The organism is Salinibacillus aidingensis (assembly GCF_055393355.1).
Genome location: NZ_AP043759.1, coordinates 169,827 through 227,497 on the forward strand (window position 1 = coordinate 169,827; position 57,671 = coordinate 227,497).

Here is a 57,671-nt window from a genome sequence, read left to right on the forward strand (position 1 = left end):
AAACGTTCGTTTACGTAAAAAGATTTTAAATAAAAATGAACGTGAAAAGGCTGCTAAGCGGAAAAAGGACTAAGAGATAGAGAAAAGCCAAGGATGAAGGAAATCCTTGGCTTTTTATTCTCCTTGAAAAACAGGGGATCTTTTTTCTATGAAGGCCTGAACCCCTTCTTTGTGGTCGTTAGTTTGACGCATTTTTTGCTGACCATCCGTTTCAAGGCTTAGAGTATTTTCAAGCCTTTCCCGGTTTTCCTGTGCATAAATCAGTTTGGTTTCTATCATGGCACTTAGAGGCTGTTTATGTAACTGATCTATTTTATTCTGTATGAATTCAACAAAATCAGAGCTGACGGTTTCATCAATTAATCCTGCTTGCTGTGCTTGGTGAGCTGTTTGTTTTTGTCCCTCCCAAATGGTCTGCTTAGCCTTTACTTCTCCTAATCGCTGCTTCATGAAAAAATGGCCCCCGCCATCAGGAATCAGTCCAATTCCAATAAAATTCATGGCGATGGTAGCTTTTTCATCCGCAAATACGTAATCACAGGCCAAAGCCAGGCTGAGGCCTAAACCGGCAGCTGCACCATTGATGGCACTTATTGTAATAGCTGGGAGTGTGTAAAGTGTTACCATTATTTCCTTTATGGTTTCCATTGTTTCCTTAAAACCTTCAGGATCAGACTGCAGCAGCATGGTCTTAATATCACCACCTGCAGAAAACGCCTTGCCATTTCCTGTAATCACCAGCACATTTACTTGACTTTCCTTTATCTTCTGTAACTGCTCATGAAGTTCATTTAAAAGATTCACATCCATGGCATTCATGCTGTCTGGGCGATTTAATGTCAGTTTTGCCGTTTTGCCTTCCATTGTCAGTAAAACTGAATTCGACATAGCTTTCTTCACCTCAACTTTTTAATAAAGCGCATACAATTCTGATAAATATAGTATTCTATTTTTGCTATTGATATTCCTTTAAAAAAATAAAAGAGGCTTTAATAGCTCTCTTTTATAAATAGTCTTCCACCCTAAATGTATTTGTATAAAATTGGTGCGTAAGCTGATAATATTCTGCACCTTTTTTATATTGACGATTATGAAAGTATATATCTCCGAGTAACTTGTAAAGGCGGAGAAGCTCATACTGATCTCCGGCTTTTTTAAAGTAGGGAATAATGTCACCTTCCAGCTTTTCAATGAATGTTAAATCATAGATAAGCTGATCTTTCTTCATTTCTAATATATAGAATTTATAAATATATCTTATAGAATTCTGTTTTTTAGCCAAATTTTTGCCGGATTCTATCATTTCATCAAGCAGTTGAAAATAAGACAAGGATTGATAGACTAAGCATAATACATAAATCGTATCCAACTGGTGTTTAGATTGATTAAACGCAAGTGATGTCTTTAAATGCTGCATTGCTCTCTCATATTCTTTATACTGATAGTAAATGTATCCGAGGTTATGATAAATCAGGGCATTAAATTCAGGGATTATATTTTTCTCTTCCTTTTTAAGTTTTAATAGTTCCTTCTCGGCATAGTCATATTCACCAATTCTTATATAAAGTGTGGAAATTAAAATGAAAGTTCGTGTAATCTCAATTAAGTCATAGTTCGCCTGAGTTTCCTGCAAAGCTTTGAATGCATAATGGAGAGATTTGTACATTTGATCAGCGCGACTATAAAAGACTGCCAAATTATAGTAAAGGGTTAAGTCAGTCTGGTCAATTGTCGGATAAACTCTTTCAGCCTTTTTTAACGATTCCAGTGCATTTACTAAATCATTCTTATTATAAAAATATAAGGACTCCAATTTGTAAAAGTAATAATTGGTTAATGGGGAAAATAATTCTTTCAACTCACAAAGTTGCTTATAGTGTGATGTTATTATTTTAGAATCATGCCCAAAAGTCATAAGATATGCGAATTCAATCGTCAGAAATAAATTTTTAATCGAACGATTGTTTGTTAAGTGGTAATATTTCTGCAGCTTTTGGTATTCTTCATGCGCTTTTTCATAATTATTTGTTTTGATGATGCTATACCAATCCAGGAGACGTTGTTCAACGTCCTGGTTATCTTCCTGCATATCTAAGGAGATGTGAAGACGATCGCCCAGGAGTTGCAGCACATCCTGGCTGGGTTCGATGGTTTCATTTTCTATTTTACTTAAATAGGAAACCGAGCATATACCGGTGGCAAGCTCCTTTTGCGTCATCTTTTTCCTTGTACGATGATACTTAATTAATTTTCCCTGAAACATTCACATCATTCCCAGATCAAAATTTAGTACTATTTGGTAAGTAATTACATTATACCATATCTATTTTACTGGTATATTATTTTTAATACAATACAAATAATAGCTAATCTATTATTTGTTATTTCCACGTCATGGAGAAACAAAACACGATTCCAAAAACAAGGTTGGGGGCTAACGTTCATGTGGTCGTTATTCGAGAAAAGATTAATAGAGCGTATGGAGAAAGAACATCACGTGGGAACAGCGGTGGGCGTACTGAAAAGGGGTGTTGTCATTTATCAGAAGGGGTTTGGTGTGCTTGATTTACAATCCCGATCACCTGTAACCAGCAACTCATTATTTGGAACAGCCTCTATCAGTAAATCCTTTACAGCTCTGGCAATTATGATGCTGGAGGAACAGGGCTTACTGTCCGTTGATGACCCGGTTGTAAAATATGTCCCCGGTTTCAAGCTAAAGGGAATATCGGATATGAGACAGATAAAAATTCATCATCTATTAAGCCACACATCCGGACTGGCGCCGGTCAAAAGGGATGAGAACAGAAATCGCTTTAAAGATGAAAAAAACTTTTTAATGAGAGGGGATCATTCGATTTTAGGTGATCCTGGTGAATATTTCAGTTATTCAAATGACATGTTTTTATTGCTGGGCGAGATTATTGAAAAGACTTCAGGGAAGCTTTTTCGGCGATTTATTACTGAGGAAATTCTGAGACCGTTGGAAATGAACAGAACGACGCTTAGTATTGAAGAAATCCATAAAATGAATCAGGTCTCTACACCTTATTCCTATAATAAAGAGGAACGGAAGCATCAGAAGGAAGAATGGCCTTCATTGGGTATTTATGAAGTTGGCGGGGGTGTACGTTCAACGGTCCTTGATTTATTGGAATATGGTGACTTTTTCCTTAATCATGGGAAAATTGGAGATGAGGAGCTGCTATCCCCGATGGCTGTGAAAAAGATGTATCAGCCTTATGCGAAGGTCAGTCAAAACAAATATTATGGTTATGCTCTTAATGTAACATCTGATTACCATGGGTTTACGCTTGTCGAGCATGGGGGAAGCCAGCCTGGAGTATCCTCACATTTTGGCTTTGTACCCGAGGAAGAATTGGTGGTTGTGGTATTATCTAATGTATCTGATCTGCCAGCAGGGGACATCTGGTTAGAAGCGGTGAATACGGCTTTAGGATTACCCATTGGGGAAAAGGACGGGGAATTTCCTGAAAGCACCCTTTCCGAAGCACAATGGCAAAGTCTGATGGGTACCTATTCTTCAGATGAAGGTCATTTGCTGGTTGTTAAAATCGTTAACCATCAGCCGATGATTCATATAAATGGTGAAGACCACTCTGTATATCCATCTGATGAGCAAACACTCGTTATAAAAGGTTCCAACATCCCCGTTCATTTTTATATAAAAAATCATAGGTGCTGGGCAGCATTTTTCGGAATGCGAATGTTATTGAAAGAATAGTAATTTATCACGCATTAACTGGCCGTAATACCCCCACTTCAAGACTTGAGTGTACCCCAACAAGACTAAGTGGGGATAATCGGCCAGTAAATTCCTGATAAGTTCAACGAACCATCAGTGGGGAATGGAAAAAAACCACTGATGGAAGTTTCACTTTATGATTTTTTAGTTGTATTTCAGAAACGTACGTAGTATATTAGAATCAAAGTGAATGAGTTTGCCACAAAGGGGAGCCTGTTCGGCTGAGATTGAGCGTTTTCGTTCTTGACCCTTTGAACCTGTCAAGTTAGTACTTGCGTAGGGATTGTGGTGTTAAGGACAATTTGTTTTGAACGGCAAAGCAAAGTATCGCGCGTCCTTGCGCCATACTTTGCTTTTTTTATGAGCAAAAATCCATGTATGACGTGGCGACCTTCACTTTCATTATCTGATTGGGGAGGAATAATGAAATGGCGGCAAATCAGTCAAAGGTGTTGTTTGTAGTGGAAATCGCCATTTTCACGGCTTTAGCATTATTATTTGATGAACTGTCCAAATTTTTAACAGGACGTTTCTGGCCACAGGGCGGATCCGTATCGATTGGAATGCTTCCGGTATTAATCATGGCTTTCAGATGGGGTATCAAGGGGGGACTTCTGTCAGGCTTCCTGTTTGGAGGATTACAGCTATTATTAGGTGCCTCGATTTATCATCCTGTTCAAGGTTTTATCGACTACTTCCTTGCGTTTACGTTCGTAGGTTTTGCGGGGGTTTTTGCAAAACAGGTGAAACAAGGGATAACCAGCGGGAATTCTGTTAAGTGGATTTCGTTCGTAATCATGGGCACGATTATAGGAGGATTTCTCCGTTTCTTATGTCATTTTGTGGCAGGGATTGTCTTCTTTGCTTCCTTTGCAGGAGATCAGCCGGTTGTCATTTATTCACTGCTCTATAATGGTGCCTATATGAGTATTTCTGTTTTGTTCTGTATTATTCTATTAATTCTATTAATACCTGCGTTACCTAAAAGGTATTTTGCCATAGCAAAAGCTTAATTAAAAAGTGATTTATTTTAGATGACCGGTTCTGTTTGCGCTTATTAGCAGACGATGTAAAAATGACCATCCACGGATGGTCATTTTTTATGTTTAGTGTACCTATCAAAAGATCCCTTCCGTGTTTTCTAAAATATGGGCATATTTCATCTGACTATTAGGAGGCAAAAAAATGCGCAAAAACCTAATGGTGGAAGGAGTACAACAGCATCAATATTGGAAGCGTTTTCTAAAAATTTGACTTATAAAAATTATCAGAATTTTTTTGTTTTACCGGTTGACCTCCAAATGAAATGGCGTTATGATTATCGACAATATTAAAAAAACTACATGATGAAACCCATAGCAAGCTAAGTATAAATGCCCTTTAAAACTTCAAAAAGAAGGAATTTGAAAAAAGGGTTATTTTTGAAATTTTATACTTTAACGCGTTAACGCTTTTATGCAGTTCAATAAAATATGAAAAGAGAGGAGTGACGTATATGGGTGATCAGTGGATTTATTTAAATGGCGAATATGTGAGGAAAGAGGATGCCGTCATTTCCGTTTATGATCATGGTTTTTTGTATGGAGATGGGGTATTTGAAGGTATTCGTGTCTACAGCGGAAATGTGTTTAAGCTTGATGCACACGTTCATCGTCTTTATGAATCAGCTCATTCAATCATGCTTGATATCCCTTATGCAAAGGAGGAATTTAAGCAGATTATTGTGGACACGGTTCGCAAAAACAACTTGGAAAATGCCTATATACGAGTTGTGGTCTCACGCGGAAAAGGCAATCTGGGACTTGACCCTGATTTATGTGAGGAACCGCGTATTGTTGTGATCGCAGAAGCACTCGCTCTTTATCCGGAAGAATTATATGAACGAGGCTTAAAACTGGCATCCGTGGCGACGAGAAGAAATCGTCCTGATGTGCTTAGTCCACAGATTAAGTCTTTAAATTATTTAAATAATATTTTGGTCAAACAGGAGTCAAAGCAGGCAGGGGCTGATGAAGCACTCATGCTGAATGACCAGGGTTATGTTACTGAATGCTCCGGAGATAATATTTTCATTGTAAAAAATGGAACGATTTACACACCTCCTATTTATCTAGGTGCTCTGGAAGGCATTACGAGAAATGCCATTATAGACTTAGCGAACGAAAACGGATATGACCTTAAAGAACAGCCATTTACAAGGCATGATGTGTTTGTAGCGGATGAAGTATTTTTAACAGGAACAGCAGCAGAAGTGATTGCGGTTGTAGAAGTGGATCAGCGTCCAATTAATGGCGGTACAATCGGCGATGTAACCAGACATCTCTTGCAGGAGTTCAGAAAAGTCGTATTAACAGATGGCGTTCAATGCTATCCGGACAAGAAAAACAACGCCGAGGCAATATAAGGGGGCCCCGCAATGAGAAGTGACATGATTAAAAAAGGAATTGACCGCGCTCCGCATCGAAGCCTGCTTCATGCAACAGGGGTTAAAACGAGTGATTTAGGTAAGCCGTTCATCGGCGTCTGTAACTCTTATGTAGATATTATCCCTGGTCACAGACATTTAAATGAATTTGGGCAGGTCGTTAAAGATGCTATACGGGAAGCGGGCGGTATTCCATTCGAATTTAATACGATTGGAGTCGATGACGGAATTGCCATGGGTCATATCGGCATGCGCTACTCCCTGCCAAGCCGGGAAGTGATTGCTGATAGTGCAGAAACCGTTATTAATGCACATTGGTTTGATGGAGTCTTTTATATTCCCAACTGTGACAAAATCACACCAGGTATGCTGATGGCAGCAGCCAGAACCAACGTTCCATCTGTATTCGTTTCAGGCGGACCGATGGAGGGAGGCGTTTCCCCAGGTGGTGATCATTTATCTCTCGTTTCCATGTTTGAAGGAGTGGGCGCTTACAAGTCGGGGACAATGACGAAGAACGAATTATCCGAAATGGAACAGCTGGCTTGCCCAACATGCGGATCCTGTTCAGGCATGTTTACCGCAAATTCGATGAACTGTCTGATGGAAATGCTCGGGTTGACCGTTCCAGGAAATGGTACGATTGTAGCTACATCAAAAGAGCGCCATGATTTAATTTATCAGGCCGCACACCACTTAGTTAACCTGGTTAAGCAGGATATCCGGCCAAGAGATATTTTAACGAAAGAGACTTTTGATGATGCATTTGCTTTAGATATGGCAATGGGGGGATCAACCAATACAGTGCTTCATACGATTGCAATCGCTCATGAAGCAGGTATTGAATATGATCTGAAATCCATTAACGAAATTGCGGAGAAGGTTCCGTATTTATCTAAAATTAGTCCAGCATCGGATTATACCATGCATGATGTACACTTAGCCGGTGGTGTCAGTGCCATTATTAAGGAGCTTTGTCAGATTGATGGACTCATTCACAAAGATCGTATCACGGTGACGGGTCAATCCATCTATGAAAATGTGAAAGATGCAGAAATTAAGAATGATCAGGTCATTCGTAAAAAAGAGAATGCCTATAGCCCTGTTGGTGGTTTATCCATTTTATACGGCAATATCGCCCCAGATGGAGCGGTTATTAAAGTAGGAGCGGTTGACCCATCGATTAACAAGTTCCTGGGAGAAGCCATTGTTTTTGACTCACAGGAAGAGGCTCAGGAGGGAATTGACAACGGCACCGTTCAGGCAGGTCATGTAGTTGTGATCCGCTATGAAGGACCAAAAGGCGGTCCGGGAATGCCGGAAATGCTCGCCCCAACATCTTCCATTGCAGGGCGTGGCCTAGGGAAAGAGGTTGCGTTAATTACAGATGGCCGTTTCTCTGGAGCTACTCGAGGTATTTCCGTTGGCCATATTTCTCCGGAAGCTGCTGAAGGCGGACCGATTGCTTTAGTCGAAAATGGAGATGGCATTATGATTGATTTAGAGACCCGTTCCATCGAATTACTCGTTGACGAGGAAGTTTTAACAGAACGGAGGAAGAATTGGCAAAAGCCAGAGCCGAAAATTCAGTCCGGTTATTTAGCGAAGTACTCAAAACTTGTTACATCCGCTAATACTGGAGGAGTTATGAAAATATAAAACGGTAAGTAAAAGCGATGACGGGAACAAAGGAATGAACCACTTGTATTCCCAGAGATCCGGGGTTGCTGGAAGCCCGGAAATACAGCTCATTCCGACATCGTCCCTGAGTGTTAAGCTGAACGGATTCATCTCACTAGGCTTAGCCGGGTGTTTCTCGAAGCACTCGTTATCAAAGAGGCTGGCGTCAGCTTCATGAGACAGTGTCTGTAAGGATACTGTAAAAAAGGGTGGTACCGTGAAAAGTAAAAGACCTTTTCTCCCCTTATATTCTGCAAAAGTGTGTGTAGAGTGTAGGGAGAAAAGGTCTTTTTTGATTAGAGATTTTTGATTATTAAAAATGTTTAGGAGGGATTAAAAGGTGAGCGTTCAGGCAAAGGCAAGTATGCGAACAGAAACAAGCACAAAAACGGGTGCAGATTTGCTGGTGGAATCATTACTTCGTGAGGATGTGGAAACGATTTTTGGTTATCCGGGAGGTGCCGTTTTACCCATTTACGACGCCTTATATAAAGCAAAAGAATCGTTTCATCATGTATTATCCCGTCATGAGCAAGGAGCCGTTCATGCAGCAGAAGGCTACGCAAGAGTGTCAGGTAAGCCTGGTGTTGTTATTGCAACCTCTGGGCCTGGTGCAACCAATCTGGTGACAGGAATCACCGATGCCATGATGGATTCCTTACCTCTTGTTATTTTTACCGGCCAGGTAGCACGGCAGGTTATTGGAACAGATGCTTTTCAGGAAGCAGATGTGATGGGGATTACTACACCAATTACCAAGCATAATTACCAGGTTCAATCGATGAGTGACCTGCCACGAATTGTAAGAGAGGCTTTTCATATTGCAACCACAGGGCGAAAAGGTCCGGTTTTGGTCGATATACCAAAAGATATTTCCGCCAGTATACAGGAGGGCTCATTTGATACAACGTTTGATCTGCCTGGCTATCAGCCGACAACTAAGCCAAATCCGCTGCAGATTAAAAAGCTGGCTGATGCGATATCGAAAGCAAAAAAACCTCTATTACTTGCCGGAGCAGGCGTTTTACACGGAGAAGCATCCAGTCTGTTAAAAGCCTTTGCTGTTAAGCATTCCTTACCTGTTGCAACCACCTTACTTGGATTAGGAAGCTTTCCGGGGAACCACCCGTTATCCCTTGGTATGGCAGGAATGCATGGAACGTATGCAGCAAATATGGCTTTATATGACTGTGATTTGCTTATCAATATCGGCGCTCGCTTTGATGATCGTCTGACAGGGAATCTCAAGCATTTTGCCAAACATGCAGCGGTTGCTCATATCGATATTGACCCAGCTGAGATTGGTAAAAATGTCAACACAAAAATCCCGATTGTAGCAGATTCCAAAGAAGCCCTTCATGAAATGCTGTCAATGATTGAGGAAAGCCCTCAACACGAGGAGTGGATGAAGCAATTGCAGGATTGGAAGAAGGATTTCCCGCTAGGCTATAAGCATTCGGATGAGGGTGTTTCTCCGCAATGGCTGGTAGAGGCAATTTACAAAGAAACGGAAGGAAGGGCCATTGTTACAACAGACGTAGGTCAGCATCAAATGTGGGCTGCTCAATATTATACATTTTCTGATCCGGACAGATGGGTAACTTCAGGCGGCCTCGGAACCATGGGCTTTGGCTTTCCGGCAGCAATCGGAGCCCAGTTGGCGAAACCGGATGAAACCGTCGTAGCACTGGTGGGGGATGGTGGATTTCAGATGTCCATGCAGGAGCTTTCCCTCCTCCAGGAAAAAGGATTACCGGTCAAGGTCATCATTATGAATAATGAATCATTAGGAATGGTGCGGCAATGGCAGGAATCCTTTTATGAAGAACGATACTCTGAATCTCTGCTGCCTGTTCAGCCCGATTATGTGAAGCTTGCCGAAAGCTATCAAATTCGTGGGTTCAAGGTGGAAACCGAGGAAGAGCTTCAACGTGTCATTCCTGAAGTATTTGCTTATAACGGCCCGGTTGTACTGGATTGCAGGGTACTAAAGCTTGAAAATGTTTATCCAATGATTGCACCTGGCAAGGGCATTCACGAAATGATAGGGGTGAAACCATGAGGAGAATCATCACAGCTACCGTTCAGAATCGGAGTGGTGTACTGAATCGGGTAACAGGATTGCTTCATAAAAGGCAGTTTAACATTGAAAGTATTTCAGTGGGACGCACCGAAACAGAAGGGATTTCAAAAATGACGTTTGTCGTTGAAGTTCCTGACTATCAGAAACTGGAACAGATGATTAAGCAGCTTCATAAACAAATCGATGTTTTAAAGGTATCCGACATTACGGATAAGGCCATTGTAGCCCGGGAGCTCGCCTTAATTAAAGTCGTCAGCAATAGTCAGATAAGAAGTGAAATTCAGGGCATCATAGAACCGTTCCGGGCTTCAATCATCGATGTGAGCCGGGACAGTCTGACCGTTCAGGTAACCGGAAAAACCGAAAAGATAGAAGCTTTGATTGAATTGCTTCGTCCTTATGGAATAAAAGAATTAGCACGAACGGGATTAACAGCATTCCTTCGCGGGCATCAGCCACAGGTGACCGAGATTCCCGCTTATTCAATATTAAAATAAACTTTGGAAAGGATGTTTAACATGGCAAACGTACTTTATCACAATGATATTCAGGAAGAGGTATTAAGGAGTAAAAAGATTGCTGTTGTTGGTTATGGATCACAGGGGCATGCCCATGCACTGAATTTAAAGGAGAATGGTTTTGATGTAGTCGTTGGATTACGCAAGGGGAAATCCTGGGATAAAGCAGAAGAGGATGGAATGGAAGTGAAAACCGTCGCAAATGCAGTAGCAGAGTCAGATGTTGTTATGGTTCTTCTTCCGGATGAGTTACAGCCGGGCATTTATGAAAATCAGATTAAACCAAACTTAGCTCCCGGCAATGCGCTTGCTTTTGCACACGGCTTTAATATTCATTTCAATCAGGTTGTTCCACCAGAAGATGTCGATGTATTCCTTGTTGCACCAAAAGCTCCTGGTCATCTGGTAAGAAGAACATTTGAAGAAGGGGCTGGTGTACCATCCCTTTACGGGGTATATCAGGATGCGTCCGGTCAGGCTACAGAATTAGCATTAGCTTATGCAAAAGGAATCGGATCCGGTCGTGCCGGTATTTTAAAAACCTCCTTCCAGGAAGAAACGGAAACAGACTTATTTGGTGAGCAGGCTGTTTTGTGTGGAGGAGTGTCAAACCTGGTTAAAGCAGGCTTTGAAACCTTAACAGAGGCCGGTTATCAGCCTGAAGTCGCTTATTTTGAGTGTTTGCATGAAATGAAGCTGATTGTTGACTTGATGTATGAAGGCGGACTCGAGTATATGCGTTACTCTGTTTCCGATACAGCTCAATGGGGTGACTTTGTATCAGGCCCTAGAGTCATCAATGAAGAAACAAAAGAACGTATGAAAGAGGTTTTACAGGACGTACAATCAGGCGCATTTGCTAAAGGCTGGATTTTGGAAAATCAGGTGAATCGTCCACAGTTTAATGCGATTAATGAATTAGAGAAAAATCATCAGCTGACCCAGGTTGGAAAAGAATTACGTGAATTGATGCCATTTGTTAAGCAAAGCAAAAAGAAGAAAAAGGAGGAAGTCGTCACTTATGGCTCAAATTAAATTCTTTGATACAACGCTGAGAGATGGGGAGCAGTCTCCGGGAGTGAATTTGAACCAGCTTGAAAAGATTGAGATTGCCAAACAGCTCGAACGTCTGGGGATCGATGTTATGGAAGCAGGCTTTCCGGCATCTTCCAAAGGGGACTTTGAAGCGGTCAGACAAATTGCCCGTACCATAAAAAACACATCGGTTACAGGATTAGCGCGGACCACAAAGGAAGATATCGACATTGCCTGGGATGCTCTTAAAGATGCTGCAGAGCCAAGGATTCATATTTTTCTTGCTACTTCGCCGATTCATATGACACACAAGCTGAAGAAAACCCCGGATGACGTGATTCAGACTTCGGTGGAAATGGTCTCATATGCCAAGCAAAAATTTACCCATGTGGAATGGTCAGCGGAGGATGCCAGCCGGTCCGATTTAGACTTCCTCGTTAAAATTATTGAAAAGGTTATTGATGCCGGTGCTACGGTTATTAATCTGCCCGATACAGTTGGATATACCACACCTGAGGAATACGGCAGGATGTTCCGCTATGTGAGAGAGCACGTTCCGAATATTGATAAGGTGGCTCTTTCTGCACACTGTCATGATGACCTTGGAATGGCTGTTGCCAACTCCATTGCTGCGATTGAAAACGGCGCGACTCAGATTGAGGGCACAATCAATGGAATTGGGGAACGTGCCGGGAATGCTTCACTGGAAGAAATTGCAGTGGCACTGAAAATTCGTAATGATTATTATCAGCATTCCACCAATCTGGTTCTCAATGAAATCAAACGAACGAGTGATTTAATTAGTAAATTTACCGGAATGATGGTGCCGGGAAATAAAGCGGTTGTTGGCCGGAATGCCTTTGCCCATGAATCCGGAATTCATCAGGATGGGGTTCTGAAGGAGGCCTCCACCTACGAAATTATTACACCAGAGATGGTCGGAATTAAATCTAACAATCTGGTATTAGGAAAGCACTCAGGACGGCATGCATTCGTGGATAAGGTAGAACAGCTCGGCTTTGAATTTCCTGAAGAAAAAGTGAAAGAAGCCTTTAAAACGTTTAAAGAACTGACGGACCGGAAGAAGGAAGTTACGGATGATGATTTGTTTACCATTTTGACAGATTTACAATCCGATTCCTTAAACATTGCCAAATACAATCTGGAGTCCTTCCAGGTTCAATATGGATCTCACAATCTCCCAACAGCTACTGTAGCCCTGAAAACACCAGAAGGCTACCGAGTAGAGACGGCAAGAACCGGGCAGGGGAGTGTAGAGGCTCTCTACAACACGCTTGAATCCCTTGTTCAGGAAGAAGTGGATTTAACCGATTACCAGCTGAATTCCATTGGTAAAGGCCGGGATGCACTGGCTGAGGTTCACGTAATGGTGAAGGTCAATGACACCGAAATGGGAGGAAGAGGAGCTGCACAGGATGTTTTAGAAGCATCCGCTAATGCGTTCCTGAACGCACTGAACCGTGTACTGATCAATCAGCGTCAGGCTGAACAGAAAAAGATTCATAGTTAAGGAGAGTTGAGGTTAGTCAAGAAAAAAGGGGAGGATCAGGTTCATGAAAAAACAGATTGCTTTGCTTCTTGGTGATGGTATAGGTCAGGAGGTCATCCAATCGGCAGTGGAAGTACTGGATGCGGTTGCTGATGAATATGGCCATAAATTTGAGTTTGAATCCTTTGATATTGGCGGTGCGGCGATTGACCGCCATGAAACGCCTTTACCGGATAAAACAATCAGGGGATGTGAACAGGCGGATGCGGTATTGTTGGGTGCGGTCGGAGGACCCAGGTGGGAGAACCACCCTTCCCACCTGCGACCGGAAAAAGGTCTATTAGGGATTCGCAAGGCTTTGGGTCTTTTTGCAAATCTCCGACCAGTGAAAGGTTTTCCACAGCTGCTTCATGCTTCACCGTTAAAAGAGGAAGTTGTCAGCGGCAGTGACCTGCTAATTATACGGGAATTGACAGGCGGGCTTTATTTTGGCGAGCCAAGTGAAATACGCGAAGATGGGCAATCAGTTGTTGATACCCTTGCATACCAGCGCCATGAGATTGAGAGAATTGTAGATCAGGCCTTTCAAAGCGCAAGGCTGAGACGTAAACATTTAACTTCTGTGGATAAGGCGAATGTGCTTGAATCCAGTAAACTCTGGAGAGAGGTTGTGGAAGAAAAAAGGAAGGACTACCCGGATGTAGCCGTTGAGCATTTGCTGGTGGATGCAGCAGCCATGAAACTCATCACAGATCCAACTCAGTTCGATGTCATCGTAACGGAAAATATGTTTGGCGATATTTTAAGTGACGAGGCGTCTGTACTGACAGGTTCGCTTGGAATGCTTCCTTCTGCCAGTCTCCGTACAGATGGCGTCGGGCTTTATGAACCTGTGCACGGATCAGCTCCAGATATAGCCGGGCAGGGACTGGCGAATCCACTGGCTATGATTCTGTCGACAGCTTTGATGCTCCGGCATTCCTTTCAACTGGAGGAAGAGGCCAAGGCTGTTGAAGAAGCTGTCCAGGAAACCCTGCGGCTCGGCTATCATACAGCAGATTTAAATGTAGTAGAGGGAGAACAAGTCGGAACAGACGTCATGACCCGTCTGGTTGTCGAAGGAATATCTTCCAGAAGCACATCCGAAAGCATTATGAGCTGCTATATTTAGGAATTGCGCTTTATCGCTTTAAAGCATGTGGGGACAGTCCCCAGGAAAGGAGTTGAACACATGGATCATCCGAAAACGATTATTGATAAGATCTGGGAGCGGCACATTGTTCATCAGGAACAGGAAAAACCTGATTTGCTTTATATTGATTTGCATTTAGTTCATGAGGTCACTTCTCCACAGGCGTTTGAAGGCTTAAGAATGAAGGGAAGAAAAGTGCGCAGGCCGGACCTGACGTATGCAACCATGGACCATAATGTTCCAACCATCCACCGGAATGTGATTAAGGATGAGATTTCCAAAACACAGATGGAAACTTTAAAGCAAAATTGTGAGCAATTTAATATTCCGCTTGCAGATATTGACCATCCTGATCAGGGAATTGTGCACGTCATTGGCCCGCAATTAGGCCTAACACAACCGGGGAAGACCATTGTTTGCGGGGATAGTCACACATCCACTCATGGAGCATTCGGCGCCCTTGCCTTTGGGATTGGAACAAGTGAGGTGGAGCACGTATTAGCCACCCAGACCATCTGGCAGCAAAAGCCTAAGACTTTAAATGTAAAGGTTAACGGCAATCTTGGAAAAGGTGTGACAGCGAAGGATTTAATCCTGGCCATCATTGCTAAACATGGGGTCCGCTTTGGCACCGGCTATATCATTGAGTATACAGGGGAAGTGATTCGGAATCTTTCCATGGAAGGGCGTATGACGATCTGCAATATGTCCATTGAGGCAGGTGCCAGAGCAGGTTTGATCAGTCCGGATGATACCACCATTGAATATTTAAGAGGAAAACGCCATGCTCCGGAAGGGGAGGCCTTTGACAGGGCTGCAGAGGATTGGCGTTCCCTTGCAACAGATGAAGGTGCAGCCTATGATGCAACCGTTGAAATCAATGCTGAGGAAATTGAACCACAGGTGAGCTGGGGAACAAATCCGAGCATGTGTATCCCGGTTAGTGAATCGGTACCGGACCCTGAGAATGCAGCAACAGTAAATGAGAAGCAGGCAATTGAACGAGCGCTTGACTATATGGGACTTGAGCCAAATCAGCCCATTTCCTCCGTAGAAATTGAGCATGTATTCATTGGTTCCTGTACCAATTCAAGACTAAGTGACTTGCAACGAGCAGCGGAAATTGTCCGTGGCAAAAAAGTAAAAGATTCTGTTCGGGCCATGGTTGTCCCTGGATCTCATAACGTCAAGGAAGCAGCAGAAAAAGAGGGACTGGATGTCATCTTTAAACAGGCAGGCTTTGAATGGCGTGCAGCCGGCTGCAGTATGTGCCTGGCGATGAATGACGATGTAGTACCACCTGGAGAACGCTGCGCCTCAACCTCCAATCGAAACTTTGAAGGACGTCAGGGAAATGGTGCAAGAACCCATTTAGTCAGTCCGGAAATGGCAGCTGCTGCAGCGATTGAAGGACGATTTACAGATGTTCGTCAAATGGGGTCAGCTGTATTAAGCTAAAAATCGGAATAAAGGAGGGTCAGCCATGGAGCCGCTGCGGATTCATGAAGGACTTGTATATCCTCTTAATCGGACGAATGTAGATACGGATCAAATCATCCCTAAACAATTTTTAAAGCGGATTGAACGACAGGGATTCGGCCAATTTTTATTTTACAACTGGCGCTTCCATGATGACGGAGAGCCCCGTGAGGATTTTTCATTAAATGATGATAAGTATAAAGGGGCTTCCATCCTGGTGGCGGGAGAAAATTTCGGCTGTGGCTCATCACGTGAGCACGCCCCATGGGCACTGGAGGATTACGGGTTTAAGGTCATCATTGCACCGAGCTTTGCGGATATTTTTTATAATAATTGTTTTAAGAATGGTCTCTTGCCCGTAACCTTAAATGAGGAAACCATCCAGCAGCTTATAAAGAAAGCCGAGACTGAACGTTATGAGGTAACCGTAAACCTTGAAGCCCAAACCGTTCAGGATTCAGAGGGGATGCAGGAAAGCTTTGATATTTCATCCTATCAGAAAGAAATGCTGTTAAATGGATGGGATGAAATTGCGGTTACACTAAATGAAGCGGATAAAATTGATCAATATGAACAAAATATAGTCAAATATTAGAGGAGTGTGAAGACATTGGGAATTGCTTAACAGGTCAAAAAATCACGGATGCGATGCAGCAGATGATGGATGTTGTGCATCGCACCCCCCTGAATCAGTCAACATCCATTAACGAATTAACAGGAAAACAGGTTTATTTTAAGATGGAAAATCAGCAGAAAACCGGCGCCTTTAAAATTAGAGGTGCGACCAACAAAATTTCGCAGCTTTCGGACAGTGAAAAACGAAGGGGGGTTATTGCCGCATCTGCAGGAAACCATGCCCAGGGTGTTGCTCTGGCAGCAACCAAGCACGGCATTCAGTCAAAAATTTTCATGCCGGAGAAAACACCGACGGCAAAGGCACAGGCGACCAAAGGATACGGAGCACAAATTGTGTTAACTGGAGAATCCTTTCAGGAAGCCTATGAAGCGGCTATGGAAGAAATGGAACGGGAAAATTCCGTTTTTGTGCATCCCTTTGATGACCCTGATGTGATGGCGGGCCAGGGAACGATTGGGCTGGAAATGCTTCAGCAGGAGCCTGGACTGGATACCATTATTGTTCCCGTCGGTGGTGGCGGTCTGATTAGTGGTATTGCCGTTGCTGCCAAGGACTTGAATCCAAATATTAAAATTATCGGTGTTCAGGCCAAGGGTGCATGCCCCACCTATAATCGTTTCTATCAGACGGGATCATCAGGGGTAAAGAAGGTTTCCACCATTGCAGACGGCATTGCCGTGAAAAAACCAGGCATCCAAACCTTCCCACTCATTCAGCAATTTGTGGACGATATCGTAACGGTTTCGGATGAGGACATTGCAGTTGCGATGGTTTATATGCTGGAGAGAGGCAAGAACTTAATTGAAGGAGCAGGTGCCAGTGCTTTTGCAGCTCTCCTGGCACATGGCCATCAGATTCGCTCAAACCATTGTGGCGTTATTGTCAGTGGCGGCAATATGGATATTTCCAAAATGCCGCATATTCAGCATCTGGCACAGCAGAATCAATTGTCATGTCTGGCTTAATAGGTCCGGCTGGTCCCTGGGGGATTGGCCGGATTTTTTTATGAGAACAAAACTGTTATTGTAGATGAATATCAGGAAAGTTCGATGAGAAGTATAGAAAAGTTGGCTCAATTTAGGTGTTTCCAGCTTAAATCATAATAATAAAGATTAATCCTGTATGTATCCAGATTATTTAATCGTCCGCGCGATCCATCGAAGGCAGATTCATTTATACGAATGATCGTGAGTTCACGCAATACTAGCCGTTATGGTATGATAATAAAAGTGTTTTTAATTAAGAGACGGAAATGGGGATTAAGTCCAATGTGATACTAAACTTCCTTTCACAGAATCCAGTTCCTGAAATTTTTTAAATTACGTCTGTAGAAGGAGTTCCGATAATGGCTGATATGAAAACAGAAGTGAATAGAAGAAAAACGTTTGCGATTATTTCCCACCCTGATGCCGGGAAAACAACGCTTACGGAAAAAATGCTTTTGCTGGGTGGGGCGATTCGTACAGCAGGCTCTGTAAAAGCAAAGAAATCGGCAAAGTTTGCTACATCTGACTGGATGGAGCTTGAGAAACAACGGGGAATTTCCGTTACATCAAGTGTGATGCAGTTTGAATACCAGGGATACAAAATTAATATTCTCGATACCCCCGGGCACGAGGATTTTAGTGAGGATACCTATCGTACACTAATGGCCGTAGACAGTGTGGTTATGATACTGGATGTTGCCAAGGGTGTGGAAGCACAGACGAAGAAGCTGTTTAAGGTGTGTCGGGATCGAGGCATTCCAATTTTCACCTTTATAAACAAAATGGACCGTTTCGGGAAAGAACCTCTTGAGCTGTTTGAGGAAATTGAAGAGGTATTAGGGATTGAATCTACCCCTATTAATTATCCTATTGGAATGGGGCCTACCTTTACAGGGGTTTATGATCGGTTTGAAGAGCAAATTGAATATTACGATGATGGTGAAAAAGTAGGGACACAGGAAATTCAGGACTATGATGACCTGCAGGAACATCTGGAAAAGGTTACAGACCAGGCGACGATTGATCAACTGATGGAAGACTTAATGCTCATGGATGAGGCCGGGAATGAATTCGATTATGAAGCTGTGAAAGAAGGTAAGCAGACACCGGTCTTCTTTGGCAGTGCCGTTTCAAGCTTTGGGGTTCCAACATTTTTAGAGCACTTTTTAGAAATGGCCCCCTTGCCGGCTACACGGGATTCATCAAAAGGAACCGTAAAACCGACAGATGAGGAGTTTTCCGGCTTTGTCTTTAAAATTCAGGCAAACATGGATCCTGCTCACCGTGACCGAATTGCCTTTCTGCGTATTTGCTCAGGTAAATATGAAAAAGGGATGACGACCTGGCTGGATCGAACAGGGAAGCAGATGAAGCTCGCTCTTCCTCAGCAGTTCTTTGCTGACAGCCGTGAAAATGTAGAGGAAGCTTATGCCGGGGACATTATTGGTTTATATGATCCAGGTGTCTATCAGATTGGGGACACAGTCTGTGGATCTAAGAATATTTTCAGTTTTGGTGATTTGCCTCAGTTTCCACCGGAGCATTTTGCCAAAGTACGACCTAAAAATGCAATGAAGCATAAACAGTACATCAAAGGGATTCAGCAAATTGCCCAGGAAGGTGCGATTCAGGTTTACCGGACGCCGCATATGGAGGAAACGATTCTGGGAGCAGTGGGTCAGCTGCAATTTGATGTATTTATTTATCGAATGAAGGCAGAATATGGTGTGGACCTAGTGATGGATACGCTAAGCTTCCAGATTGCCCGCTGGGTAGCTGAAGGTGAGGTACCTGAAAAACTAAGACGGACCAGTACGAACATGATGGTTTATGATTATGTGGATCGACCTGTTATGCTGTTCAAGAATGACTTTAACCTGGAGTATTTCCAGAGTCAGAATGAAAGCATTATCCTGTCAGAGCGTCCGCCAAAAACCGAATAATGAAACGGTAAGGAACCTTCAACAAACTAGCTTCCTGTCAGTTTCAATTTTTATCTTTGGTCATAGAATGATGGTAGAAAGACGCTTAAATAACTTACTCTTGTAGGGGAGTGATGGCGATGAAGGATGCACTTCGGTTAACCCTTACAGTTGTGGAAGTTATGATTAATGGGAAAAAGTTCGTCTATGAATTGAATCAGCAGACCTGTTTAGAAAATGTATAGCACTGTCCTGAGGGGCAGTGCTGTCTTTTTATATCTTATATAATGGGGATTGATGGATATTAGCCGTTGCATTCCCTGATGAAGAAGGAAACGATAGATGAGTCTGATTCACAAATCCTGATGAAAGAAAAAGATTGACGAAATTTATAATTAGCCATAAGATAAATACTAGATGAAAAGTGAATAAACCATAATAATAAGGTGCGGGCATTTCAAATGTCTGCTTAAAAGGGAAGTCCGGTGAAAATCCGGCACGGTCCCGCCACTGTAATTGGGAGCGACCTAAGGAAATCACTGTCGAACGATGGGAAGATTTAGGGAGCGATGATCATAAGTCAGGAGACCTGCCTTATTATACGAAGCTGATTTTCCTTCGGGTTTAAAGGAAAAGGCAAACATATCCAGCGTTGATTTTCAGCGAATGTTGTATGGAAGCCTCGATTTCTTTTTTTAAAAGGGAAATCGGGGCTTTTTATATAGGTGCCTGTCACCACCCGAAATTTGTCGATATGTTGGTTTTTCCTTTAGCTATATATACAACTTTATACATACAAAAAAAGGAGAGGAATTTAAAATGAAACAGGCTTTGAAAGTATTAGGACTCGTTTTATTTATGACCATGGTGTCCATTGGTTTAATCGGATGTGCATCAGATGATGAATCCAAACAGGATGAAAACCCTGCTCAAGAACAGAGTCAGGAGCAAGGGAGCGGACAGGACTCAAGCGAGGTTGCCTTTCCGGTCACGATCACAGATGACTCTGGTGAAGAGGTTGTCATAGAGGAAGAGCCGGAGCGTATTGTATCTGTGATTCCAAGTGCAACCGAAATTATCTTTGGACTGGGGCTTGGTGATAAAGTCGTGGGAGTAACAGATAATGACAACTATCCCGAAGAAGTAAAGGAAATTGAATCGGTTGGTGGACTGGAATTAAATATTGAGAAAATCATTTCTTTGGAGCCGGACCTGGTGGTTGCCGATGTCAATAATGGCGACTCCATCAGTAAGCTGAGAGAACAGGGAATTAAGGTGCTGGTCCTTGGAGCACAAACCCTGGAGCAGACGTATGAAGATATTTTAACGGCCGGAAAAGCAACGGGTACAACAGATAAAGCAGAAGAAGTAGTTGCCTCCATGAAAGAGGATGTAGAATCAGTGAAAAAGGTCGTTCAGGACATTCCCGAGGATGAGCGAAAAACTGTATGGATTGAAATAGGGGAAGAGCTCTTTACAGCTGGAAGCGGAACATTTTTAAATGAACTGGTTCAAACCGCTGGAGGAGTAAATGTCATGTCTGATCAGGAAGGCTGGCCTCAGGTTAGTGAAGAAGAGGTTATTCAAAGCAACCCTGATGTCATTTTCCTGACCTATGCCAGTTATGTGGAAAACGCGGTTCAAAAAGTAAAGAATCGTGACTCATGGAAGGATGTCACGGCTATACAGGAAGGTCAGGTGTATCCTTTAAATTCTGATATTACGGAGCGTCCGGGACCTCGCATCACTCAAGGGTTAACAAAGATAGCGGAGTACTTGTATCCGGAAAAATTTAATCAGGAATAGAGAAAGTAGTGGAACCGTATGAAAGGGCGTCAGCAGTACACGAAAAAGCTTATCATCTGGATACCGGTATTATTGGCTATTTTGCTGTTTACCATGATTTTTAGTGTATCAATCGGAAGTGCAGATATTAACATGATGACGGTCTGGCTTGTGATTTGCTCGAAAATTCCTCTGATAGGAGAGGGAATTGAACAAACGTGGAAGGATACGACAGAAACAATTATCTGGAATATCCGTATGCCACGGATCGTTCTAGGCATCCTCGTTGGAGCTGCCCTTGCATTAGCAGGGGCTATTTACCAAGGGGTGCTGAGAAACCCACTGGCAGATCCGTTTATATTAGGTGTGTCTTCCGGATCAGCCCTTGGTGCAGCCCTTGTATTATTGTTTGGCTTTGAAAGCATTCTGTTCGGACAATTGACCCTGCCAGTGGTTGCTTTCAGTTCAGGTTTGCTCACACTGTTCATCGTTTACACCTTAGCCAGGATTAACCGCCGCTTACAGATGGAAACATTAATTTTAGCAGGGGTTGTCGTTCAGGCCTTTATTGCTTCCATGCTGTCCCTGATTCTCGCTCTCTCGGATGAAAAAATGCAGACGATTATGTACTGGATGATGGGGAGTCTTGCCCTTACAGATTGGAGCTACAATCGCGTGGTTTTGCCGTTTGTTCTGCTAAGTATTCTGTTCGTTGCATTTTTAACGAGAGAATTAAACATACTGGCTCTTGGTGAAGAGGCTGCTTATTATTCAGGGGTATCGGTCCAAAAGGTAAGAGTCGTGTTATTAATAGTGGCATCGCTCTTAACCGGTGTGGCTGTTTCTGTTTCAGGAACGATTGGTTTTGTCGGTTTAATTGTTCCCCATATGATCCGACTGATTTTCGGAGCGGACTATCGATTGATTTTGCCATTGTCTGTGATTGGCGGGGCGATTTTCCTTGTGGGTGCTGACACGATTGCCCGAACCATATTAGAGCCCCGGGAATTACCAATTGGCATTATTACGGCATTTCTGGGTGCACCGTTTTTTGGCTACTTACTGCGGAAAAAGAAATCCGATTATTTTTAGGAGGGTCCCTATGCCTATGCTGACGGCTGAATCCATAACAAAACAATACGGCGAGCATAAAGTACTGAAAAATGTGTCCTTTCAAGTAAATAAAGGGACCTGTATGGCGATTATAGGCCCCAACGGTTCAGGGAAGTCCACGCTGTTAAAAATGATTTCCGGACTCCTCCCGCCAACTGCTGGCGAAGTGAAATTTGAAAATAAGAATATTCTTCACCAGAAGCAGAAGTCCATTGCCAGAAAAATGGCTGTGTTATCCCAGGACGGCCTTCCAGCATCTCCTATATCTGTTTTTGACACGGTTTTAATGGGGCGCTATCCTCATCTCAAATGGTATCAGCGGGAACGTGAACATGATATTCAATTGGTCAATGATGTACTTGAATTAACCGGCCTGTCCCATTTGAAGGATCAGCTGTTGGATACATTGAGTGGCGGGGAGAAGCAAAGGGTCGCTATCGCTAAAGCAATGGTCCAGGAGCCTGAAATCCTGTTGCTTGATGAACCGACAACCTTTCTTGATATCGGGCATCAGGTCAATGTTCTTGAACTTGTAAAACGATGGCAGCATCAGACAGGTCTAACAGTTGTTATGGTTCTGCATGATTTAAATTTGGCAGCCCAGTATAGTGATGAGTTAATTTTGCTGAACCACGGAGTTATAGAAAAAGTCGGCACCAGCGAGGAAGTCATCCAAAAAGATATTTTACAGAAAGTGTATGAAACAGTCCCGGAAATTGTCAGACATCCGAAAAATCAGGTTCCCCAGATTTTATTAACCAGCAGCTAAAATGGGTAGGATGTCCATAATAGTGCAGTGTGTACGGTCCGCTCCCCTTTTTTAGGCATAGAATAAGGGGTTTACGGTGAGATCATCCATGGTAAAATAAATTAGAATGTACTTGAACGTAAAGGAGTCTATGCAAACATGGTAGAATGGAAAAATATTTTTCGCGGACTGTTAATGGGAACCAGTGATGCAGTTCCGGGAGTCAGTGGCGGAACGATTGCTGTCATATTAGGGATATACGACCAACTGATTGAATCCATAAATGGCCTGTTAAGTAAGGGGAGAAGGAAATATTTAGGTTTTCTTATTCCGTTAGGTGCAGGAATTTTAATTGCATTATTTACGATTAGTCGTGTTATTACCTGGTTATTGAACAATTACCCGAACCAGACGAACTTTTTCTTTATGGGTTTGATTATTGGTGTACTCCCTTATTTATTTCATAAAGCGGAAGTGAAGCGGAATTTTAGTGGAAGCCATTATGTTCTGCTTATTATTGCAACTTTACTTGTAGCTTCACTGGCCTTTTTCCGTGAGCCTACCCAACCAATTTTGGATGTGTCTAATAGCCGGGTCCTGCTTTCTTTATTTTTCTCTGGATTTATTGCAAGTATGGCTATGATTGTGCCGGGAATAAGCGGATCGATGTTATTATACTTGATGGGCACTTATGGAACGATTATGTATGCCGTTGGAAATTTAGAAATAGTGGCCATAGGTACTGTGGGAATTGGTGTGATTGTCGGTATTGTACTGTGCAGTAAGTTAATCCGCTATTTTCTGGAAAACTTTCATTATGCTACATACGCCGTGATTATAGGCCTGGTCATTGGATCCATTGCCGTAATCTTCCCAGGCTTCGAATCAGAAGTCATGATGTCGATTCTAAGTATTGCCGCCTTTGCCTTAGGATTGATCGCAGCTGTAGGTCTCGGACGTTTTGAATACAAATAGGAAAAGCCTTGAGCAGTAAATGTTCAAGGCTTAAATTTTGTGAAAAACAGGCTTCTGATTTTTAAAGGTTGTTACATATTTAAACCCAATATCCTTTAACAGATCTATGGTTTCTGTGTAGTGAGTGCCTATAGTATCAGGAGCATGAGAATCTGAACCAATGGTAATAATTTCTCCGTTCATCTCCTTGTAAAGCTTTAAAATATCCTTGCTCGGCATAGCACGGCCTAATCCATATTTAAAACCGGAATTATTGACCTCAATCCCTTTCCCCTCAGGAATAATCACCTTAAAGATTTCCTCGATGATATCCAAAAAGGAATAAACATCAGGTTCATACTTGTACCTTTTGACAAGATCCAGATGACCGAGAATACTATAGGATTTAAAGGACTGAATACAGGATAAAAATTCACGGTAATATTGCTCATAGGCCTGGTTGAGTGTTTTGCCCTCGAAAAATTCTCCTGAGTGCAGATCCTGCTTGTCCGTGGTGTGCATGGAGCAAATGATAAAATCAAAGGCCTCCTGATTTACGATTTCCTTATAATCCTCCAGTACATGAGGCTGTACTCCAAGCTCAACTCCTTTTTTAATGGATATCTGCTCAATATATTTTTCCTGCATTTCTTTTAATCTTTTTCGGTAGGCTTCCAAATCAAGGTGAAAGGTAATCGTCGGGTCCGGATAATCAAAATCGATATGCTCTGTAAAACACATATCTTTTATCCCTTTATCGATCGCACTTTGAATCATTTCCTCCATGGGAGCCTCACAATCAGCTGAAAAGCTGCTATGTACATGGTAATCAAACATATGACTGAACATCCTTTCTATCTATCATTCTATCAAATAATTTTGACAAAAGTGTACCTTTGAAGGTTGACTTATTCCTTTATAATGATTACAATACACTATAACTTTAATTAAATAAAGTGATAAAGCGATAAAGAGATAAAGGGATGGTTGTTTTGCTACATGAGAGTAAGAGAATACCAGAGGGAGTTTCAGACTTAGATTCTGCTACATTGGAAAAGAAGGAATCCCTGATATCCACACTGAAACAGCTTTACCGGCAGAATGGATATCGACAGGTTCAAACGCCAATTTTTGAATATTATGATCTGTTTTTAAGTATAAAAGGAACGATTGCCAAGGAAAAAATGATTAAATTGATTGACAGGGATGGGAGCATTTTAGTTTTGCGTCCGGATGCTACCCTCCCGATTGCAAGAATGGTGGCCACAAACTATCAATCTGAGGACGATTCTGATATCCGCTTATCCTATTTCACTAATATATTTCGGATGAATGATCGTGAACAGGATCTGCAAAATCGTGAATTAACCCAGGCGGGGATTGAACTGTTTGGCCGTTCAGATGTACGCGCAGATGTTGAAGTGATTAAGCTAGCCATTCATTCGCTAGAGGAACTGGGTTTTGAGGATTTTAAAATAGATCTGGGTCAGGCGAATTATTTTAAAGAACTCGTGAATCTGTCCACAATAACCGAGGAACAGCTTCAGGCTATTCGCACCCGGATTGAAAATAAAAATGTTTCTGAGCTGCAGAAGATTCTGGCAGACATTGATGTGGATGCTGCTTTTAAAGAGGCCATTCAATCGATGCCGTTATTATATGGCGAACCTGAAGCCGTCCTGGAAAAGGCAGAAAAACTGGCATTAAATGAGGAAATGAAGCGTGAATTGGATCGTCTGCGTCAGGTTTATCAGGAGCTAAGTAAAGAGGGGTATCAGCATTATTTATCCCTGGACCTGGGTTTAATCAACCATCTGAACTACTATACAGGGATTATTTTTCAAGGATTTATCAAAAACTTCGGGAAGCCTGTCGTATTAGGCGGACGTTATGATCAGTTAACCGAGCAGTTTGGAGCGGACTTACCTGCAACAGGTTTTGGTTTTTATCTGGATGATTTACTCCATGTGATGAAAGACAACGAATAACGCAAAGGTGGTATCTACGTGAGCGAAATTACCATAGCATTAGGGAAAGGAAGGCTAGAGTCCTTTACTCTTCAGACCTTTGAGAAGTCAGGGATTGAATTTCCCGATTTTACCGAAGACAGTCGGAAGCTGATTTTTAATGACCGTGACCATATCTATCAGATTGTCCTTGTAAAAGCCAGTGACGTGCCCACTTACGTAGAAAAGGGTGCCGCTGACATTGGCATTGTCGGCAAGGATACCCTTGAGGAAAGCGGAGCAGATGTGTTTGAAGTATTGGACCTGGGCTTTGGACGCTGTAAGTTTGCCGTTGCAGGACTGCCGGGCGAGACCTATGATTCATCCTCCAAATTAACAGTGGCATCCAAATATCCGAAAGTCGCCAAGGATTATTATCACAAAAAAGGGGTATCCATCGAGACAATAAAATTAAACGGGTCAGTTGAATTGGCTCCGTTGATTGGCTTGTCTGATGTGATTGTCGATATTGTGGAAACAGGAAAAACCCTCAAAGAAAATGGTCTCGTCGTTTTAGAGGATATATCGGAAATCAGTGCCCGTCTCATTGTTAACAAAGCTAGCTTTAAAACAAAAACGGACCGGATTCACTGGTTCATCGACGAAATGAGTAAAGCGGTGGAACAGGAAACCGTATGAAAAACAGGAGGGAGAAGGATGAGAAAGGCATCATTATCACGACAGACGGCCGAAACAGATATTAAATTAGCCCTGAATATCGATGGGAAGGGCACAAGTCAAATTGATACAGGAATTGGATTCTTTAATCACATGCTGATTCTGTTCTCCAGTCACGGTTTTTTTGATTTGGAAATTGACTGTCAGGGTGACCTTCAAGTGGACTTTCACCATTCTGTGGAAGATGTCGGAATCGTATTGGGGCAGGCCTTTAAGGAAGCGATTGGGGATAAAAAGGGCATTACCCGCTATGCTACGGAACACTCTCCAATGGATGAGGCCCTGTCTATGCTTTCCCTGGATATCAGTGGCCGTCCTTATTTGCATTTTAACGCAGATATTCCGGTTGAAAAGGTAGGACAATTTGATACAGAGCTCGTTGAGGAGTTCTTTCGTGCCTTTGTCAACCATGCCGGTGTGACCTTACATATTAATCTGCTATACGGAAAAAACGCCCACCATATCATAGAATCCATTTTTAAAGGCTTTGGCCGGGTACTCGATCAGGCCACAGCCGTACAGGACCGGATTCAGGGCGTCCGCTCAACGAAAGGAATGCTATAAAGATCTGGAAAGGAGAACAGTCATGATTTCCATTATTGATTACGGGGCAGGAAATTTAAAAAGCGTCCAGCACGCATTAACCACATTAGGCTTTGAATCAGATATAGTATCCAGCAAAGAAAAAATCATTGAAAGTGATGCCCTTATTCTTCCAGGTGTAGGCGCTTTTCGGGATGCCATGGAACAGCTGAAATCAATGGATCTTGCAGAAACCATTAAGAATCAGGCGGAAAATGGCAAACCCATCTTAGGCATATGCCTCGGTCTTCAGCTATTTTATGAAACCAGCTATGAAAATGGAACATGGGAAGGTCTGGGGCTGCTTGAAGGCGAGATTGTAAGATTCCGAGATGACGTGAAGGTTCCCCATATGGGCTGGAACACGCTGATCCCTCATTCTGATGTAAATCCGGAGAAAGGATTGGCAGAGGGGATTTCCGAAAAGGATTACGCCTATTTTGTCCATTCCTTTTATGCAGAGCCTAAAAATCAGGATGAAGTCGTTTTATGGTCGGATTATGGATTGAAATTTCCTGCCGCTGTGCAAAAGGGAAATATTTACGGGATGCAATTTCATCCTGAAAAGAGCAGTGAGGTTGGCATGAAGCTATTGAAAAACTTCGGGGAGCTGGTGACATGATTTTATATCCTGCAATTGATATCCGAAACGGTAAATGTGTCAGACTGATTCAGGGTGACTATAATCAGGAGGACGTTTACGGAGATCCTGTGGAAATGGCACAGAAATGGATAAATAAAGGGGCCAAGGCGCTGCATCTAGTAGACCTTGATGGCGCAAAATCTGGAACCTCGGAAAATCTGACAACCATTGAAGCAATTGTGAATCAGACAGATATTCCTGTACAGGTGGGAGGAGGCATTCGGACGATGAATCAGGTCCATGCCTTAGCCTCTATCGGAGTGCAGCGAATCATTTTAGGAACGGCCGCATTAACCAATGAAACTTTTTTAAACGAAGCGGTCTCCAACTATCCTGATTGCATAGCTGTTTCTATTGATGCGAAAAAAGGCTATGTAGCTACAGACGGCTGGACAAAAACGAGTGATCGGAAGGCTCTTGATTTTGCCAGGGAGCTTGAGAAAAAAGGAGTTCAGACTATCATTTACACAGATATCGCCAAGGATGGCATGCTGTCAGGTCCAAATTTTACTGAAATTGATCATGTGAATCAGCATGTACAGATGAACGTTATTGCTTCGGGTGGGATTTCCAGTCAGGAGGATGTTGAAAAGCTGTCAGAATTAAATGTGTACGGGGCGATTATCGGCAAAGCATTGTATACCGGAAAACTTGAATTCGAACAAATGGTAAAGGAAGTGTAGGGATGCTGGCAAAACGAATCATTCCATGTCTGGACGTACGTAATGGCAGAGTGGTTAAAGGACAGAAATTCCAGAACATAAAAGATGTTGACGATCCGGTCAGGCTGGCCAAAACCTACAGTGAGCTTGGTGCGGATGAGCTTGTTTTTTATGATATTACCGCATCTAATGAGGAGCGGGACATTTTTATTGATGTGGTGGAACAGACGGCAGAGCAGGTCCATATTCCTTTCACAGTGGGAGGCGGAATCCGTTCTGTAGAGGACTTTCGAAAGGTATTAAAGGCTGGTGCCGATAAAGTTTCGGTAAACAGTGCAGCTGTAAAAAATCCGCAGATCATTCAGGAAGCCGCAGAAAAGTTCGGCAGTCAGTGTGTCGTTTTATCCATTGATGCTAAGCAGAATGAGGAAGGTCGCTGGTCTGTGTATTTAAACGGAGGACGTGTGAATACAGAAAAGGACGCATTGGAATGGGCCAAAGAAGGCGAACGTCTTGGAGCAGGTGAGATTGTTTTAAACGCGATGGATACGGATGGCATAAAGACCGGTTTTAGTTTAGATATTACAAAAGCAATCTCTGAGCAGGTGAATATACCTGTTGTAGCCTCAGGTGGTGCGGGTACACAGAAGCATTTTCTCGAGGTGCTGACAGAGGGAAAAGCTGATGCTGCCCTTGCTGCCTCTGTTTTTCACTTTGAGGAGATTGAAATTAAAGCATTAAAAAATTATTTAGCAGAAAATGATGTAGAAGTGAGGCAGATACCATGAATTTCTCCATAGATGAATTAACCTTTGATGAAAAAGGGCTGATTCCGGCCATTGTGCAAAATGTAAATACCGGAAAGGTGCTCATGCTGGCGTACATGAATAAAGAGTCCCTGCAGAAAACAATCGAAACAAAAACAACCTGGTTTTACAGTCGAAGCCGTCAGCAGCTGTGGAACAAAGGAGAAACCTCCGGGAATACTCAAAACGTAAAACGCATGAGCTATGACTGTGACGGGGATACGTTACTGGTTGAAGTGGAGCCGATGGGGAATGCCTGCCATACAGGAGCGGAAAGCTGTTTTTTTAATGACATTGATGTGGAAAGTAAAGAGGAACCACAGGCGGACAGGGAAATCATTGATTATTTATATCGTTATATCCAAAATCGCAGGGAAAATCCAGTCGAGGGTTCCTATACCAACTACTTATTCAATAAAGGCCTGGATAAAATCCTGAAAAAAGTGGGCGAGGAAACAACAGAAGTCATTATTGGAGCAAAAAATCGTGATCAGGAGGAGCTTATCAATGAGTTTTCCGATCTGGTTTATCATTCGATCGTACTGATGGTGGAACAGGGGATATCCGTGGAAGATATTAAAAAAGAGCTGACGAATCGACATAAGGAACGGGATTATGAACCGAAGCGGGAGCCAAAGAGTGAGCGCTATGAGTAAATTCTGGAGCAGTCGTCTGCAGCGTACGGAGCCCTATGTCCCTGGTGAACAGCCCAATGATACGAATGTTATTAAGCTAAATACCAATGAAAATCCCTATCCTCCTTCACCTGAAGTTCAAAAGGCCATACAACAGGCAGCCAGTGAAGATTTGAGGTTATACCCAACACCTACTTTACAGGAATTAAGACAGACGATAGCGGAAAAATTTCAGGTTCATCAGGATCAGGTATTTATCGGAAATGGATCTGATGAGGTTCTTGCTTTTTCCTTTATGGCTTTTTTTGAACCAGGAGAGACCATACGATTTCCTGATATTACGTATAGCTTTTACCCTGTCTATGCCAAACTGTTTAACACAGATTATAAGGTTATTCCTGTAAATGAGGATTTTTCTTTACCTATTGAGTCGTTTTATGACGCTGAGGGAGGCGTTATTTTTCCGAACCCTAATGCACCAACAGGCCGGGCTTTGTCGCTGCTGGAAGTGGAGAGCATCGTGAATGGGAATCCGAATAAAGTGGTGATCATTGATGAGGCTTACATAGATTTTGGGGGGCAATCAGCCGTACAGCTGGTGAATCGGTACGAAAATTTACTCGTGATTCAAACCCTGTCAAAATCAAGGTCACTTGCAGGATTGCGGGTCGGTTTCGCGATTGGGAACAGTCAGTTAATAGAGGGGCTTAATCGAATCAAAAATTCCTTTAATTCCTATACCATTGACCGTCTGGCGATTGCAGGAGCTAAAGCGGCCTTTGAAGATGAAGCGTATTTTGAAAAGGTACGCAAAAGGATTATCGACACACGTGAGAAAACGGCGGAGTCATTAAGTACGCTTGGCTTTGATGTCGTAGAGTCCAAAGCTAATTTCCTGCTGGTTTCACATCCTCAAGTAGATGCAGAACAGCTGTATACCCAATTGAAAGAGCAAAACATCTATGTCCGCTATTTTAATAAGCCGAGAATTCAGCAGTATGTGCGGATAACGATTGGAAAGCCTGGGGAAATGGAAAAGCTGATTAAAGAAACCAAACATCTTATACCAAACATGGCAAATTAAAATTAAGCTTCATTAAGAAAAACGTTCTAACCAGTATATCCACTTACACTTAAATGGATGTGCTGGTTTTTATTTGGCATTGAAGAAGACATTTGAGAAATTGAAGATTCCCTTTAGCTGTTATATTCATTTCTAGTTTTAGTAGATCTATATTAAATCAATGAATTAAACGAATAAAAATCCCGTTTTTTCTTATAGATTAGCACCCTTTAGTTGAGGATGTAGTAGGAAATAATTACTTTTGTATTTGATTTAAAATCAGTTCCAAAACATCATAGTGTGTCATTTTATTAGTAAATAATGTTTCTCCATCTACTCCAAGATAATCACTCGGATTCCACCAGCGACGTAAAGATTCTTCTCCAAATTCCATTGTTTTTGAACGAGAATTGTGACGTTTGACTGTTTCCTCAAAGGTTAGATTAAAATAATATGTATATACTTTTTGATTGTAAAACTCGATAAGATTATTCAACATTTCACCATAACGATTTTTATACAATATTCCTTCTACAATAACAAATTCACACTTATCTTTACCATATTCCGCAATTTGGCGAATCAAATCAATTGAAGGATTTCCATCTCTATCGTGAACCTTCAACATATCTCGACGAACAACATCTTGACAAACCAGAAGAGTTCCGTGTCCTAAATGATTTTGAAGACTTTTCGCAGTCGTCGTTTTTCCACTTCCTGAATTGCCCCGTATGATAATTAGCTTAGATTCCATAAGCTTCCCTGCCTTTTGTCTATTTTTGGTTTTTACCTTTAATACTTCCATATCCTTATTTCACACTACTGCTGCGGTAGCTTAATATCTCCCAAACAAATGTTAACATAATTTGCCAACTATTTATCAGATAAAATATAGACGGACAAAATAATAATCACCTTGTTCAACTATGGTGCCCCTTTAAATGAATTACTTCACTTCAAAATCTCTCGGAATAGTGATTATTAAATAGTTAGCCGGACCAACACTAAATAGGGAACATAATTTTCTTGTGTGTATCTCTAAGTGGAACTAGTTACGTTTATCCCCACTGATTAAAGTCACACTTTATGATAAGCTGATTGTAAACAATTTGGAATATTCGCCCTTATAAATTTTTGGATTAAGGAAGTAAAAAATTTTACAAACAAATGGATTCCGTAAACTTTTTTTATGAAAAATATGGTGAGGGTTTGCCGATTTTTTCTAAATGGCTTTGTAACGGATTCAAGCTTTATCAGAGATAATTTTGAACCTGTTTTTAGGGTAACATTTGTTAATGATTGGGTGGATAGAGTGAATAACTATTAAATGAAGGCATGTTATGTAGAATTTACTATCTAGATCATTAATGCTGAACCTTCAGTAAAATAAGTGGGAGTTTTTCGCAATCATGAATCGAATCCGTGTTTTCTGCTATGTTATTGGACTATTGATTTTATCATTAGGCATTTCACTGACGATTAAAGCTGATCTTGGTGTTGGGGCATGGGACGCTCTTCACGTCGGTTTATCGAAGCATTTCTTTACAGTTGGTACATGGGTCATCATTACAGGGAGTATTTTAATTGTAGTGAACGCGATTTTATTAAAACAACGGCCTGTTTTACTTTCGATGCTTACTGCTTTTGTCATGGGTGTCGGGATTGACCTGTGGCTGTTCATACTGCCTTTTGAACCTGGCCAGATAGGCAGCAAAATTGTTGTCTTTTCGATTGGGCTCATCGTATTAGCCTTTGGTGTATCGGTTTATATGCAGGCTAAGTTTGCACCAGCCCCCATTGATCATTTAATGATAGCAATCCATTCCAGGTTCCATTTTAAATTAAGTGTTTCAAAGACGATTGGGGAAGTGCTTGCGCTGCTATTAGCCTTACTTGTCAGAGGACCAATTGGTATTGGTACGATCTTTGTTACATTCCTGGTCGGCCCCATTATTCAGGTGTTTTATCCAAAAATAGAGGCATTAGTAGAACGGAATCAGAAGAACGGCTAAGGTTTAATCTTTAGTCGTTTTATTGTTTGAATTGATTAGATAACCTTTGGATATGGCATGCTGGGACCAGGGGATTCGTCCATAGCGATACAGATTAATCCGGAAAAATCATTTCATGAAAGTATCCAAAGGTCAGTCTCCATCATGCCAGTGATTAAATATTAACAAAAATGGAAAGATAAAATGGAAACTGTCATTGAAAAGGAGCGGTGAATATGCGAAAAGAGAAGCGAAGGAGAAAGGATGAACCAACCATTGCACCAGGGATGGACACAGAGGATGAGTTAAAAGAAGAGGCCACCAGGGAGGAAGTGGAAGAAGGAGATTATACGAATGTAACGACGGTGTCATGGGATGAAAATGATCCGAGTTAAACAGAAATAGCTGTCTTGTAGAAATAAAAGGTTCGGTTTTAGGAGAAAAACGGTAAATAACATATTTAATGGGAGTACTCTACGCGTAGCGTTTTGTACTCCTATTTTTATTGGTGTGACAACATTTGTAAGCTATTCATTACCATTATTTACATCACAAAGGTTATTTTATATTAATGAAGTATTCCTGTTTTTGGAAGGTGATTTAGGGTTTTATGTTAAATTATGTAGAGAGAGGCAGAACAGACTTGTTCAACTAACGAGGCAGTTTAGTGGAAGAAGGGCAACCTTTCTTCGTTGCTTATGTTTAATGTTTTACACTTGGAATAAAAGTAGTAATGAAACTTATCTTGTATCTAATACGTAATAGTGATAAGGAGGGTATTTCATGGAAGTAATCTTTATGTTTATAGCAGGATTTATTGTTTTTATTATATTTATAATAGCGATTATTAAGGGAGTAACACATAGAATAAAGAGTCCAACTGATGAATTAAAAGAAGAAGTTTCAAATCTTAAAAAGAGAGTCAATGAGCTTGAAAATGAAAAGAAAAGCTAATTACTCTTTGCAAGTAACGGGTGCGTATCTGGAACAAGCAGATACGCTGTTTCTCCATTGAAGTAGTAATTTTTAATAAGACTAATGATAAGGGGGGAGTGTATTGCGAAATAGAGCTTCGGTAGTAATTATAGAAAATAATAAGGTTGGGCTAATTAAAAGAATTAGAGATGGTACTGATTATTATGTTTTCCCTGGCGGTGGGATAGAAAATGGAGAAACACCAGAAGAAGGAGCAAAAAGAGAAGCATTAGAAGAATTGGGTGTAGAAGTTAAGGTGAATGACTGCATTGCAGAGGTTCAATTCAACGGAACTCAATACTTTTTCCTATCTGAAATAATTGATGGGGAATTTGGTACTGGACAAGGTGAAGAGTACATAGACGAAAATAGAGATAGAGGAATATATTTGCCTATGTGGGTTGATTGGGATAAATTATCATCTATTGATGTCAAACCTAAAGAAGTTGCTTTAAAGGTTCAAACCTTATTCAATTAACGAGTGCTGAATTAGTGTAATAAAGAGGGGGTTACATGGTGGGGCGAATGGAAACATTCATTCTTTAATAAAGGCAGTATTATTTATAGCATTGGCAATTGTTTTATTTGCAAATATGTTTGAATACCAACCACTTAGTCGTGAAGCAAAAATTATTATTATTGTTATTGTATTACTTGAAGCAATTGTTATTATTAGAAAAATAGATAATAGAAATAAAAAGGATTACTAACGAGTATTTGTGCTAACAAGTGGTGGCTGTTGAGTAAGTAATTATCATTGTGCAGATCCTATGGGGTTAAAGAGTTTATAAGAAAGGTGATTTTTTGAAAAAAGTTATCGCAATTTTGTTTCTTAGCATTTTCATAGTATGTGTTGCATTATATGTTGGCATGAAAGCTAATCTTAATAATGTAATAGAAAATGTATTAGCGCATAACCCAGAAGCTATTAAAGTCGAATCAACACTGGGGGGAATGGATTAGGGAATATTCATTAGTAGTGGTAATAGATGATGAAAGATATCGAGTTTGGACAAATGGAGATGAAAAAATTACAGATAAAGTGCTAATACAATGATATTCAACAAACGGGTGCGATTGTAAAAAAAGAATGATAGCTTTAAAGAAGCCAGGGGATTATTGAATAAGTACAAGGGGGATTACCAAATGCCGAAAAGCAGAATATTTTTCATTGTTGCAACTATAACTATTATGTTGATAGGTTGTTCCCAGGTTGAAGAAGGAACTTTTATTCAAGGGAACATAACGGAAATTAACGAAACGAATGGAGATATGGAAATTGACATCGAAGCATGGACAACAGTTAGTGAGGAAGAAGATACTTCTAAAGAGTCATATGGTTTTATAAAGAAGCCAATGACACAAACCATCCGAGTTTCCAATCCAGAAGATTATGAGGAAGGGCAAAAAGTAAAGGTAAAGGTTATCAAAGATTATGATGAACATGCCTGGGATTTAGATAGATTAAAATTTGAAGTAGAAGAGGTAAGTTAGAATATTAAGCTAATAGGTGTTAGAACGACATAAGAGATCATCAAATGGTGGTCTCTTATTTTTTGAAAGGGTTATTGGGATTTTATGTTAAAATTATGTTAAGAGGATCTTATGATAACGAAGCAGAAGAGTTGATCAAGACTATCAAATTTCTATGTTAGTTTTGGGTTAGGAGGTGTAATTTTGAATCAAAAGTTAAAAATTATTTTTAAATATGTACCTTTGATTTTATTAACATTTATAATAAGTGCTTGTAGTGCAGGCACTGAAAAGGATATTATTTATATTCGACATAATTTAGATGATTATAGTGCGGACACAGGACCTTATGAGGAAGGCATTGAGTTTACTTTAACTACAGAAGAGATACTTAGCGGTGTTGAAGAACCTATGTTGCTTAAAAAGATCTATGATACTGAAATACACCTGGTCCAAGCACAAGAAAGGCAAAGTCAAAAGAGTAATTATGTAATTCAAGTGGGATTAGATAGTGAATTACAACAGGAAGGGACGATGCTTAGTCTTTTCCGTTTAAATAATGATAATTCGTATTCAAGAGAATTAGAATTTGAAGTGTTCAATGAAGAAGGTGAAAGTGGAAACTTTGGTCACGGTGGTGGAGACGGTGATGCACCATATAAACAATCTTTGCATTTTGACACAGATAAGGAAGAACTATTAAAAGGAGAAAAGTGGACCTTTAAGGTTAGTGGACTTTATCTATTAAAATACAGTAAAGCGAATTAATTATAGTTTGTTCTTTAAGTACAGGGTGGCGAATGTTTCATAAGGATCACCTGAACTTGTTGAAGTAATGAGCAGGAATGTAAAACAAGCAATCAGGTAAAAAAGGAGGATTTATTTGAAAAAGTTTCGTGGAAAAAAGAGATATTTTCGAAATATATATACCTATAACTTTCAGTGATTTAATAGACAAAGAGAAATTTAACATTGGACATTATAACTCGTCGTTTGGAGATGGACATGGTTATGTTATCCAATCAAAAAGTCAGGAAATAAAATTATAAATGCTTGTGAAGCTAACGGGGTGCGAATGTTGAACAAGGGGATTCGCTTTTTCTTTGGGTAAAGGGCAGTTTAGTAACAGAAAGATATTTACTGAGTTATGAACAAAAACGCAAAGGGTGGTAAATTATGATTGATTGGACTTGGCTTAATGTTGGTAGTCTCGTTCTTGGTCTTATTGCTTGGATACTTCCTGTTGTTAATCTTTTGCGATATAAAAACCATAACCATAAGAATTGGAGCGCTCTTTCCATTATGAGTATCAGTGCTTGTGCGATATCGTTATATTTCCAGATAGTCTATGGTCATTATCTGGTTAAGATTGAGGATTGGTCTGCTCTTATGGAAGAGGCTGTGGTGATTGTAAGTTCAGTTCTTCTTATCGTTACACTTCTATTAAATATAATTACTATGATTGTATATCGTGACAAAACAGCAAAGTAGAATATCAAATTACTGTTTGTGAACGGGTGTACTTAAACAAACGGGTGCATTAGTGCAATAAGGCGGTCAGTAAATTGATCGCTTTTTAATTTTGCCTGAAAAAATTTTGGAATATTATGTTAGTATTGGATTAGATGATTTTCTGAAACAAAAGAAAGCTGGAGTAAATTTTCATTTACTGTTCGTGGCTTTAAAAATAAACACAGAGATACAGGGAAATTAGTAATATATCTCGGAGATAATCCAATAGTAAACCCCTCAACATGACGCAACAGAAATTTGTCAATCATATCGGAATGAAACAATCTTATCTCTCCCGACTAGAGAATGACGAAGTTGATATGAGTATCAGGAAATTAGAGGATATTGTAAAAAAGCTCTGAGGTCGCGTCCACGTAGACATTGAAATTGAAGAAAGCCCTTTAACACATAAACAATCGCACGAATAAAATTTAAGTTTATTTATCTTCTTTATACAAACTTAGAATAAAGATAACGAATAATATCAAGAAAGGAAGAAAAAGTACACTACCGATACTATCCCAATCAATTGCTCCCTTTGTAATGATACCGAACAATACTTCTCCTATTAATAATCCTAACATTACAAAAATAAGACTTTTTACATATCTCTTTGTTTTCCTCAACATACCACGCCCTAAAAAGAAAAAAATGATTTACTCAAAATTAGAGAAAGAAAAAATAACCTTTACATCAAATCAACATCAATTGTCTGTGTCATTATACGAATTTTACCATAAAAGTAGTAACATCTTCAAAAAATTCTGAAATGTTACTTTGCAATGTCTCCGACTTTAAACTGAACCCGTTAGTTATTATCCTGTACAATAATAATTTTATTCAAAAAATGGTGCGTTTGTTGAAAGAAACATTCCTATAAATTAACCTTTTTAAGTTAGTTTAACATATCCACCAATTAACCACCCAATCTTTCTAGTGTAATTTTAACATAAAGTAATTCATCAGTTTACTGTTATGCCAATCCTTCTTATAGTAATAATAAATTTCTACCACAATTATCCAAAAACCTCTTTTTTAAAGTTAAATGATATTTTATTCCTATATAGAAGCAAAGGTAAGTTTTATTTTTGCAGACTTATTAAATCCTGAACACAGAAAGGGTGAATAAGCGAATGGTAAGAGGTGAACCGATAACAGATCCTGAACGTTTGGAAATGGTTTTTCAGCAAGCAAAATACCAGCTGGAAGCTGAAGGATTCACGATAACTGAAATGGACAGTTTAACAAAAGAGAGATAATGACAGGAGTGATAGTAAAGGTGAATATAAGATTTGCTGAAATAAACGACATTAAGCAATTAATAAAAATGAGATGGGACTTCACTATCGAGTATGATGAAAGTAAAAGGAACTCATCTTTTGAAGATTTTGAAAGGGAATGTCAATCATTTTTAGAGGACGCAATCAATAATGATCATTGGTTCATTTGGGTTGCTGAGGAAAAAGGAAAAGTTATATCACATATATACATAGAATTGATACAAAAAGTACCACGCCCTGGTAGAGTAACATATCCATTTGCTTATATGACGAATGTTTATACAGTGCCAGAATTTCGAAATATGGGGCTTGGAAGTAAAATAATTAAAGCAATAAATATGTGGGTTAAAGAAAACAATTGTGAATTTGTTATTGTTTGGCCAAGTGATGACTCTATTAATTATTATAAAAAGAATGGTTACGTCCATTGTACAGAACCTATGGAATATTTCCCTTATCGAACTCCCTCAATCAGATTCAATTTCCCTCGTGAATACTAATGGGAGCTTTTATGAAACAAACATAAGTACTTTTTCACTATAACTATATAGAAATATATTCTAATAAAGCATAATACTTAGTAAATTGAGGTGACACGGATGATCCCCTTTGAAATACCTGATCCTTTTAATATGAAACGGGCATTATTTATCCAACCTCATCCTGATGACAATGAAATTGGTGCTGGGGCGACAATTGCGAAACTTGTATCCTCAGGGGTAGATGTACATTATCTCACAGTAACTGACGGGGGTTCAGGGAGTAATGATGCCAATTTATCAACAAGAGAAGTCATTGATAATAGAAGAAAAGAACAGAAAGAAGCAGGTGCACTTCTAGGTGTAAATAAGTATCATTGGTTAGACTTTCCCGATGGCCATTTGTATGATAACGAAGAATTACGAGCAAAATTAGTCGGTGTAATTCGGAAAGTGCGGCCTGACATTATTTTCACTGTAGACCCATGGCTCTCCTATGAAACACATATGGATCACATTATTACAGGAAAAGTTGCATCTTTTGCAGCTCGTACAAGTGGGAATTTTCGATTTTATCCCGAGCAACTACAAGAGGGGATAAAGCCGCACAGTGTTCAAGCGATAGCCTATTATACTACTAATAACCCCAATACATTTATTAATGTGGATAGGTTTTGGGAGCAAAAGATAAAAGCAATTCAAGCACATAAGAGTCAGTTTACAGGTGAATACCTTACATTTGTGACAAACTACTTTGCAAACAAAGCAATGCAAATAGCAAATCAAGCCGACGGAGAATGTCGATATGCAGAATGTTTTAAGATTTTACCTCCGATATTGTTACATAGTAATGTAGATGCTATTGATATGTAAAGGCTAAAAGAAAAGACGTTGAATCATATCAATATCACTAAGTCTAGTACAGATTTCAAAATATAAGGATGAGAAAGAGTACCAAAAAAGTATTGACTTAATTAACAAAGAGAAAGAAATACAAGAATTATTTAGTGCATTTCAATCTTTATTAGTTAGTGAGAAACAGGAGATAAACGAAGAAAACTTTGTAGAAAAGAAAATAATAAATAATTATTAACATTTACCCCTTCTTCAAGTGACGGATACGATTGCTCAATAAGACAACCCCACTTAGAGATGGTTTTATGAAGATAACCAACATCCAAGATATGGTTGCATTAGTTGAAGAATATAAAAAGCGCTCAGCAATTGGTACCACCCGCCAAAAGTTAGAGTAATAAATCTAACTTACGGGGATCGGCACCTTTCTGAGCGTTTTGGTTTTTCGAAATAGAGTTAGGGCTTTAGAATCCTTCTACTATTGATTCTTGACCCGCAAAAGCCTTAATGCGTTCAGGGTTACCAGCAACGTGGCTCCCATGTCAGCGAATATAGCAATCCATAGGGTTAACCATCCCGGAATCACCAGCAGTAATGCTACAAGTTTGATCCCAATAGCAAAGCTGATATTTTGCTTTATGATGGATAGAGCTCTTTTGCTTAGACGAATAGTGAATGGGAGCTTGGACAGGTCATCTCCCATTAAGGCAAGATCAGCTGTTTCGAGAGCGGTGTCAGTGCCTGCTCCCCCCATTGCAATGCCCACATCAGCTGTTGCAAGGGCTGGGGCATCATTAATCCCATCGCCAACCATGCCGACTTTTCCATATTTCTTTTGATATTCTTTAATAAAATTCAATTTTTCCTGGGGCAGCAGCTGAGCCTTTGTATGTTTGACCCCAATTTCCTTTGCTATAGCGTTAGCCGTTTGTTCATGGTCACCTGTAAGCATAAACGTATTGGACATATCCAGATTATGAATCTGCTTCAGGATACTTTGGCTTTCTGCTCTTGGTTCATCTCTTACTGCAAAGATCCCTATAATATCGGATTCATCACCATAGAGCATTACGGTTTTCCCATCTTCCTGAAGACTTGCGATTTGCTGGTTTACAGAATCAGCTGTACCACGCTGAATTATATCAAGGGCTAATTCAGCATTTCCCATCCAGTAGGTTTTATTTTCAAGCTGTCCTTTAATCCCTTTTCCTGTTATAGAAGTGAAATCGGCTATGTGAATACCCTCTGATACTCCCATGTTTTCTGTATAGGCAACAAGAGCCTGCCCTAATGGATGCTGGGAATGAGATTCCAGGCTTTGAATGATGGCTAAATGCTTCCGATGATCTTCATCCTTCAGCCATTGTACATCAGTAACTTTTGGTGTTCCATTCGTCAGCGTCCCGGTTTTATCAAAAGCGATGGCATTTAATGCACCGATTCCCTCAAGATAAATTCCACCTTTAATCAATACACCATTTCGTGCAGCTGTCCCGATAGCAGTTACGATGGCAACAGGTGTAGAAACGACCAGTGCACAAGGACATCCAACCACTAATACGGCAAGCCCCTGATAAATCCAGTCGCTCCAAGAAGCCCCAAATAGTGGCGGAATGACAGCCACCAGAAGAGCGATAGCCATGATTGCTGGTGTATAATACTTGGCAAACTTATCAATAAATGCTTGTGCAGGTGCTTTTTCGGACTGGGCCTCCTCAACAAGATGAATGATTTTAGCGAGGGTAGTATCTTCAGAGGTTTTCGTTACCTCAACTTCCAGGAAGCCTTCTTCGTTTAAAGTTCCCGCGAACACTTCATCCCCTGGCTGCTTAGCCACAGGGACAGATTCACCAGTGATGGCCGCCTGGTTTACAGCTGAGCTTCCCTCTGTAACGATTCCATCCATAGCAATTTTCTGTCCGGGCTTTACCAATAATGTGTCGTGAACCCGGATATCCTCTACTGCCAGCTCTGTCTCCTCGCCATTACGGCGGACAGTGGCGTGATTAGGGGTTAAATTCATAAGGGATTGAATCGAATCCCGTGCTTTATCCATAGAAAAAGTTTCAAGCTTCTCACTGATGGCAAACAGGATAACGACAATGGCCCCTTCTCCCCACTCGCCTATAATCACTGCACCCGTCACGGCGATAGCCATAAGGGTATTCATATCAAAATCAAGACGGAATAAATTTTTATATCCGTTCTTAAGAAGAGGGTAGCCGCTAATGAAAATGGCACCGAGAAAAGCGAGCAGTGTATAAAGGTGGTGGTCACCAACCTCTTCCTTGGACAGATATCCGACAAAGATTAATAGAGTTGAGATCATTAACAGGCTGTATTTTTGCCAGAATGATTCCGGTTTTTCATTTTGTCTGCTTTTATCAGACTTTATTTTTAAATTTTCAAATGCTCCTGCTTTTTCCAGTTCTTCTATGGTTGTCTCACCAAAGACAGTAACTTTCGCCGCGCCAAAATTTACTTTTGCATCTTTCACACCATCCAGGTGCTTCACGTTCTCCTCGAACTTTCCGGCACAATTTGCTCAGGTTAATCCTTCAATACGATAAATGTCTTTTTGACCATATTCAGCCATGATGATTCACCTCCTTGAAGCTCTGTAGTGTGGATAGCATTGTAAAATGATCTTTCACTCGTATCGTATAGTAACGATTGTAAATGTCATTGTTAAAAAAGTCTGTAATCTTGATTGTATTATATTCAACGGTTATTTGCGAGTCAATGAAAGGAAGAAATGAAAGACATTTGGTTTGAAATGCTATATAATGTTGAAAAAATCTTTTTAATCTGGCATCAGGGAGGATAAACATGATTCGGGAAGCCTTATACTCAGATATACCAGTGATTATGAATCTGGTAAAAGCATCTATAGAGATCATGCAGGAAGAGGGAAATGATCAGTGGGGGGAGGAGTACCCGCTTGCTGAGCACTATGAAGGTGACATAAAGGCAAATCAACTATATGTATATGAGGATGAGGAAGGTGTAAAAGGGGCTGCCTGTATTAGTGACCATGGGCATCATGAGTATCATGAGATTGCCTGGTCCTATGATGAACCCTATCTTTGTATCAAACGCCTGGCTGTTGATCCATTAGAACGAAAAAGCGGGATTGGGCTTTCGTTTTATGAAAAGGCCCAGGAGTTGGCTCTGGCACAGGGAATACATACGATTCGTACAGATACCTACTCCAAAAATAAGGGTGCAGTAAGGCTGTTTGAAAAGGCTGGTTATCATTTTGTTGAAGAGAGAATCAATGAGGGGAAGGAAGCACCGTTTTATTATTATGAAAAAAGATTCTAAACATCATAAAAAGCCTAAATGGGGAGTCATACCATTTAGGCTTATTATGAAGTCACTTCCAATCGCGAGCCAGCATTGAATAGAGGACAATATCATGAAACTGACCGTAAAGGTTTTCGCCATCTCGCTGAATGCCTTCCTGAGTAAAATGTAGACGTTCAGGAATAGCTCGGCTCTTTTTGTTATTCACTCCACAGCGTATTTCGACACGATTTAGCTTATATTCTTTAAAACTATAGTCAAGTAATCCTTTTGCTGCGCGTGTAATTATACCCTTTCCCTGGTAATCTTCTGCAATCCAGTACCCAAGAGAAGTCTGTTTATTACCCCAATCAATACCATGGTAGCCAATCATACCGGCGAGTTCTTTGTTATATAAAATACCAGCCTGGAAGCCGTCATTATCGGCAAATTGCTTAAGCCACATGTCAATGACAGGTTTGTAATCGTCAGGGGAATTCATTTTGTCCACCCAAGGGAGCCATTGGCGCAAATAGGACCGGTTATGGTGGACAAGTTCAAATAATTCTTTAGAGTCCTTATGTTCCAACAGTTTTAATTCTAGATTTTTATCAATGGTAAATGTAAACATTAAATCATCCCCCTCGTATTTTAGTGAGTCAGCTTCAAAAAGGCTTCCACATCTTCCATACAAAGCTTAATCCCTTTCTCCCAGAAGGCTTCTTTTGTGATATCCTCACCTAAATGCTTCATGACTAAATCTTCAACAGGCATAATGGCTGTATCACGAAGCAGAGCCATATATTTTTCTTCGTAGCTTGCCCCTTCTTCACGTGCCTTGGCATAAATGCTTAAAGAAAACAGGTAGCCAAAGGTGTATGGAAAGTTATAAAATGGAACATCTGTAATATAGAAATGGAGCTTGGAGGCCCAAAAATGCGGATGAGCTTCTCCAAGGGTATCTGCATAAGCTTCCCGCTGTGCTTCCTCCATTAACTCATTCAGACGTTGAGCCGGAACAATACCCTGTTTTCGTTCCTCATAAAACCGTGTTTCAAACAGGAAGCGGGCGTGAATGTTCATAAACATTGCCACACTCCTCTGTAGCTTAGCTTCCAGAAGTGATTTTTTCTGTTCATCGGTTTCCGCCTCTTGAACGGCTGCATCTGAAACAATCGACTCGGCAAAGGTTGATGCGGTCTCGGCCACATTCATGGCATAATCCCGGTTTAAAGGATGCGTATTTTGTAATGTGTAAGTGTGAAACGCATGCCCTAATTCGTGAGCTAATGTGGCTACATTGGACATGGAACCGTTATAGGTCATGAAAATTCTTGATTGATCACTTAATGGAAAGGAGGTACAAAAGCCACCTGGACGTTTGCCAGGGCGATCTTCTGCTTCAATCCATGAATCATCCAATGCCTTTTCGGCAAACTGAGCCATGTTCGGACCAAACGTGCGGAAATGCTTTATAATAAATTTCGCCCCTTCTTGAAAGGATAAGGTCTGATCTGCGCTGGATAGAGGTGCATTCAAATCTTGCCAGTCCAGCTTGTCTTTCCCTAAGAGTTCTGCCTTTCGATTCAGATAATCTGCAAATGGCTTTTTATGTTTCGCAATCGCATTCCACATCGCATTAAGCGTTGATTTTTTCATACGATTGTATTCCAGGGGTTCCTTTAGTACATCATCCCAACCCCGCCTTTCATAGACATTAAGTCTGAAACCGGCCATATGGTTTAACGTTTTGGCAAAAAGCTCTTCTTTTTCACTCCAGGCTTCTTCCAGACGGTCAAACACCTCTTTTCGAACCTCAGGGTCACCGTGTGCAGAGAGGTTGTCTGCCTGTCCAACCGATACCTCCTGTTTCTTCCCATCCAAAGTAACCGGTATCGTCATAGATCCGACAATCGTATCATACATTTGTCCCCAGCCATGATAGCCATCAACAGATAAGGATTCAATGAGAGCCTCTTCTGTTTCTGAAAGCTTGTCTTTTGCATTTTTACGCCACTCATTTAATACAAAGGTTAGTTCTGATAGCTTCGGATGCTGCAACAAATCAACCCAGACCGCATCGTCAGTTAATGCTAATTTTTGCTGCAGGATGTTGAAAGCTGTGGAGAACTGGGCACTTAAATCGGTCATTCGACTTCTAAGGACATTGGCTTGTTTATCATGGATGTCCTGGGCCTCTAAACAGCTTACAAAAGCTCCGGCTTGTTCCAGATTCATCAGGATATCTTTTCCCTGGTCAATGAAATCAGCTACTGTATTTACATCATCACTTTTACTGGGCGTTTCAAATGCTTGCAGCTCTTTGGAAAAGTTATCGGTCATGCTGCTTAATTGTTCTAAATGATGGTGGAATTCCGGTGATTGACTTCCACCTGGAAAGATCGATTCTAAATCCCATACCTCTGAATAATTCGTTTTGCTCATGTTGCTCCTCCTTCTATTTGTTCTTGTATCAATGTGTGCTCCATCCGCTGTAATGGAAGGTGACTTAGTCCATCATTAAAAGAAGAATTTAAACGAATTTGTTGGCTATCCGTTTTTCCAGTGACTTGCGTAAAGTTTTGGATAGCCCATCTACAGCTAAAATTTCTTCTATTTTTTCCTGGTTTTTGGGGTCAAAAAATTTTACATGGTTCACAAAGGAAACAGAAACTTGAGTTGCGTCTCGTTCTTTTAGATATAAGGCATCACCAGGATTTACGTAGCCTTCCTCAAGAACCCGGAGTAAAAATCCTGTATTACCCTGATCCCTCATTAGCCTCGCTAAATCCGGAACGTTATAGCGGGTGGCAATTTTATGGCAAGGGGTACGTGGCTCTGTCACTTGAATGACGGCTTCTCCCAATTGAAAGATATCCCCTATATGGGTGTTGTCCTCGGTTATTCCTGTTGAACTGAGATTTTCCCCGAATAAGGCGGTATGGTTTTCAACACCCTCTAAAATTTCCTGCCAGTATGTATAATGCTCAGATGGATACAGGCACAAGGCTTTTTCTGTACCTCCATGTCCTTTAAATTCCTGCTGATCTTCAAGAAAGCCCGTCTTACTGACATAAGCGGGTTCTGTGATGGGACGTTTGCGCATCGCTGTCTTCAAGGTTTTTTCACCATAATGCAGGGTTTCGATTCTTCCAACATTGATGGACTTAAGCGGAAAGGCTTTATACTTCATTGTGAGTTCCTCCAGAATTTATCACGTATTAACTGGCCGTAATACCCCTACTTCAAGTCTTGAGGGTACCCCAACAAGACGAAGTGGGGGATAAACGGCCAGTAAATTCCTGATAAGTTCAACTAACCATCAGTGGGGGATGGAGAAAACCCCCACTGATAGAAGTTTCACTTTATGGAATTATGTAGTATTTTAGCACAAATTTCATCGGTAACGTTTGATTAATTATAAAATTCTGTTAATCCATACACAAAAAAATCTCCCAAATAAAATTGGGAGATAAGCTGTGGGAACGAACTTCAAAATTTGTATCCTTAAACTTCCTCCTGAAAAGCATCCATAATCAGTTTGTAGGATTCGAAGCGTTTTTCAGCAGAAGTGGCAATGGTATTAACAATGATTTCTTCAACTCCATAGGACTGAGCCAGCTGTTCAAGCTGTTCCTTCACCTGCTTGGGATTCCCGACAATCATACGCTGGCGATTATAACGGACCCGCTCAAGTTCGAAGGGGGTATAGGGATAATCCATAGCTTCCCCCGGTTCAGGATATTCATGACGGAAATCCCCATTTTCCACGCGTAACAGCTGAAGATCAAGGGTGCTGGCAAGGTATTCAGCTTCCTCCTCTGTTTTGGCACAGACGACAAAAATCGCTACACTTCCCTGTGGCTCCTTCTGCTGGGCAGATGGCTGAAAGTGTTCATAATAATCCTTCATGGCATCGATGCCACCGTCCCCATTAATAAACTGTGCAAAGGTGTAGGATGTTCCTGACTGTGCAGCAAGGGATGCACTGTTGGTACTGGAGCCCAGCATCCAAATGGGCGGGGCTGTATCCCCAAGCGGTGTAGCAGATACTTGATAGGTCGGGTGTTTTCCTCCCCGTATATAATTCATTAATTCCTGCACCTGCTGAGGATATTCTTTGACATTCGGATATTTTCCTTTATTTAAAGCATAATTCACGCCAGGCATCCCTCCCGGAGCTCTGCCCACCCCCAGGTCAATTCGTCCAGGGTATAACGATTCCAGAACACGAAAAACCTCTGCAACCTTATAAGCGCTGTAATGGGGGAGGAGTACGCCTCCTGTACCCACACGAATATGTTTTGTATGAGCCGCTAAATGAGTGATAAGAATTTCAGGTGCTGAACCGGCGAGCATTTTTGTACTGTGATGCTCCGATACCCAAAAACGGTGATAACCAAGTTTGTCTGTCCATTGGGCAAGCTCGGTTGTCTGCTTGAGGGCATCCCGGGCGGTTGCACCAGGTAATAGTGGTGATTGGTCCAATACACTTAATTTTATTGACATATATCCCATCCTTTGAAAAGTTTCCCTTTATCCTTATTTTTCCCCTTATAGAAAATAAATTCAATGATCCTGCCTGGAGGGGAAAAGAGGATTTTGCTGCTGTATAGCTAATTAGAATAATAGGACGATGAAAAGGGAGGGTTCATATGTCACAGGGACATGCGCTTGTGATAGGTGGAACAGGCATGCTCTCAGAGGTAACAGTGTGGCTGAACAATAAGGGCTATTTTGTTTCTGTTATCGGCCGAAGAAAAGAGCGGTATCATCAATTAATGGAAAAGGTGGAATCGCCGGAGAATATCTCAAGCATTCTGGTTGATTACCATAAGACAGATGAACTGAGGCAGGCTTTAACAGAAGCCATAGAAAATCATGGAGCTTTTGACAGAGTGGTCGCCTGGGTGCACTCTTCTGCACCTGACGTGATCCCCACGTTATTAAAACTACAAGAACAATATCATAGAGAAAAAGGGTTTGAATTGTTCCATGTCAAATCGAGTACTAGTTATTTTGTTGAAGAAGAAACACCTGAACTTCCTGACGGCTGTACATATTCTGAAATTTTTCTGGGCTTCAAACAATCTTCAGGACATTCCAGGTGGCTTACTCACGAGGAAATTTCAGAAGGGATAAAGGACTCCATCCATCATAGCCGTCCTCAGACCATTGTGGGGCAGATAGAGCCCTGGGAACAGCGGCCCCATTAGGAAAAATAAAGTTAATCAAACGTTTGTTTAATAAGAAATTGCTTAGATAAATCAGCAGAAAAAGGAGGAAGAATGATGAGTCTGCAAGCATTTGAAAGAATAGTAGATGTCAACCGGATTGGGGAGCCTGACAACCAGCCATTAGGGAGTCTGCTTGCACAAAACCAGTCTGCCCGGAAGTCCAGCATGGATCAGGAAAAAACCCTCTTATTAGCCATTGATTTGCAGAATGATTTTATGGATGCAGGAGCATTGGGGGTTCCAGGGGCAAAGCAGGACATGGAGCGGCTGCTGCATTTTATGTACCGGCATTTTGAAGACATAACCCATGTCATGGCATCGATTGATACTCATAAGCCTCAGCAGATTTTTCATCCCTGCTGGTGGCATGATGACAAAGGAAATGAACCGGAGCCTTTGACCATTATAGAGTGGAAGGATGTCAAAGAAGGAAAATGGTTGCCCCGTTTTTATCCGGAGCAAAGCAGAACTTATGTGCAAAAGCTGGAAGAGACAAGCAAGCAGAAACTGTGCATTTGGCCCTATCATTGTCTAAAAGGTTCCTATGGCGTCGCACTGGAAGGACAATTCGCGCGTATGGCCTATGTACACTCCTTATTGAGGGATTATGAGTTGAAAACCGTTGTGAAGGGAGAAGACCCACTGAGTGAAATGTATGGCATCCTTCAGCCTGAATACAGCGAAAAGAATTTAGTAAGAGAAGACGTGGTTGAACAAATCAAATCCTATGACAATATCGTGGTTGCAGGACAGGCTAAGTCCCACTGTGTCATTGAGACGGTCAAACAGATCATTGAACATTTAAAGAAAGACCGAAACCATTTCCATCATCTTTACGTATTAACAGATTGTATGAGCTCCATCCCGGGATTTGAAGAAGAAACCAATAAGGAATTTGCCCAATTAAAGGAGGACTATGGGATGCAGCTCATTACTTCCGAAGAGTGGGCGAGCTTTAAGGGCAGGTAAAATTTCTCGAAAAGGATGTACTGGAAATGGAATATGTCTTGGAAGTAAAGGATTTACAGCTGACGATTCAAAAGGAAACGATTATAAAAGGTATTAGCTTTCGCGTTCCAAATCGCAAAATTGTTGCGCTTATCGGTCATAATGGAGCAGGGAAATCCACGACCATGAGGGCGATTATGGGCTGGCATGAAAAGAGTGAGGGAGAGATTTTGCTTCAGGGAGCATCCCAGGATGATGATTTTCTTTATTTTAAAACCCTTTTCTCCTATATCCCCGAGGAGCCCGTCCTGATGCCGGAATTAACTGTATTTCAGCACTTTCAGCTATATGGAGCAAGCTATCAGATTGAAGAAAAGAAACTCCAAGAACGTGTGAACGATTATACAAGGGCATTTGAAATTCAGGATAAGCTGAATGAATTTCCAGAAGCGCTGTCAAAAGGGATGCGTCAGAAGGTCCAGACCATTTGTGCATTGCTTCCGGACGTTCCCTTGCTATTAATTGATGAACCGTTTATGGGACTGGACATTTATGCTTCGGAGTTTCTGACAGATGAGCTGAAAAGAAGGAACCAGGAAGGAATGTCGATTCTGTTAACGACTCATCAGATGGAAAAGGTGACGGACCTTTGTGATGAATATGTATTACTTGCTGACGGACATATTCTTGAGGCAGGGAATATTGAGGAATTTAACGGCTTAACAAGGAGAGAAGCAGATGAGTAGGACACCTGCTTTATATCCGACGCTAAGATGGATTAGAAAACAACGCTTCAGAAAAAAGCTTGGTTTATATAAACAGGTGCTCGGGTTTTTGGATGTAACAATGTCCATCTATTTAGCTGTGTTTGGTGTTATTTTTTTCATTGCTATCAGAGATCAGCTGCAAGGTTATGAAGCTTTCTTTTCAGTTTTTGAGCAGCTTTCCTTTGAGTGGGTATTTACGATCTTTATTGCCGTTCTGCTCCGTTCCCTTTTCATTTCCTTTAGAGACCCGGGTTTTTACATAACAACAACTGAATTTCAATTAAGTCTTTTGCCGTATTCCCGTGAAAAAATTTGGCGATATAACGTGATAACAAGATTAACAAAAGGAATGGCATTGCTCATTCTGATTCATCTTTTTCTTTACCTTCTGACACCAATACATTCAGAAACAATCATCCTGTTATTCATCGGTCTTTTATCAGGTCAGGTTTTAGGACTCATCATCCAATGGAAACTTTTTCAAATAAGTGGAATAAGAAAAATGTGGACAGTTCTGAGTGGTATCATCTTTTTAATTGGGTTAAGGACGCTGGTTTTGTTTTCGTCTGTTTCCGTTATTCCCGTCATGTGGCTGAGCGTAACTGCTTCCATTCTGCTCGCTATTTTTTTAATGACCAACCAGCCTTTGAAGCACGCAGATTGGTCTAAAGTTATTAGTTATAGTGATGCGGTCATCTGGAACATGCTGATTATCCAGCAAATGACCAAAGTTTCAATCAAGCCTCCGAAAAAATATCATCTGATGACTAAAGTATTCCAGGGTGAAAGGGCGAAAAAGCCGTTTCCATACCAACTCTCTGATATTACACCGCGGTTATGGCGAACGCTCTTTAAGGATCAGCTGGATGTCGTAATTAGAACGCTTGGAGTTGTGTTCCTGGTAATCGTGGGATTTGGATTTCAGGGAAGGTGGCAGCTGGGAGTAGCTGTGGCTGTCACGGTTTTTGTCTTAAATCAGATTGCGGCCAGCTTATTTATGTATCAATTTCAGCAACCTATGACTCGCGTTCTTCCGTGGCCAATGCTTGACTGGTTCAAATCCTATCACAAGTGGTTTTTATGGATCATCATCTTATTAATGTTGTTGATTGGCAGAATGGAGTTTATGTATGGGTTGAGTGTGCCGGCCGTTCTTCTGAATCTCTTATTCTGCTATCTATGGTTCTCGCTTGATCTGGAGATGTGTGTTGCTCCGAAAGTAAGAAGACTCATGGGGATCTGGCAGGGGAATGACTGGTTTTTTGCCGTAAGAATCATCGGAATGATCGTGATTTTCCTGACGATTTATCATCCTTGGCTGAGCCTTGTTTTTTCTCTTGTCATTATCGTTATCCGCACAGGCAAATGGGCTGTGATTCCAAATGAAAAATAGATTGAAAGAAGGGATATGTATGTCGAATGACTTGAAACCGGCTGTTCATGCTGTGTTTGTGCATGTCAAAGAACTGAAAAGGGCGGCTAGATGGTACAGCCAACTGTTGGAACTTCCATATCAGGAGGAAAACGTTCAATCCCCGGTTTACAATCTGCCATTAAAGGAAGGGGTTTACCTGACTTTAGATGACCACAGCTTTGATCCCCGCTTTGAATTCAGCCCATCTAAGCTTCCTGCGTTTAACTTTTTCTCACACGATCTTTATTCAACGTATGAGTGGGTAAAGCAGGAAGGGATAGACGTAGAGCGTGAACTGGAGAGGCATGGGGATTTTGGCTGGTTTCACATCAGTGATCCGGATGAAAATGTCATCATGATTTGTGGAGATATCGTCACGGAATAAGGTCCGTTTACTTTTTACACACGGCAATACCCAGAGGATAGTGGACGTTTTCCTGTCCTGGATGTGGTTCAATGAGTACACCATTCTGATAGAAGAAAGAGCATTGTCTATAGTCCGAAAACAGCTCGTGGAATTCAGAAGGAGTAAGCTGATGAACGTGGAAAGGTGAACCACATTCCTTTCCTCTTCCTTTTCCAAAGGGGGTTGAAACAAGGAGTGTTCCGCCGGGCCTTAATAATTCATAGTAATTGTTCAGCAGGCTCTCCTCCTCAGCAATGTGCTCCAATGTTTCAAAGCTTGTGATTGTATCAAACTGCCCCAGCTGTTCCGGCAGACCTGGATCTTTTGCATCATTCACTTGGAAGCTCACCTTTGGATGATGATACCTTCCCTTTGCATATTTAATGACATCCGCATCAATATCTATACCAATAACCTCATCAACGTTTTGCTTCAATCGTTTCGCCATGAACTGACTCCCGTATCCTGCGCCACACGATAGATCTAAGACTCGTCCCTTAGCATAAGATAAAGAAAACTGGTAACGGGCAATATGTTCAAGTAACAGCATGTTTGTCGAGTCCATGTAATCGGGGATCACTCGTTCTCCTGTGTCCTGTAGCATGTAGGTCAACTCCTTTATATCATGTATAAAAGCATAATATCATATTTATTTAACAGGTTTAATTTATCATGTATTAACGAGCTGTAATCCCCCCACTGAATGAAGACTTACATTACTGAGCCTTTTGATTAAATGCACTGGAGTGACACCCGTGCATTTTGTCATGGTTTAAATTCCTGCTGTCAGGGAAATGCTTCATAGTTTAAGATAAGCAAATCATGGGTATCAATAAATGTAGGACAGCATGGATGCCAAGTTAAATTGAGGTGAGCGCTGGTGACACAAAAGGAAGTTTTACTTTATACAAGTGACAACTGCGAACAAGGCTGGAAGATTAAGCAGTTGTTAAATGAATGGAATATTCCGTTCCAGGAAAAAAATATATCAGAAAATCGATCCTATTTAAAAGAGCTTCAGGCCGATAAGGTGTATGCAACGCCAGCAACCTATATCAATGGTGAACGGGTATTAGGTTATCAAAAAGAGACACTGGCACGTCTTATTGGTCACCATAACATTTAAGGAAATCATCACACACCCCAATTCGCTATATCATAAATTATAGTGAGGTTAATAATAAGGGGGTGTTCTGTATGCAGCGGAATTGGAACCAGCAGCCAAATCCTTTTCAGCAAATGTACCCTCCACAATATCCTTATCAATCACCTAACTATCCAAAACCAAATCCAGGAATGAATTCTCCGTATGAATCTTTTCAAAAGCCTCCAATGCCTATAGGACAAAATTCAATGCCACCAAACCAGATGGGAGGGCCTTATCCAAAAGGAGCCAATCCATTTTTACAGGCCTTTCAGGATCAAAATGGCCAAATGGATTTTGATAAGGTGTTTTCAACCGTGGGGCAAGTTGTTGATACCGTCAATCAAGTATCCCCGATTGTAAAACAGGTAGGCTCCTTTATGAAAAACTTCAAAGCGTAAAAAGAGGCTGGTATCAGGTCCCTTGTTTAAGGGGCTTTATCAGCCTCTTTTTGTGCTGTTTCGTTTGGTAACTGAATGGTGGATGGATAAAAGGGAGGAAGTGACTTGATTATATGTGTATTTGATTGATAAAAAGGGTGAAATGGTGGATTCCATTTGAATTGACGGATAAAATGGGCAAACAGACGTGAATGTCATGGATTTCGATTGATAACTTGAGAGAATAGACGTGTTATTTATAAGAAGAGACAGATTCAACCGAGTAAGGAATGGATGCATGGGATGTCTTCAAAACCAGGGCTGAAACTTATTAAAAACGGATTGATTCGATACAAAAAATGACGGATAAAATCCTGGATTTGACCGATTGATATCAGATATTGTATTGAATGGTATCAGGTCCAGTCATCCATTCGTGACCATAAAAAATGATCCATTCCTGACAAATTAATGAGGAATGGATCACTTTTATATAACCTAAACGGTCGCCTCCGCTTTTCTATGTCCAGCTGCGGCTCCTAGGTCAAGGCGGATATAAGCCAAAGCCATTCCGTGGCAAAAGGCATGCCCCTTCATGTCTTCGTCTTATCCCGCATGACCTGAACAGTCGCCTCCGCTTTTCTGTGTCCAGCTGCGGCTCCTAGGTCCAAGCGGTCATAAGCAGAATTTCCTCCATGGCCAAAAACCGGCCACTCCGGATATTCTGCTTATGCCGTCGGACCTGAACAGTCGCCTCCGCTTTTCTGTGTCAATCTCTAAAAAATGAGATGACGAGGCCGCCTTGGCCTGCGTATGTGGCGATTAGGGGGCCCATGTCCATGATGAGTGATTCCTGGAATGAGTATTTTTCTTTGATGTCTGTAAGGACTTTGTTTGCTCGTTCTTTGGTATTTCCGTGCGCCAGGGCAATGGTGCCGAAATTTTTTGTGTGCTCACCGATCTGATCAATAAATCGCCTCATCGCCTTTTTATTCCCTCTGACCTTTTCCGCTACATCAATGGTTCCTTCATCGGTTGCGTGTAACAGGAGTTTAATGTTCAGTGTTTTGGCGATGGCTCCTTTCACTTTATCCAGACGACCTCCCTTAATGAGGTTATCCAGAGTCCGAAGCACAAATAATGTGGACAGTTTCTCTGCACGTTCCTTCATATGGCTGACTAAGTCATGAAAATGAACATCCTGTGCCAGCTTCTTCCCGGCCTCATGCAGTAAGAGAGCAATTCCACAGGAGGCGGTTTTGGTGTTGATGATTTCAATTTGTCGGTCCGGTTGTTCATCCAGAAGCATGTCTTTCCCCATGACAGCACTCTGATATGTTCCACTAACCCCTTCTGAAATCGACAGCATTAAAATGGCTTTGTTTTCATCCACTTGTTTATAGGCTTCATAGAAATCCTGTGGGCTTGGGGCTGATGATTTTGGCAGTTCATCAGCTTCCTCCATAAGGGTGTAGTAATTTTCAATCTCAGAATCCGGGCTGACCTTATACCTTTCCCCATTAATCTGGATGTTTAGAGGTACAACGTCAATGTTTAATTTCTGCTGCAGAGTCGCGGGAATATCAGCACCGCCATCAGTCATTAATTGGATATCCATACATCTCACTCCTCAATCATACTAATCTCTATCTATTTTTCTTCCGCTGTGCGGGTATGCACACGGGAAGTGCTAAGAATAAACAGTATTAAACCAAAGATAACAATCGAACCACCAAGTATCTGGAACCAGGTTACGTTTTCGCCTAATATAAAATAAGCCAAAATCGATGCGCCAACAGGTTCAAAAAGCATCCCCATGGTAATGGTTGACGTGCTTACCCATCGAATGGCCCAATTAAATAAGGAATGACCCAAAAATGTAGGTATGATCGCAAGGGCTAAGAATACAAGCCAATGATCCAGATCATAGCCAAAAAAGGGTTGCTGCAGGATGAGATTATAAATCACTAATGTTAGGGAGCTTATCCCATAGACAATGAAGGTATAAGTTGCCAGGGGTGCTCTTTTTCTCACATTCTGTCCCACTAAAAAGTAGCCTGTAACCATCACCGCTCCAAGCAGTGCGAGCATATCACCAAACAAGGCCAGCCCACTTATTTGCAGGTCGCCCCAGCTTATAATAACGCTGCCAATAATGGTAATCAGCATGCTGATAATAGCCCCATATGTAAAGCGTTCGTGAAAAAATAAATACGTCCCGATAAAAGCGAAGATAGGCTGTAAAGTGACAAAGACAACTGAGCTTGCGACAGACGTGTAGTTTAAGGATTCAAACCAAAGGATAAAATGAAAGGCTAAAAAAATGCCTGCAAGAATGGATAATCCCCAATCCTTTGCATAGATGAAGGAAAATTCATTACGACGCTTCAATAATATATAGGGAGCCATAATGAGAACAGCTAACAGGAGTCGGTAATTTGCAATGATTGACGCTGGAGCCTGATCGGCCAGTTTGACGAGTACCGCAGCTGTTGAAACACTAAATACGCCAACGGTAACGGCGATATATGGGGTGATTCCTCTTTTGTCCATTCAATGTTCCTCCAGCAGAGTCGATGGTTTAATACTGTACTTCTACTTTCCTTTTGCTAAAAGTCTGTTATTTTCATATTTTATCATGGATTGCCCATAATTACACTGGACAATCCCATGTTTTCCTGTAAATGCAGATCGATAAACATATATTCTGTAAGGCTTCTTTTTATCACGCATGAACTGGCCGTAGTACCCCCACTTCAATTCTTGAGGGTAACCTAACAAGACTAAGTGGGGAAAAACGGCCAGTAACTTCCTGATAAGTTCAACTAACCATAAGTGGGGGAAGGAGAAAACCCCACTTATGGAAGTTTCCCTTTATATCCAATAGTTTCTTTTCACATTGCTTAAGAGAATATTCGCTAATGCGAACCCTCCAATGAAACCGAAGATATGTGCATAGATGTTTATATTTGCACGCAGGAATGTCATAATGAGAGCAATAATCATGATGACTGTAATAATTTGGGTGCTTTGATGATCCAGTAAATCTTTTCTGAACAGGACCATAAATAAGTAGGCACCAAACAAACCGAAAATGGCCCCGGAGGCTCCGGCGTGGGTTAGATTCATAGAAGCTAACCAGAGAGTAGCCAGATTTCCGATTACACCTGAAAGCACATATAATATAATAAATTTAAATTTACCCAGCATTCTTTCCAAAGCCGGGCCGAATAACACGAGAGAAAAAGAGTTGAAAATGGCGTGCATAAGACCAAAATGAAAGAAAATGGCTGTAAAAAGTCGCCAGTATTCATTGTAAGCAGAAATAAGTCCGTTCTGACCCAGTCCAAGATACCGGATTGTATCAAACAGAGGAATGGGCAAAAATTCTGTGAATAGCCACAAACCAAGGTTTATGGCAACAATCACACTGACAACAGGATAAAAGCGAAGAAATTCCTGAAAACTTTCCGTACGAATAAACATAGCATCACCTATTTAATATGGTTTGTTTCATATTATACATATTTTCAAGCGTTCATACGGATAAATTGCTTATTTTATGAAAAATTATCACGCATGAACTGGCCGTAATACCCCCCACTGACGGAAGTTTCACTTTATGGAAACTTTATTTATATACAGAGAGTGAGGAAGTGCTGTGATTAAAGGTCTGGGTGTCGATATAACTGAGATTGACAGAATTGAACAAGCGATAAGAAAAAATAACCGGTTTCCGGAAAGGATTCTGTCTGAAAGGGAATTAAAGCTGTTTCATCAGCTTTCATCCTGGAGACGAAAAGTTGAATTTGCTGCGGGTAGGTTTGCGGCAAAGGAAGCTTATTCTAAGGCACAGGGGACGGGGATCGGAACGGCGTATTCATTTCGTGATATTGAAATTTTGCCTGATCCTCAGGGGAAGCCGGATGTCTTTATAAAAGGCCGGCAGGAAGCGAATGCTCTCGTATCCATCTCACATAGTACAGAAATTGTTTTTGCAGAAGTTTTGATTCAGGAAGGCTAGTCTGCATATTCACATAGTTTGTCTCATATATTCTAGTGCGGGTGAAAAGGGGACGAAAATATAACACCGCGGAAGAAGGACATGTATGGAGGTTATTCATTTGATGCTTGTGATGAAAAACCAGGAAACCACTGAATGGAGGAGGGTAAATGATAAACAATGGACAATGATATTGCAGAAATAAGTTAAGTTTATACAAAAACGTACATGCTCATGTTCGCGGTGAGTAGAATACGTTCCCTATGTGTTTTCGAAATGAGGCAAAGGAGTTGTGAACATGAAGAAAAAATTATTGCTCTTTAGCTTGGCTGTCTTTCTGCTCATTTTCATGTCTGCGTGTGGGGAAAAGTCCAAAGAGGATGTGATTGGTTCTCTGGAAGATAAAATGGAAGAAATGAGTGGGTACAAGGCACAGGCTAAGATGGATCTGAAGACAGGGGAAGATGTACAAAGCTACGAGATTAATATTTGGCATCAGAAGAAGGATATGTACCGTGTGGAGTTAAACAACCCGGACAGTGAAAAGGGGAATCAGATAATCCTTAAAAACAAAGAAGGGGTATTTGTTCTGACTCCTGCATTAAACAAAAGCT

Annotated in this window: 60 protein-coding genes and 2 riboswitches (2 of these 62 cut by a window edge); of the genes, 47 read left to right on the forward strand and 13 right to left on the reverse strand. The window is 41.1% G+C overall.

From position 1 onward, the window contains the following. A protein-coding gene (gene typA, locus ACZ5OK_RS01030; protein WP_343843017.1) for a translational GTPase TypA crosses the window boundary here: on the forward strand, positions 1–73 show its 3' portion. The gene continues 1,754 nt to the left of window position 1, outside the view; the window shows 73 of its 1,827 coding nt (coding positions 1,755–1,827); its start codon lies off the left edge, out of view; the stop codon is at positions 71–73. Between the two features lie 41 nt (positions 74–114). Here typA and ACZ5OK_RS01035 read toward each other — a convergent pair whose 3' ends face one another. Together ACZ5OK_RS01035 and ACZ5OK_RS01040 are read right to left on the reverse strand one after the other, a co-directional pair. Then, positions 115–888: an enoyl-CoA hydratase gene (locus ACZ5OK_RS01035; protein WP_343843018.1), complete on the reverse strand. Its 774-nt coding sequence runs from the start codon at positions 886–888 to the stop codon at positions 115–117. 115 nt (positions 889–1,003) lie between these two features. Beyond that, entirely contained in the window at positions 1,004–2,263 is a 1,260-nt protein-coding gene (locus tag ACZ5OK_RS01040) for a helix-turn-helix domain-containing protein (RefSeq protein WP_343843021.1), read from the reverse strand. Between the two features lie 180 nt (positions 2,264–2,443). Here ACZ5OK_RS01040 and ACZ5OK_RS01045 point away from each other — a divergent pair, with 180 nt between their 5' ends. The 17 genes from ACZ5OK_RS01045 to ACZ5OK_RS01125 all read left to right on the forward strand — a co-directional run bounded on the left by ACZ5OK_RS01045 (position 2,444) and on the right by ACZ5OK_RS01125 (position 23,854). Continuing rightward, complete coding sequence (locus tag ACZ5OK_RS01045) at positions 2,444–3,745, forward strand: serine hydrolase domain-containing protein (RefSeq protein WP_343843023.1); 1,302 nt, start codon at positions 2,444–2,446, stop codon at positions 3,743–3,745. Positions 3,746–3,961: 216 nt separating this feature from the next. Further along, a riboswitch (TPP riboswitch) is annotated at positions 3,962–4,066 on the forward strand. A 128-nt stretch (positions 4,067–4,194) separates the two neighbouring features. After that, the gene (gene thiT, locus ACZ5OK_RS01050; protein ID WP_343843026.1) at positions 4,195–4,779 is read left to right on the forward strand and encodes an energy-coupled thiamine transporter ThiT; all 585 of its coding nucleotides are present in this window, start codon (positions 4,195–4,197) and stop codon (positions 4,777–4,779) included. A gap of 482 nt (positions 4,780–5,261) precedes the next feature. Further along, positions 5,262–6,170, forward strand: a complete 909-nt coding sequence (ilvE, locus tag ACZ5OK_RS01055; RefSeq protein ID WP_343843028.1) for a branched-chain-amino-acid transaminase — start codon at positions 5,262–5,264, stop codon at positions 6,168–6,170. Between the two features lie 12 nt (positions 6,171–6,182). Then, complete coding sequence (ilvD, locus tag ACZ5OK_RS01060; protein ID WP_343843031.1) at positions 6,183–7,850, forward strand: dihydroxy-acid dehydratase; 1,668 nt, start codon at positions 6,183–6,185, stop codon at positions 7,848–7,850. A 385-nt stretch (positions 7,851–8,235) separates the two neighbouring features. After that, positions 8,236–9,933, forward strand: a complete 1,698-nt coding sequence (ilvB, locus tag ACZ5OK_RS01065; RefSeq protein WP_425542239.1) for an acetolactate synthase large subunit — start codon at positions 8,236–8,238, stop codon at positions 9,931–9,933. Next, the gene (ilvN, locus tag ACZ5OK_RS01070) at positions 9,930–10,451 is read left to right on the forward strand and encodes an acetolactate synthase small subunit (RefSeq protein ID WP_044164326.1); all 522 of its coding nucleotides are present in this window, start codon (positions 9,930–9,932) and stop codon (positions 10,449–10,451) included. The genes ilvB and ilvN overlap by 4 nt, the downstream gene beginning before the upstream one ends. Before the next feature lie 21 nt (positions 10,452–10,472). After that, positions 10,473–11,507, forward strand: a complete 1,035-nt coding sequence (gene ilvC / locus ACZ5OK_RS01075) for a ketol-acid reductoisomerase (protein ID WP_343843039.1) — start codon at positions 10,473–10,475, stop codon at positions 11,505–11,507. Beyond that, complete coding sequence (locus ACZ5OK_RS01080) at positions 11,494–13,038, forward strand: 2-isopropylmalate synthase (protein ID WP_343843041.1); 1,545 nt, start codon at positions 11,494–11,496, stop codon at positions 13,036–13,038. The genes ilvC and ACZ5OK_RS01080 overlap by 14 nt, the downstream gene beginning before the upstream one ends. Before the next feature lie 43 nt (positions 13,039–13,081). Next, entirely contained in the window at positions 13,082–14,188 is a 1,107-nt protein-coding gene (gene leuB / locus ACZ5OK_RS01085) for a 3-isopropylmalate dehydrogenase (RefSeq protein ID WP_343843044.1), read from the forward strand. A gap of 60 nt (positions 14,189–14,248) precedes the next feature. Continuing rightward, a complete protein-coding gene (gene leuC, locus ACZ5OK_RS01090) occupies positions 14,249–15,667 on the forward strand; it encodes a 3-isopropylmalate dehydratase large subunit (protein WP_343843047.1) in 1,419 nt (472 codons plus the stop codon). Positions 15,668–15,692: 25 nt separating this feature from the next. After that, positions 15,693–16,283 carry a 3-isopropylmalate dehydratase small subunit gene (gene leuD, locus ACZ5OK_RS01095; RefSeq protein WP_343843049.1) on the forward strand — a complete coding sequence of 197 codons (591 nt, stop codon included), beginning with the start codon at positions 15,693–15,695 and terminating at the stop codon, positions 16,281–16,283. 53 nt (positions 16,284–16,336) lie between these two features. Beyond that, a complete protein-coding gene (ilvA, locus tag ACZ5OK_RS01100) occupies positions 16,337–17,290 on the forward strand; it encodes a threonine ammonia-lyase (protein ID WP_343843051.1) in 954 nt (317 codons plus the stop codon). A 380-nt stretch (positions 17,291–17,670) separates the two neighbouring features. Continuing rightward, positions 17,671–19,254, forward strand: coding sequence for a peptide chain release factor 3 (locus ACZ5OK_RS01105; RefSeq protein ID WP_343843053.1), 1,584 nt, complete (start codon positions 17,671–17,673; stop codon positions 19,252–19,254). Positions 19,255–19,660: 406 nt separating this feature from the next. After that, a riboswitch (cobalamin riboswitch) is annotated at positions 19,661–19,844 on the forward strand. A gap of 208 nt (positions 19,845–20,052) precedes the next feature. After that, positions 20,053–21,039: an ABC transporter substrate-binding protein gene (locus ACZ5OK_RS01110; RefSeq protein ID WP_343843055.1), complete on the forward strand. Its 987-nt coding sequence runs from the start codon at positions 20,053–20,055 to the stop codon at positions 21,037–21,039. A gap of 18 nt (positions 21,040–21,057) precedes the next feature. Then, positions 21,058–22,110 carry a FecCD family ABC transporter permease gene (locus ACZ5OK_RS01115; RefSeq protein ID WP_343843058.1) on the forward strand — a complete coding sequence of 351 codons (1,053 nt, stop codon included), beginning with the start codon at positions 21,058–21,060 and terminating at the stop codon, positions 22,108–22,110. Positions 22,111–22,120: 10 nt separating this feature from the next. Then, positions 22,121–22,900, forward strand: a complete 780-nt coding sequence (locus ACZ5OK_RS01120; RefSeq protein ID WP_343843061.1) for an ABC transporter ATP-binding protein — start codon at positions 22,121–22,123, stop codon at positions 22,898–22,900. 138 nt (positions 22,901–23,038) lie between these two features. Next, on the forward strand, positions 23,039–23,854 hold the full coding sequence (locus tag ACZ5OK_RS01125; RefSeq protein WP_343843063.1) for a DUF368 domain-containing protein: 816 nt from the start codon (positions 23,039–23,041) through the stop codon (positions 23,852–23,854). Positions 23,855–23,884: 30 nt separating this feature from the next. Here ACZ5OK_RS01125 and ACZ5OK_RS01130 read toward each other — a convergent pair whose 3' ends face one another. Continuing rightward, a complete protein-coding gene (locus tag ACZ5OK_RS01130) occupies positions 23,885–24,670 on the reverse strand; it encodes a histidinol-phosphatase HisJ family protein (RefSeq protein ID WP_343843065.1) in 786 nt (261 codons plus the stop codon). A 146-nt stretch (positions 24,671–24,816) separates the two neighbouring features. Between ACZ5OK_RS01130 and hisZ the strand changes: the two genes are divergently transcribed. The 8 genes from hisZ to hisC are packed head-to-tail and all read left to right on the forward strand — an operon-like array spanning position 24,817 to position 30,929. Continuing rightward, positions 24,817–25,821: an ATP phosphoribosyltransferase regulatory subunit gene (gene hisZ, locus ACZ5OK_RS01135; protein WP_343843067.1), complete on the forward strand. Its 1,005-nt coding sequence runs from the start codon at positions 24,817–24,819 to the stop codon at positions 25,819–25,821. 18 nt (positions 25,822–25,839) lie between these two features. After that, entirely contained in the window at positions 25,840–26,478 is a 639-nt protein-coding gene (hisG, locus tag ACZ5OK_RS01140) for an ATP phosphoribosyltransferase (protein WP_343843069.1), read from the forward strand. 18 nt (positions 26,479–26,496) lie between these two features. Further along, complete coding sequence (gene hisB, locus ACZ5OK_RS01145) at positions 26,497–27,081, forward strand: imidazoleglycerol-phosphate dehydratase HisB (protein WP_343843092.1); 585 nt, start codon at positions 26,497–26,499, stop codon at positions 27,079–27,081. Positions 27,082–27,103: 22 nt separating this feature from the next. Next, positions 27,104–27,721 (forward strand): imidazole glycerol phosphate synthase subunit HisH, encoded by a 618-nt coding sequence (gene hisH, locus ACZ5OK_RS01150; RefSeq protein WP_343843093.1) that lies wholly within the window; start codon positions 27,104–27,106, stop codon positions 27,719–27,721. After that, positions 27,718–28,425 (forward strand): 1-(5-phosphoribosyl)-5-[(5-phosphoribosylamino)methylideneamino]imidazole-4-carboxamide isomerase, encoded by a 708-nt coding sequence (gene hisA, locus ACZ5OK_RS01155; RefSeq protein ID WP_343843094.1) that lies wholly within the window; start codon positions 27,718–27,720, stop codon positions 28,423–28,425. Before hisH ends, hisA begins: the two co-directional genes overlap by 4 nt. A gap of 2 nt (positions 28,426–28,427) precedes the next feature. After that, positions 28,428–29,192 (forward strand): imidazole glycerol phosphate synthase subunit HisF, encoded by a 765-nt coding sequence (gene hisF, locus ACZ5OK_RS01160; protein ID WP_343843095.1) that lies wholly within the window; start codon positions 28,428–28,430, stop codon positions 29,190–29,192. Then, positions 29,189–29,866 carry a bifunctional phosphoribosyl-AMP cyclohydrolase/phosphoribosyl-ATP diphosphatase HisIE gene (hisIE, locus tag ACZ5OK_RS01165; RefSeq protein ID WP_343843096.1) on the forward strand — a complete coding sequence of 226 codons (678 nt, stop codon included), beginning with the start codon at positions 29,189–29,191 and terminating at the stop codon, positions 29,864–29,866. The genes hisF and hisIE overlap by 4 nt, the downstream gene beginning before the upstream one ends. Next, a complete protein-coding gene (gene hisC / locus ACZ5OK_RS01170) occupies positions 29,859–30,929 on the forward strand; it encodes a histidinol-phosphate transaminase (protein ID WP_343843097.1) in 1,071 nt (356 codons plus the stop codon). Before hisIE ends, hisC begins: the two co-directional genes overlap by 8 nt. Positions 30,930–31,164: 235 nt before the next feature. On the opposite strand, the gene ACZ5OK_RS01175 is transcribed toward hisC, so the two are convergent. Then, the gene (locus ACZ5OK_RS01175) at positions 31,165–31,662 is read right to left on the reverse strand and encodes a kinase (protein ID WP_343843170.1); all 498 of its coding nucleotides are present in this window, start codon (positions 31,660–31,662) and stop codon (positions 31,165–31,167) included. A gap of 655 nt (positions 31,663–32,317) precedes the next feature. Here ACZ5OK_RS01175 and ACZ5OK_RS01180 point away from each other — a divergent pair. From ACZ5OK_RS01180 to ACZ5OK_RS01230, 11 genes are all read left to right on the forward strand, one after another. Beyond that, positions 32,318–32,920 carry a YczE/YyaS/YitT family protein gene (locus tag ACZ5OK_RS01180; RefSeq protein ID WP_343843098.1) on the forward strand — a complete coding sequence of 201 codons (603 nt, stop codon included), beginning with the start codon at positions 32,318–32,320 and terminating at the stop codon, positions 32,918–32,920. 215 nt (positions 32,921–33,135) lie between these two features. Further along, positions 33,136–33,294 carry a hypothetical protein gene (locus ACZ5OK_RS01185; protein ID WP_202925663.1) on the forward strand — a complete coding sequence of 53 codons (159 nt, stop codon included), beginning with the start codon at positions 33,136–33,138 and terminating at the stop codon, positions 33,292–33,294. A gap of 388 nt (positions 33,295–33,682) precedes the next feature. Next, positions 33,683–33,853 carry a hypothetical protein gene (locus ACZ5OK_RS01190; RefSeq protein WP_343843106.1) on the forward strand — a complete coding sequence of 57 codons (171 nt, stop codon included), beginning with the start codon at positions 33,683–33,685 and terminating at the stop codon, positions 33,851–33,853. A gap of 103 nt (positions 33,854–33,956) precedes the next feature. Further along, positions 33,957–34,352: an NUDIX hydrolase gene (locus ACZ5OK_RS01195; RefSeq protein ID WP_343843108.1), complete on the forward strand. Its 396-nt coding sequence runs from the start codon at positions 33,957–33,959 to the stop codon at positions 34,350–34,352. 668 nt (positions 34,353–35,020) lie between these two features. Beyond that, entirely contained in the window at positions 35,021–35,368 is a 348-nt protein-coding gene (locus tag ACZ5OK_RS01200; RefSeq protein ID WP_343843110.1) for a hypothetical protein, read from the forward strand. Between the two features lie 183 nt (positions 35,369–35,551). Beyond that, a complete protein-coding gene (locus tag ACZ5OK_RS01205; protein WP_343843111.1) occupies positions 35,552–36,115 on the forward strand; it encodes a hypothetical protein in 564 nt (187 codons plus the stop codon). Positions 36,116–36,523: 408 nt separating this feature from the next. Continuing rightward, on the forward strand, positions 36,524–36,838 hold the full coding sequence (locus tag ACZ5OK_RS01210) for a hypothetical protein (protein WP_343843112.1): 315 nt from the start codon (positions 36,524–36,526) through the stop codon (positions 36,836–36,838). 263 nt (positions 36,839–37,101) lie between these two features. Further along, entirely contained in the window at positions 37,102–37,221 is a 120-nt protein-coding gene (locus ACZ5OK_RS01215; RefSeq protein WP_343843113.1) for a helix-turn-helix domain-containing protein, read from the forward strand. A gap of 771 nt (positions 37,222–37,992) precedes the next feature. Then, on the forward strand, positions 37,993–38,118 hold the full coding sequence (locus ACZ5OK_RS01220) for a hypothetical protein (RefSeq protein ID WP_343843114.1): 126 nt from the start codon (positions 37,993–37,995) through the stop codon (positions 38,116–38,118). A 20-nt stretch (positions 38,119–38,138) separates the two neighbouring features. After that, positions 38,139–38,639 (forward strand): GNAT family N-acetyltransferase, encoded by a 501-nt coding sequence (locus tag ACZ5OK_RS01225; protein WP_343843115.1) that lies wholly within the window; start codon positions 38,139–38,141, stop codon positions 38,637–38,639. Positions 38,640–38,738: 99 nt separating this feature from the next. Continuing rightward, positions 38,739–39,491: a PIG-L deacetylase family protein gene (locus ACZ5OK_RS01230; protein WP_464758755.1), complete on the forward strand. Its 753-nt coding sequence runs from the start codon at positions 38,739–38,741 to the stop codon at positions 39,489–39,491. Positions 39,492–39,951: 460 nt separating this feature from the next. Here the strand turns inward: ACZ5OK_RS01230 and ACZ5OK_RS01235 are convergent, their stop codons facing one another. Then, on the reverse strand, positions 39,952–42,069 hold the full coding sequence (locus ACZ5OK_RS01235) for a heavy metal translocating P-type ATPase (protein WP_343843117.1): 2,118 nt from the start codon (positions 42,067–42,069) through the stop codon (positions 39,952–39,954). A 233-nt stretch (positions 42,070–42,302) separates the two neighbouring features. Here ACZ5OK_RS01235 and ACZ5OK_RS01240 point away from each other — a divergent pair, with 233 nt between their 5' ends. After that, positions 42,303–42,797, forward strand: coding sequence for a GNAT family N-acetyltransferase (locus ACZ5OK_RS01240; protein ID WP_343843118.1), 495 nt, complete (start codon positions 42,303–42,305; stop codon positions 42,795–42,797). Positions 42,798–42,849: 52 nt separating this feature from the next. On the opposite strand, the gene ACZ5OK_RS01245 is transcribed toward ACZ5OK_RS01240, so the two are convergent. The 4 genes from ACZ5OK_RS01245 to ACZ5OK_RS01260 all read right to left on the reverse strand — a co-directional run bounded on the left by ACZ5OK_RS01245 (position 42,850) and on the right by ACZ5OK_RS01260 (position 47,267). Continuing rightward, positions 42,850–43,389, reverse strand: coding sequence for a GNAT family N-acetyltransferase (locus ACZ5OK_RS01245; protein ID WP_343843119.1), 540 nt, complete (start codon positions 43,387–43,389; stop codon positions 42,850–42,852). A 20-nt stretch (positions 43,390–43,409) separates the two neighbouring features. After that, complete coding sequence (locus ACZ5OK_RS01250; protein WP_343843121.1) at positions 43,410–45,203, reverse strand: M3 family oligoendopeptidase; 1,794 nt, start codon at positions 45,201–45,203, stop codon at positions 43,410–43,412. 88 nt (positions 45,204–45,291) lie between these two features. After that, positions 45,292–45,951 (reverse strand): MOSC domain-containing protein, encoded by a 660-nt coding sequence (locus ACZ5OK_RS01255; protein WP_343843123.1) that lies wholly within the window; start codon positions 45,949–45,951, stop codon positions 45,292–45,294. Positions 45,952–46,265: 314 nt separating this feature from the next. Then, positions 46,266–47,267, reverse strand: a complete 1,002-nt coding sequence (locus ACZ5OK_RS01260) for an LLM class flavin-dependent oxidoreductase (protein WP_343843125.1) — start codon at positions 47,265–47,267, stop codon at positions 46,266–46,268. Between the two features lie 146 nt (positions 47,268–47,413). On the opposite strand from ACZ5OK_RS01260, the gene ACZ5OK_RS01265 reads away from it, so the two are divergent. The 5 genes from ACZ5OK_RS01265 (at position 47,414) to ACZ5OK_RS01285 (ending at position 51,509) form a co-directional block, all read left to right on the forward strand. After that, entirely contained in the window at positions 47,414–47,974 is a 561-nt protein-coding gene (locus ACZ5OK_RS01265) for a Rossmann-fold NAD(P)-binding domain-containing protein (protein WP_343843127.1), read from the forward strand. 72 nt (positions 47,975–48,046) lie between these two features. Next, positions 48,047–48,964 (forward strand): cysteine hydrolase family protein, encoded by a 918-nt coding sequence (locus ACZ5OK_RS01270; protein WP_464758271.1) that lies wholly within the window; start codon positions 48,047–48,049, stop codon positions 48,962–48,964. A 26-nt stretch (positions 48,965–48,990) separates the two neighbouring features. Then, the gene (locus ACZ5OK_RS01275) at positions 48,991–49,689 is read left to right on the forward strand and encodes an ABC transporter ATP-binding protein (protein WP_343843131.1); all 699 of its coding nucleotides are present in this window, start codon (positions 48,991–48,993) and stop codon (positions 49,687–49,689) included. After that, positions 49,682–51,103, forward strand: a complete 1,422-nt coding sequence (locus tag ACZ5OK_RS01280; RefSeq protein ID WP_343843132.1) for a hypothetical protein — start codon at positions 49,682–49,684, stop codon at positions 51,101–51,103. Before ACZ5OK_RS01275 ends, ACZ5OK_RS01280 begins: the two co-directional genes overlap by 8 nt. Continuing rightward, positions 51,093–51,509, forward strand: coding sequence for a VOC family protein (locus tag ACZ5OK_RS01285; RefSeq protein WP_343843133.1), 417 nt, complete (start codon positions 51,093–51,095; stop codon positions 51,507–51,509). The genes ACZ5OK_RS01280 and ACZ5OK_RS01285 overlap by 11 nt, the downstream gene beginning before the upstream one ends. Before the next feature lie 7 nt (positions 51,510–51,516). On the opposite strand, the gene ACZ5OK_RS01290 is transcribed toward ACZ5OK_RS01285, so the two are convergent. Next, the gene (locus ACZ5OK_RS01290; protein WP_343843134.1) at positions 51,517–52,134 is read right to left on the reverse strand and encodes a class I SAM-dependent methyltransferase; all 618 of its coding nucleotides are present in this window, start codon (positions 52,132–52,134) and stop codon (positions 51,517–51,519) included. Positions 52,135–52,410: 276 nt separating this feature from the next. Here ACZ5OK_RS01290 and ACZ5OK_RS01295 point away from each other — a divergent pair, with 276 nt between their 5' ends. Then, positions 52,411–52,656, forward strand: a complete 246-nt coding sequence (locus tag ACZ5OK_RS01295; protein WP_343843135.1) for a glutaredoxin family protein — start codon at positions 52,411–52,413, stop codon at positions 52,654–52,656. Between the two features lie 71 nt (positions 52,657–52,727). Next, entirely contained in the window at positions 52,728–53,075 is a 348-nt protein-coding gene (locus ACZ5OK_RS01300; RefSeq protein ID WP_343843136.1) for a YppG family protein, read from the forward strand. Between the two features lie 748 nt (positions 53,076–53,823). On the opposite strand, the gene ACZ5OK_RS01305 is transcribed toward ACZ5OK_RS01300, so the two are convergent. The 3 genes from ACZ5OK_RS01305 to ACZ5OK_RS01315 all read right to left on the reverse strand — a co-directional run bounded on the left by ACZ5OK_RS01305 (position 53,824) and on the right by ACZ5OK_RS01315 (position 56,540). Further along, complete coding sequence (locus ACZ5OK_RS01305) at positions 53,824–54,672, reverse strand: DegV family protein (protein WP_343843137.1); 849 nt, start codon at positions 54,670–54,672, stop codon at positions 53,824–53,826. 32 nt (positions 54,673–54,704) lie between these two features. Then, positions 54,705–55,607 (reverse strand): DMT family transporter, encoded by a 903-nt coding sequence (locus tag ACZ5OK_RS01310; protein WP_343843138.1) that lies wholly within the window; start codon positions 55,605–55,607, stop codon positions 54,705–54,707. 321 nt (positions 55,608–55,928) lie between these two features. Beyond that, positions 55,929–56,540: a rhomboid family intramembrane serine protease gene (locus tag ACZ5OK_RS01315; RefSeq protein ID WP_343843139.1), complete on the reverse strand. Its 612-nt coding sequence runs from the start codon at positions 56,538–56,540 to the stop codon at positions 55,929–55,931. 175 nt (positions 56,541–56,715) lie between these two features. Between ACZ5OK_RS01315 and acpS the strand changes: the two genes are divergently transcribed. Both acpS and ACZ5OK_RS01325 read left to right on the forward strand, forming a co-directional pair. Continuing rightward, entirely contained in the window at positions 56,716–57,078 is a 363-nt protein-coding gene (gene acpS / locus ACZ5OK_RS01320; RefSeq protein ID WP_343843140.1) for a holo-ACP synthase, read from the forward strand. Positions 57,079–57,355: 277 nt separating this feature from the next. Continuing rightward, positions 57,356–57,671: the start of a LolA family protein gene (locus ACZ5OK_RS01325; RefSeq protein ID WP_343843141.1), read on the forward strand. It continues 707 nt past the right edge of the window; 316 of the gene's 1,023 nt are visible here — the first part of the coding sequence; its start codon is at positions 57,356–57,358; the stop codon falls past the right edge of the window.

Coding starts and splice junctions, on each gene's coding strand:
- ACZ5OK_RS01035 (WP_343843018.1), bottom strand. CDS start 888: ATGTCGAATTCAGTTTTACTGACAATGGAAGGCAAAACGGCAAAACTG.
- ACZ5OK_RS01040 (WP_343843021.1), bottom strand. CDS start 2,263: ATGTTTCAGGGAAAATTAATTAAGTATCATCGTACAAGGAAAAAGATG.
- ACZ5OK_RS01045 (WP_343843023.1), top strand. CDS start 2,444: ATGTGGTCGTTATTCGAGAAAAGATTAATAGAGCGTATGGAGAAAGAA.
- thiT (WP_343843026.1), top strand. CDS start 4,195: ATGGCGGCAAATCAGTCAAAGGTGTTGTTTGTAGTGGAAATCGCCATT.
- ilvE (WP_343843028.1), top strand. CDS start 5,262: ATGGGTGATCAGTGGATTTATTTAAATGGCGAATATGTGAGGAAAGAG.
- ilvD (WP_343843031.1), top strand. CDS start 6,183: ATGAGAAGTGACATGATTAAAAAAGGAATTGACCGCGCTCCGCATCGA.
- ilvB (WP_425542239.1), top strand. CDS start 8,236: ATGCGAACAGAAACAAGCACAAAAACGGGTGCAGATTTGCTGGTGGAA.
- ilvN (WP_044164326.1), top strand. CDS start 9,930: ATGAGGAGAATCATCACAGCTACCGTTCAGAATCGGAGTGGTGTACTG.
- ilvC (WP_343843039.1), top strand. CDS start 10,473: ATGGCAAACGTACTTTATCACAATGATATTCAGGAAGAGGTATTAAGG.
- ACZ5OK_RS01080 (WP_343843041.1), top strand. CDS start 11,494: ATGGCTCAAATTAAATTCTTTGATACAACGCTGAGAGATGGGGAGCAG.
- leuB (WP_343843044.1), top strand. CDS start 13,082: ATGAAAAAACAGATTGCTTTGCTTCTTGGTGATGGTATAGGTCAGGAG.
- leuC (WP_343843047.1), top strand. CDS start 14,249: ATGGATCATCCGAAAACGATTATTGATAAGATCTGGGAGCGGCACATT.
- leuD (WP_343843049.1), top strand. CDS start 15,693: ATGGAGCCGCTGCGGATTCATGAAGGACTTGTATATCCTCTTAATCGG.
- ilvA (WP_343843051.1), top strand. CDS start 16,337: ATGCAGCAGATGATGGATGTTGTGCATCGCACCCCCCTGAATCAGTCA.
- ACZ5OK_RS01105 (WP_343843053.1), top strand. CDS start 17,671: ATGGCTGATATGAAAACAGAAGTGAATAGAAGAAAAACGTTTGCGATT.
- ACZ5OK_RS01110 (WP_343843055.1), top strand. CDS start 20,053: ATGAAACAGGCTTTGAAAGTATTAGGACTCGTTTTATTTATGACCATG.
- ACZ5OK_RS01115 (WP_343843058.1), top strand. CDS start 21,058: ATGAAAGGGCGTCAGCAGTACACGAAAAAGCTTATCATCTGGATACCG.
- ACZ5OK_RS01120 (WP_343843061.1), top strand. CDS start 22,121: ATGCCTATGCTGACGGCTGAATCCATAACAAAACAATACGGCGAGCAT.
- ACZ5OK_RS01125 (WP_343843063.1), top strand. CDS start 23,039: ATGGTAGAATGGAAAAATATTTTTCGCGGACTGTTAATGGGAACCAGT.
- ACZ5OK_RS01130 (WP_343843065.1), bottom strand. CDS start 24,670: ATGTTTGATTACCATGTACATAGCAGCTTTTCAGCTGATTGTGAGGCT.
- hisZ (WP_343843067.1), top strand. CDS start 24,817: ATGGTTGTTTTGCTACATGAGAGTAAGAGAATACCAGAGGGAGTTTCA.
- hisB (WP_343843092.1), top strand. CDS start 26,497: ATGAGAAAGGCATCATTATCACGACAGACGGCCGAAACAGATATTAAA.
- hisH (WP_343843093.1), top strand. CDS start 27,104: ATGATTTCCATTATTGATTACGGGGCAGGAAATTTAAAAAGCGTCCAG.
- hisA (WP_343843094.1), top strand. CDS start 27,718: ATGATTTTATATCCTGCAATTGATATCCGAAACGGTAAATGTGTCAGA.
- hisF (WP_343843095.1), top strand. CDS start 28,428: ATGCTGGCAAAACGAATCATTCCATGTCTGGACGTACGTAATGGCAGA.
- hisIE (WP_343843096.1), top strand. CDS start 29,189: ATGAATTTCTCCATAGATGAATTAACCTTTGATGAAAAAGGGCTGATT.
- hisC (WP_343843097.1), top strand. CDS start 29,859: ATGAGTAAATTCTGGAGCAGTCGTCTGCAGCGTACGGAGCCCTATGTC.
- ACZ5OK_RS01175 (WP_343843170.1), bottom strand. CDS start 31,662: ATGGAATCTAAGCTAATTATCATACGGGGCAATTCAGGAAGTGGAAAA.
- ACZ5OK_RS01180 (WP_343843098.1), top strand. CDS start 32,318: ATGAATCGAATCCGTGTTTTCTGCTATGTTATTGGACTATTGATTTTA.
- ACZ5OK_RS01185 (WP_202925663.1), top strand. CDS start 33,136: ATGCGAAAAGAGAAGCGAAGGAGAAAGGATGAACCAACCATTGCACCA.
- ACZ5OK_RS01190 (WP_343843106.1), top strand. CDS start 33,683: ATGGAAGTAATCTTTATGTTTATAGCAGGATTTATTGTTTTTATTATA.
- ACZ5OK_RS01200 (WP_343843110.1), top strand. CDS start 35,021: ATGCCGAAAAGCAGAATATTTTTCATTGTTGCAACTATAACTATTATG.
- ACZ5OK_RS01210 (WP_343843112.1), top strand. CDS start 36,524: ATGATTGATTGGACTTGGCTTAATGTTGGTAGTCTCGTTCTTGGTCTT.
- ACZ5OK_RS01215 (WP_343843113.1), top strand. CDS start 37,102: ATGACGCAACAGAAATTTGTCAATCATATCGGAATGAAACAATCTTAT.
- ACZ5OK_RS01220 (WP_343843114.1), top strand. CDS start 37,993: ATGGTAAGAGGTGAACCGATAACAGATCCTGAACGTTTGGAAATGGTT.
- ACZ5OK_RS01230 (WP_464758755.1), top strand. CDS start 38,739: ATGATCCCCTTTGAAATACCTGATCCTTTTAATATGAAACGGGCATTA.
- ACZ5OK_RS01240 (WP_343843118.1), top strand. CDS start 42,303: ATGATTCGGGAAGCCTTATACTCAGATATACCAGTGATTATGAATCTG.
- ACZ5OK_RS01245 (WP_343843119.1), bottom strand. CDS start 43,389: ATGTTTACATTTACCATTGATAAAAATCTAGAATTAAAACTGTTGGAA.
- ACZ5OK_RS01250 (WP_343843121.1), bottom strand. CDS start 45,203: ATGAGCAAAACGAATTATTCAGAGGTATGGGATTTAGAATCGATCTTT.
- ACZ5OK_RS01255 (WP_343843123.1), bottom strand. CDS start 45,951: ATGAAGTATAAAGCCTTTCCGCTTAAGTCCATCAATGTTGGAAGAATC.
- ACZ5OK_RS01260 (WP_343843125.1), bottom strand. CDS start 47,267: ATGTCAATAAAATTAAGTGTATTGGACCAATCACCACTATTACCTGGT.
- ACZ5OK_RS01265 (WP_343843127.1), top strand. CDS start 47,414: ATGTCACAGGGACATGCGCTTGTGATAGGTGGAACAGGCATGCTCTCA.
- ACZ5OK_RS01270 (WP_464758271.1), top strand. CDS start 48,047: ATGATGAGTCTGCAAGCATTTGAAAGAATAGTAGATGTCAACCGGATT.
- ACZ5OK_RS01275 (WP_343843131.1), top strand. CDS start 48,991: ATGGAATATGTCTTGGAAGTAAAGGATTTACAGCTGACGATTCAAAAG.
- ACZ5OK_RS01280 (WP_343843132.1), top strand. CDS start 49,682: ATGAGTAGGACACCTGCTTTATATCCGACGCTAAGATGGATTAGAAAA.
- ACZ5OK_RS01285 (WP_343843133.1), top strand. CDS start 51,093: ATGAAAAATAGATTGAAAGAAGGGATATGTATGTCGAATGACTTGAAA.
- ACZ5OK_RS01290 (WP_343843134.1), bottom strand. CDS start 52,134: ATGCTACAGGACACAGGAGAACGAGTGATCCCCGATTACATGGACTCG.
- ACZ5OK_RS01300 (WP_343843136.1), top strand. CDS start 52,728: ATGCAGCGGAATTGGAACCAGCAGCCAAATCCTTTTCAGCAAATGTAC.
- ACZ5OK_RS01305 (WP_343843137.1), bottom strand. CDS start 54,672: ATGGATATCCAATTAATGACTGATGGCGGTGCTGATATTCCCGCGACT.
- ACZ5OK_RS01310 (WP_343843138.1), bottom strand. CDS start 55,607: ATGGACAAAAGAGGAATCACCCCATATATCGCCGTTACCGTTGGCGTA.
- ACZ5OK_RS01315 (WP_343843139.1), bottom strand. CDS start 56,540: ATGTTTATTCGTACGGAAAGTTTTCAGGAATTTCTTCGCTTTTATCCT.